The organism is Chryseobacterium elymi (genome assembly GCF_003385495.1).
In the GTDB taxonomy this organism is placed as follows: Bacteria; Bacteroidota; Bacteroidia; order Flavobacteriales; family Weeksellaceae; genus Chryseobacterium; species Chryseobacterium elymi.
Window position 1 is genome coordinate 1 of the sequence record NZ_QNUH01000025.1, and the last position, 44,032, is coordinate 44,032.

The following is a 44,032-nucleotide window of genomic DNA, read 5'->3' on the forward strand; positions in this document are numbered from 1 at the left end:
AAAGAAATATAGGCAAATATAAAGCAAGAGCTAAGCCAATAGTCTCTAAAAATCAAAAGAATAGCTTGTGATAGTTTACTAACTTAATGACATTGGGCTTTAGCCCGCTTATTTTATGCATATTTGCAACCGGCTTCAGCCAAAATTTATCGGAAATTATCTCTGGAAAGAATGATCAAAAAAATTCTACTCAAAATTTCATACTATGAACAAACAGGAATTATTAAACATCATAAAAACAAAGCTCACAGAAAAAATACAGTCTTTTGAAAACCTGATTGCAGAAACCCGTGCCTCAAATAATGATACCAAAAGTTCCATGGGTGACAAATATGAAACCGGCCGCGAAATGCTCCAGCAGGAAATCAATAACCTTCAGCGGCAGCTTAACGAATCTTTGAATCAGCAATCAGTTATTCAAAAAATATCAGCTGAATCTTCAGACAAAGTCCAGAACGGATCTTTGGTGAAAACAGATAAAGGTTTCTTTTACGTTACCGTATCCGTGGGCGAAATTATTTTAGAAAACCAGAAGATCATGACGGTTTCTACAGAATCACCTCTTGTGAAAGCCATGTCAGGAAAAAAAGAAGGAGAGACTTTTGCTGTTAATAATATGACTCAGACTATTCAGAAGATTTGGTAGAATCATTTTATGTGAACTTAGAGATTTTTCGTTCTTTTGATTGAAAACTCAAAGAACATGATATACAAAGCATTCATGAAAATGGATGCTTTTTTATGATCTATAATACCTGTAAATCGTTTAATTTTTTCTAAATTTGAACCATAAAAAGCACTCTTAAAATGCAGAACTACCTGGAACTTTTACAGCATATTTTAGACAATGGAACAGATAAAACGGATAGAACCGGAACCGGAACCAGAAGTGTTTTCGGGTACCAGCTGAGATATGATCTGTCAAAAGGTTTTCCGATGGTGACTACAAAAAAAGTACACCTGAAATCTATTATTTATGAATTGCTTTGGTTTTTGAATGGTGATACTAATGTCAAATATCTCAACGACAACGGAGTGAGCATCTGGGACGAATGGGCTGATGAAAACGGTGATCTGGGACCTGTTTACGGTGCACAGTGGAGAAGCTGGCAGGGAGCCAATGGAAAGGTAGTAGATCAGATCACTGAAGTAATAGACCAGATCAAAAAGAATCCCGATTCAAGAAGATTGATCGTTTCCGCTTGGAATGCAGCTGAAATACCCAATATGGCCCTTGCGCCATGTCACGCTTTGTTCCAGTTTTATGTAGCAGATGGAAAGCTGTCGCTGCAGTTATATCAGAGAAGCGCTGATGTATTTCTTGGAGTACCGTTTAATATTGCAAGCTATGCCTTGCTGCTGATGATGGTGGCTCAGGTTTGCGATCTGGAAGTAGGAGATTATATCCATAGTTTTGGGGATGTTCATATTTATAACAATCATTTTGAACAGGTCAATAAACAGCTTTCCAGGGAGCCTAGACCACTTCCTGTTATGAAGCTGAATCCTGAGGTAAAAGATATTTTCAGTTTTAATTTTGAAGACTTTACCCTGGAAAATTATGATCCGCACCCGGGAATCAAAGCTCCTGTGGCGATATAATGAAACTTCTGGGATTTTTTGCCGTTTTTTCTATTGTTTTCCTCTTTAGTTGTAATAAAAAAGAAGAGAAAGAACCGGTAATTACAGATCTGTTGGTGGATAGTTTTGATTTTACAAAGGATGCCGTCTTCGATAGTACCAATGTACCTCAACGTTTAAGAAAGATAGTTAAAGATATTTCGTCTTTAAATATCTATGAAACAGAACAGGGAGGAAAAGGCGCTATAGATACACCTGCTAATTTCAAGAATTTCAAAAAATTATATAAAGCAGCTTCAGAACAGGAGCTGCTGTTGCTCACTGACAATAAAAACAGCGTAGTAGCAGTTTACGCTTCTGTCGGGTTATCAGAAAAAAATAATAAGTATACAGTTCCTGTTTTTCAGAAAATCCTTAACAGAAAAGGGATTATACACATTCAGAATGGATGTATTCTTAGTAATGATCATCCTGCGGAGCCAGTTTACTGGAAACAATATTACAAACTGAAACCTGAAGAGCTAAACTCAGACCCAAATTTGAAACAACTCGATAGCATGGTTCTTTTCATGTCAAATTCTTCTGACCTTATCCTTACAACAGCGTTGAGAAACAGAACCTATTCCGTCGGATTGAAAAACCAAATAGCGAAACAAACCTTCGAAAATCATAGACAGCCTGCATTGCTATATCTTCACTCATGGTACAAAAAGGAATATGCAGAACTGTTGCAGAAGGAGTTGGCAAGCCTTATCAAAAACGATTCTATTGATGCTGGGCATAAAAGGACTTATGTATCCATGCTTCTTTCCTTTAATAACACCGGAAATAAAAAAACAGTCCTGAATTATCTCAAAAAAGACAGCCTGTGGAAAGAGGATCATCAGATCATGTCCCAGCTGGAAAATAACGGAATCTCTTCTGAAGATTTATAAATAATATTCCTGCACCCGCTGCTGTAACAGAATCCTTAATTTTACTACTGATTAGAAAATTAATAATATGATTCTGAAAAAACTGTTTTTTGTGGCGACAGCAAGTATTTCATGTATGGCATTTTCTCAAAGTGCAAACAAACAGAAATTAATGGATTATCTTGATTCACTTTCTGTTCATCATAAAGTTATGGGAAGTTTTGCTATTGCAGAAAAAGGGCAACCTACTTTTCTGAAAGCTATAGGATTCTCCGATGTTGCAAAACAGCAGAAAGCCAATATAAATACCCAATACCGAATAGGCTCCATTTCCAAAACATTTACCGCAGTACTTGTGATGAAGGCTGTTGAGGAAAAAAAAATATCCCTTGATGCTAAACTTTCCACCTGGTATCCGGAAATAGAAAATGCAGATAAAATTACCCTCGAAAATCTTTTACAGCACCGAAGCGGAATTCATAATCTAACGGATGAACAGGAGTACTGGAGCTATAATACAACAGCTCAGACAGAACAATCCCTGGTGTCAATCATCAAAAAATATAAAAGCGGCTTTTCTCCGGGAACAAAATATGAATACAGCAATTCAAATTATATTCTGCTGGCCTTTATACTGGAAAAGGTCTATAAAAAAACTTACGCACAGTTGCTTAAGGCTAAAATTACAAATCCTCTGAAGTTAACACTGACGGAAGTGGGCGGAAAGATTGATCCTTCCAAAAACCAGGCGCTTTCCTATACCTATTCCAATGGGGGTTATCAGCCGTGGCAGGAAACAGATATGAGCATTCCTGTTGGTGCAGGAAATATCATTTCTACCCCTACAGAACTTCTGAAGTTTATCATTGCTCTGGAAAACGGAAAACTCATCAATAAAACCAGCCTTTCCCGGATGAAAAATTTTATCGACGGCTATGGCTATGGAATTGCACAGGTACCTTTTGAAAAATATTCGGGGTATGGACATAGCGGAGGAATTGATCAGTTCCGATCAGTACTGTATTATTTTCCAGAACTGAAAGTAGCAGTGAGTGCCATCACCAATCAATCAGATTACGATAATAACGATATTTCGATCAAAATGCTCCAGACAGTTATTGGAAAAGATTTTAAAATGCCTAATTTTAAAAAAGTTTCTGTAGCGGTTGAAATTCTGAAAAAATATGAAGGGCTTTACAAGACAGAAGGCTTTCCATTGGATATAAAAATATTCCAGCAAGAAGGAAAGCTGATGGGGCAGGCTACAGGACAGGGAGCATTTCCACTGGAAGCAGTCTCTGAAAGCGAATTTAAGTTTGAAATGGCAGGAATAAAAATGAAGTTCAATGCTGAGAAAGGAACTATGGACTTCTCACAAGGAGCCAATAATTTTACCTTTAAGAAACAATAAAATGAAATATTTAAAAATCAATACAGAAGACAATGCAGACCTTGCAGCACTTCAAAATGCAGTTCTACAACTGAAAGGCGTAGCTTCGGCAGAGATCATTGATGATGAAAACCCCGAAAGCGAACTGAAGAAAGCTTTTGCCAAAACAAAAGAACAGCTTAAAAAAGGAGACTACGAAACCTTGGTTAATGACATTTTTGATATAATAACAAAAAATAATTCTAAAAAATAATACAGTAATACATGAAAAAGGCGATTTTGTCCATTGCTATACTCGGAATTTTCTTTTCCACGAACGTATCAGCACAGACCGAAACTTCAGGAAGGGAAAAGGCTTACAGAGCCACACACACGAAAGTAACGGAACTTAAACATACCAAGCTTAAAGTCAATTTTGATTACCAGAAAGAGCAGATGGGCGGAGAAGAATGGCTGACAGCCTCTCCGTATTTCTATCCCACCAATGAGCTGATACTAGATGCAAAAGGCATGCTGATTCATGAAGTAGCTCTTGACAACAATGGAAAAAGATCACCTCTGAAATATGAATATAAAGATGAAATCCTGAAAATCAATCTGGACAAAACCTATCAGAAAAATCAGGAATATACGGTGTACATCAAATATACCGCACGTCCTAATGAGGTGAAACAGAAAGGAAGTATGGCCATCAATGATGCCAAAGGACTGTATTTCATCAATGCGCAGGGACAGGATCCTGATATGCCGACACAGATCTGGACACAGGGAGAAACAGAATCTTCTTCTGCATGGTTCCCAACCATCGATAAACCGAATCAGAAGACTACCCAGGAGATCTATATGACCGTTCCTGATAAATACGTAACCCTTTCCAACGGAATTCTAAAAGATTCACAGAAAGAAGGAAATAATTTAAGAACAGACCATTGGGTAATGGATAAAAGACATGCCACTTATCTGTTCTTTATGGGTGTAGGAGAGTATGCCATTGTTAAAGACAAATGGAAGAATATTCCTGTAGATTATTATATCGAAAAAGAATATGAGCCTTACGTAAAACAGATCTACGGAAATACTCCGGAAATGATCGAGTTTTTCTCCAAAAAGATGGGTTATGATTATCCCTGGGCAAAATATGCACAGATCTCAGGAAGAGACTATGTAAGTGGTGCCATGGAAAATACAACAGCAACCCTACATGGAAGTGATATCCTTCAGAAGCCGGGGCAGCTGATCGATGAAAACAAATGGGAAGATACTATCGCCCATGAATTATTTCACCATTGGTTCGGAGATCTTGTGACAGCAGAAAGCTGGAGCAACTTAACGGTAAATGAATCATTTGCCAACTATTCCGAATACCTTTGGAATGAATATAAATACGGAAAAGACCAGGCAGACTATCACCAGATGACCGATGTGAATATGTATATCCACAATCCGGCTGATTTCAAAAAAGATCTTGTAAGGTTCAATTATGATTCCCGTGAAGATGTTTTTGATCTGGTGACCTATCAGAAAGGAGGTGGAATTCTTCATATGCTGAGAAATTATCTTGGTGATGATGCTTTCTTTGCCGGAATGAACGACTATCTGAAAACCAATGAGTACCAGAATGCAGAAGCCCACCAATTAAGGCTTTCCTTTGAAAAGGTTTCAGGAAAAGACCTGAACTGGTTCTTCAATCAATGGTATTTCGGAAGCGGAAATCCAAAGCTGAATTACACATTTACTTTCGAACCGGTAAAAAAACAGGTAGCGGTAACGATCAGCCAGGCACAGGAGCAGCCATTTGAATTTCCTCTTGCCATCGATGTATATGATAACGGAAAGCCGAAAAGATATAACGTATGGGTAAATGCTGAAGCCAAGAATACATTCAATTTTGACGTTTCCAAAACTCCTGATCTTATCAACATCAACGCAGACGGAATTTTACTCGCAGATATTACAGACACCAAAACTCCGGAGCAAAACCTGATGCAGTTCACTAACTCCAAAGAATTCAAGAGCAGATACAACGCTTTATCAGCTATAAAAGATCAGGTAGGAAAAAATCCGGCCGCCACAAAATTGTTAGCTGCTGCATTAAAGGATCCTTACTTCAGAACAAGAATTAAAGCTCTTCAGTTGATGGATCTTTCAAACCCAGAACAGATGAAAGCCCTCGGTGCTGATGTTGAGAAATTAGCTTCCAACGACCCGAAAACTTTGGTTCAGGCTGCTGCAATTGGTGCTTTGGCTAAAACTAAAGATAAAAAATACCTTTCGCTTTTTGAAAAAGGAGTAAACGCTGTCTCCAATGCTGTAAAAGGAACTTCATTAAGCGCTGTGGTAACCATTGATCCTTCAAAAGCTAATGCATTGGCCGATAAAATTGATCTTGAAGGTGCTTCAGACGAATTGCTGACCCAGTTGCTTCCGGTAATTGTGAAAAATAAAGTGACTTCACAGATGGCAAATATCACTCCGCTTGTTGCTTTTTATCCGTTTATTAAGTTTCAGAATCCGGAATTGGGTAAATCTGCGGAAGAAGGATATAACTGGATCATGAGCTCAGACAATCTTAAAGCTACTGAAAACATTACCAAAATAATCCGCCAGGCAAAAGGTCAAATGGGAGATAACCCTCAGGTAAAAATGATGATTTCCCAGATGCTGAAAGATGGGCTAAGCAAAAAAATGGAACTGTTGAGACAGAATCCTCAGAATGCTGCCAGCATCAACAAACAGATTGATGCCATCAATAAATCTATTGAAGATTTTAAATAAACAGATCATTAAAATTATCAAGAATATAAGACCGCTGTATCGAACAGCGGTTTTTTTATGATTTTTGTATTTAAAAGACAAATTATGTCTACGAATTGAAGGTTTATTCAAACATCATTTTATAAATTCGTATAAAAATTAAGAATAAAATGACTTTTGGAATTGAGGCTGCGGGCTATTATGTGCCGTCTTTGTACTTAGAAATCAAAGACCTGGCGGAGAAAAGAGGAATTGAACCTGCAAAACTGGAAAAAGGATTGGGGCTACATAAAATGGGGTTTCCTGATGTTCATGAAGATGCCGCTACCTTTGCAGCGGAAGCTTTGTTGAAACTGATTAAAGATCATAATCTCAATCCTAAAGATATAGCCAGGATTTATCTGGGAACTGAAAGTGCCCTGGATGCTGCAAAACCTACGGCTTCCTACGCCATGCAGATGATAGAAAAAGTTCTGGAAAAAGAATTTGGCGAAAGATGTTTCAGGAACTGCGATGTGGTGGATATGACTTTCGCCTGTATCGGAGCGGTAGATGCACTTCATAATTCCCTTGACTTTGTAAGGGTGAATCCTGATAAAAAAGCAGTAGTTATCGCCAGCGATTATGCCAAATACGAGTTGGCTTCTTCTGGTGAATATACCCAGGGAGGAGGTGCAGTGGCCCTTCTCGTTTCATCAAAACCGGATCTTTTGGAGATTGAAAATAACTGGGGAGTAGCTACCGAAAGCGTTTTTGACTTCTTTAAACCCAGAAGGACCTACAGTAAAGAAGATCTGAATTCAGCTCCGGAAACTTTCCCTGATAAAATTGAGATCTTTACGGATGAGCCTGTTTTTGACGGACAGTATTCCAATCAATGCTATCAGGACAGGATCAGGGAAGCTTACCAGCATTATAAAGAAATTACAGGAAAAGATAAGCCTTATGAGGCCTGGAAATATCTTATTTTCCATCTTCCGTATGCTTTCCACGGAAAAAGAGTCTTCACAGAAATTTATAGCCTGGAAAACGGACTTCCTTATGAAACTCCTGACGAGCAGAAAGCGGTTGCGAAATCTGAAGATTATCTCAATTTTATCAGTGAAAAGATCGAAAGGTCCCAGCGGGCCTCCTCAGAAATAGGGAATATGTATACCGCTTCCATCTTTATGGCATTCCTTTCTGCAATACAGGTTGCTTTTGACAAAGGAGAAGAGCTGACAGGTGTAGAAATAGGCTTCTTAGGATACGGAAGCGGCTCAAAATCAAAAGTTTTTGCCGGAAAAATATCCAAAAACTGGGAAACTGCAGCAGCCAAATGGAATTTATTTGAAAATTTAAAAAACAGAACTGCTATTGATTTTGTAACTTATGAAAAGCTTCATAGAAAACAGCTGGAAAGCTCTGTCAATAACGACTATAAAGGTTTCGGATTGACCTCAGTAGAATCTGAAAATCCTGTTTTGAAAGGAGCAAGATATTATCATTATAAAGGTTAATTTATCTGTATAAACTATAAAAGCATTTCGTTTTCGGGATGCTTTTTAGTTCAAAATAACACTTTAACTTCTAATACCGTTCAGAAAATACAGTTGAGGTTTGATAATTTTTCGGAGTTACACCCACGAGCTGCTTGAACACTCTTGTAAAATAATTCGTATCCGAGAATCCTGTCTGATAGGCGGTTTCCTTAATGCTGTTACGTCCTGCGAGTAATTCCTTTGCCTTGTTGATCCTTTCCTGCAGGATAAAATCGTTGGGAGAAGTTCCCAGCTCATCTTTAAACATTTTAAAGAAATTGGACTTGCTTACATAAGCCAGTTTTGCCATACTATCGATAGAAAGCTTCTGGTGAAGGTTTTTACGGATATAATCTACCGCAAAACCTATCCGGGATTTATTTTTAGCAATATTTTTTTCCACCATGCTTCTGGCCTGGGTCTGCATAAGCCTGATCAAAAGTTCTTTCAGTGCAAAATCTGCCATGATATCCTTCTGGGAATTGTCATCCATTGCAATCCTCATGATATTGTTGGTAGCAGACGCTAAGGATTTATTATTAAAAAGAAAAAATTCGTCCAGCTGGATATTCCATTGGGAAGTTTCATCCACTTTAGGAAGGCTGTAATTTAAATAATTAAGAGAATCCTCTATAAAATCGGGATTAAGGCTTAAAGAGATACATTGGGTAGGTGCTTCGTCTGCCTCGGGAAAATCAATGACCATGGTTTCACCGGGTGCAACGAGAATGCTTTCACCGGGAAAATAATCAAAATAATTTGTTTTATTATCCAGCTTCATATGCTTTTTACCTCTCAGCATAGCCGTAAAAGCAATATTTTCAAAGTGAAGCTGGACTCCAAAAGCTGCCTTGTGTGTCTCATATATGCTGAATTCACAGTTGTTTAGATTGAATTTTGTCTGGTTTTCAACAAGGTTCAATAACTGGTTCTCCTTCTTTAATTCAGGAGTATTTAATAAAAATTTATTATTGTTATTCATTTCTAAACATTTTGTAAAACCCAATCACTCAAATATATAAATTTTAGTCCTAGACTGTTGTTAATAAAATTATAAAATTAAACATCTGCACTATTGTGATATTTTTTTACACGATTGTGCTATCACTTTTTCATCGGGAAATGTAATTTGGCATTACGAAAAAAATAAAATTATACTAATATGAGCACTATGACAGAACCGAAATCAGAAACCGCTTTTCAGTGGCCTGAATTCAAAAACAAATATGATAATTACATTGACGGTAAATTTACCCCTCCGGTAAACGGACAATACTTCAATGTAGTTTCGCCGGTGAATGGTAAAAACTTCACTCAGGTAGCACACTCTTCCAAAGAAGATCTGGAGCTGGCTGTAAATGCTGCAGACAAAGCATTCCAAACCTGGAAAAATACTTCATCTACAGAAAGGAGCATCATCCTGAATAAGATTGCAGACAGGATCGAGCAGAACCTTGAATACCTTGCTATTGTTGAAACCATTGATAACGGAAAGGCGGTAAGAGAAACACTGGCTGCCGATTTACCTCTTGCGATAGACCATTTCAGATACTTTGCTTCCGTAGTCCGTGCAGAAGAAGGTTCTCATAACGAATTGGATAAAGACACTGTTTCCCTGATAGTTCACGAACCGTTGGGAGTAATCGCCCAGATCATCCCGTGGAATTTTCCGATTCTGATGGCCGTATGGAAGTTAGCGCCCGCTTTAGCTGCTGGAAACTGCGTTGTATTGAAGCCTGCCGAAAGTACTCCGGTTTCCATCCTTGTTTTAATGGAGATTATCGGTGATCTGTTGCCTGCAGGCGTTATTAACATTGTGAATGGTTTCGGAGCAGAGCTGGGAAGAGCCTTAGTGACCAATCCTAAAGTTTCAAAAGCGGCATTCACAGGTTCTACAGCTACAGGACGTCTTGTGATGCAGTACGCTACAGAAAATATTATCCCGGTAACCCTTGAACTAGGTGGAAAATCTCCGAACGTTTTCTTCAGTTCCGTAATGGATGCTGATGATGAATTCCTGGATAAAGCAATTGAGGGAGCTGTTCTTTTTGCCCTGAATCAGGGTGAAATCTGTACCTGTCCTTCAAGACTGCTGGTTCAGGAAGATATTGCAGACGCATTTATCGCAAAAGTGGTTGAAAGAGTAAAAGCCATCAAAGTAGGAAACCCGCTTGATAAAACCGTGATGATGGGTGCCCAGGCTTCCCAGATCCAGAAAGATAAAATATTGTCTTACATTCAGTTAGGGAAAGAAGAAGGAGCTGAGGTTCTTGTAGGTGGTGACGTAAATAATGTGGGAGAAAACTTAGAAGATGGATTCTATATCCAGCCTACCATTTTCAAAGGAAACAACAGAATGAGAATCTTCCAGGAAGAAATCTTTGGTCCTGTCCTGGCATTTACGACTTTCAAAGATGAAGAAGAAGCTGTAAAAATCGCCAATGACACCATCTATGGTCTTGGAGCAGGAGTTTGGACAAGAGATGCGCATCAGCTGTACAATGTACCGCGCCAGATCCAGGCAGGAAGAGTTTGGGTGAACCAGTATCATTCCTATCCTGCAGGAGCACCTTTCGGAGGATACAAGCAGTCAGGAATAGGTAGAGAAAATCATAAAATGATGCTTGACCACTATCGTCAGACTAAAAATATGCTGATTTCCTACAACAAAAACAAATTAGGTTTCTTTTAATTTTTAAATATTAGGGCGTGCCCGTTTGCCCCGGCTCTGCCGGGGCAAAACGGTCGGGCTTTTCCAGGGCTCCACTTCGTTTCGGTGCTCCATTTTATTCCGCACCGGCTCGTTCCTCGCCGCCCTTCCTATCCCTCACGCGAAAAGCAGACGTCCTTATCTGAAGTATTTCCGGCAGGCAGTGAGTTTGTTGCCGTTAGGGGAGCTGAAATTTTCATATGAAAAGTCAGTTTTGCTTCACAAGTCAATAGTCAATAATCGGCTATTAGTAAAATTCACAATTGACGAGTGACGATTGACAATTCAAAATCATCATTAAACTAAAAAAACTAAACTCAAATACTATGATCCCTAAAACAATGAAAGCTGCCGTAGTTCAGGGCTACGGACAACCGCTGAAAATAGAAGAAGTTCCGGTAAGAGAACCCGGAAGATATGAAGTACTGGTAAAAGTAATTGCCTGTGGAGTCTGTCATACAGATTTACATGCTGTAGATGGCGATTGGCCGGCAAAACCCAAAATGCCTTTGATTCCCGGACATGAAGGAGTAGGCATAGTAGTGGCCTGCGGACCGGAAGCATACGTGAAAGAAGGTGATGCTGTAGGCGTTCCGTGGCTGTATAGTGCCTGCGGATGTTGCGATTACTGCATTACTGGCTGGGAAACACTTTGTGAGGCACAGAAAAATGGCGGCTACAGTGTAGACGGAGGTTTTGCGGAATATGTCATTGCAGATTCAAGATATGTGGGACATTTAAAATCCGATGTCAATTTTCTGGAGATCGCACCCATTTTGTGTGCAGGAGTAACCGTTTATAAAGGATTGAAAGAAACCGAAACAAAACCCGGAGAATGGGTAGCCATTTCCGGAATAGGAGGATTGGGACATGTGGCTGTTCAGTACGCCAAAGCAATGGGAATGCATGTCGCAGCGATTGATGTCGCGGATGATAAGCTTGAACTGGCGAAAAAGCTAGGGGCAGATCTGGTAGTCAATGCAAAAACTACAGATCCGGGGCAATACCTGCACAAAGAAGTTGGTGGAATGCATGGAGCGCTCATCACAGCCGTTTCCCCAATTGCTTTCAAGCAAGGAATAGATGTATTGAGAAGGAAAGGGACTATTGCTCTTAATGGGCTTCCTCCCGGTTCTTTTGAACTCCCGATTTTTGAAACCGTATTAAAAAGAATAACCGTGAGAGGTTCTATTGTGGGGACAAGAAAAGATCTTCAGGAAGCGCTGGATTTCGCCAATGAAGGTCTTGTGAAAGCAACGGTAACCTCAGCCAAACTGGAAGATATCAATGATGTTTTTGATAAAATGAAGAAAGGACAGATAGACGGCAGAATCGTACTCGATATTGCCGGCTCAAATTAGATTATGGTGGATTAATGTGCCAGGCAATTTATTTGCTGAGCTTTTTCTTAAGCGGATAATAAAAGATTATTGCAGAAATATAAAACCTTATAAGGCTGATCAACCCAAAGACGCAAGGTTTTTTGCGTCTTTGCGATAAAAAAAGCAAAATAACGAATAGCAAGATTCGTCAATTAAATCTTCGTACCTTAATAGAAACAAACGGAACTTCTCTAAGTTTAGTTAAAGAATATAAAATGGAAACCACAATATCCCGATTATCAGCAACCGAAAAAGCACTTGATATTATTTATCAGCTGGAAAATAAATATGGCGAACTCATGTTTTATCAAGCCGGGGGATGCTGTGAAGGTACCCAGCCGCAATGTTTTGAAAAAGGCGGTTTTTTTCCAAGAATGAATGATGCTATGATAGGAACGATCAACGGACATGAATTCTGGATAGACCGTGACCTGTTTGAATACTGGAAATATTCCCACTTTACTTTGGATGTTACTGATGGATTTGGGCCGGGTGGTTTTTCTCTGGAAACTCCTTTAGGTAAAACATTTAAGGTTCATTACAGACTCTTCACCAAAGAAGAATATGAACACTTGGAACCCGTAAAACGCAGCGAATAAAATATTGAACAAACGGTTGTAGAAAACATATCAGATCGACTTAATCAATGAGAAAAACGATTATATTTTAAACTCTCGCAGATTGAGCAGATTATGCAGATTTGTGAGTATAGATTTAAATCAATCGTAGGATATGTATTGTATTCCGCTCTTTATTATTTCTCTTTGTTCTTTGTTCTTTTCTCTCTTTATCACATCACACCTTCACAAACCGGTTCACAAACATAGCCGCCACAACATCTCCCACAGCATTCAGAACTGTTGCCAATGGATCTACCAGTGTTCCAATAATAATGACTGCCGGAATAGCCTCCTGTGGTAATTGATACACCGAAATCATTAGCATTTCACCAATATATCCACCGTTCGGAATTCCACCCGCTACAATACTTACAAAAACCGTAATTCCTAAAGCCAGCAATAAATTTGCCGGCTCAAAAAAATCTTTTCCAATGATCAGAAAGGCAACATATATCTTGATGATGGATGACATGGAAGATCCGTTCTTATGCAATGTGGTTCCAATTGGGATAACCAGGCTGGCAATAGAATTTGGAATACCAATCTTGGATGCGGCCAGAAGATTTGCCGGCATGGTAGCGAAGCTGCTGCAGGTACTTAAAGCGGTTAAAGTAGGGTAGGCAGCATTCGTCCAGAAACCTTTGATGCCCTTTTGTCCGTTTGCCATAAAAGCATAAAGAGAAAAAAAGACAAAGAAATAAACTATTCCTGCAATATAATAAAGCCCTAAAGGTTTAGCATAAAATCCAAAAAGCTGAGGCCCCAGAGTGGCTACCTGATAAGCGAAATAAGCCCCAAGTCCAATAGGTGCCAGTTTCATGATCAGTAAGAGTAATTCTTTCATCACCTCATATCCAGAAGCGATAAAAACTCTGAACGGCTGCCCTTTTTCTCCGGCCTTACGGGCTGCAAATCCGGTCATGAAAGCAAAAATAAGAAGAGCCAGCATATTTTGTCTTGAAAAAAGCTGGGTAAATTCTCCAACAGTAAAAAAGCTTACAATCCTGTTACCCCAACTGTCCCCACTAACGGTTTCGGAAATGAGTTCAGAGCTGCCGGAAACACCGGAAACCGGAAATACATAGACTATGCAGATCGTAAAAATGGCTGCTGTTAAAATAAAGAAAAGAAAAGTAAAGGACATCACTAAAATGATCCTTCCGAATTTAGACTGCTGTTCCAGTGAAGCTATAGAATTGGAAACGGCAAAAAATACCAAGGGTACTACACTTACAAAAAGGAGGTTCAGAAAGATATCCCCCAATGGCTTAATGTATTCCACTGCGCCTGGAGCAGTAATGCCTATAATGCTTCCTGCAACAATTCCTAAGAGCAACAATATAATTCCTGAGTAGTTTTTCAGTACCTCTTTCATTCAACGCTTTTTATCAAAGATAGGTTTATTTTAACATTCTCTTAAACAATTTTCAGGTGTAAATTTCATAAATTTGAGTAAATATCGTTTCTATGGCTTATATAGATTACTATAAAATTTTAGGCGTAGATAAAAGCGCAACACAGGATGACATCAAAAAAGCTTACCGTAAACTGGCGAGAAAACTTCATCCTGATCTCAATCCCGGCGACAAAGAAGCCGAGAAAAAATTCAAAGAACTCAATGAAGCTAATGAAGTCCTCAGTAACCCTGAAAACCGTACTAAATATGATAAGTATGGTGAAAACTGGAAACACGGTGAAGAATATGAAAAAGCCCAACAACAGCAACGGCAGTATCAGCAGCAAAGCTATGGAGGTGGCGGATTTTCCGGGGCTGATTTCGGTGAGGATGAAGATTTTTCAGATTTTTTCCAAAGTATGTTTGGCGGTGCAGGTGGAGGTTTCGGAAGAAGTTCACGGGGAAGCTCCTCAGGAAAATTCAAGGGACAGGATGTTCACGCTGAATTAAATTTAAATTTAAAAGACGCTGCCCAGACTCATCCGCAAACTTTTGACATCAACGGTAAAAAAGTAAGAATTACAATTCCGGCCGGAGTATACGATGGACAGCAGATCAAGCTGAAAGGCCATGGAAGCCCGGGTTTTAATGGCGGTCCAAACGGAGACCTGTATATTACCTTCAATATCCCCGTAGATCCTAATTTTGAAAGAATAGGAGACGATCTGAAAACCAAGGTTTCGATAGATCTCTATACTGCTATTTTAGGAGGTGATGTAAAAGTAAATACACTCAACGGAAGTGTTAACCTTAAAGTGAAGCCGGAAACACAGAACGGAACAACAGTGAGGTTGAAAGGAAAAGGTTTTCCGGTGTATAAAAAAGAAGGGCAGGCCGGAGATCTTTTTGTGACGTATGAGGTGAAGCTGCCGACCCATCTGACAGACAAGCAGAAAGAACTTTTTGAACAACTTAAAAATTCCTAAGCCATGAGTGAAAGAATATCGCGGGAAGAACTCGTAAAAATATACAATATAGAGATCACTTTTTTTGATGAATTGGTGGATGTAGGTTTGCTGCATGTAGAAACAGAGAATGAAGTCCGATACCTACTCTATGAAGATCTACCTGTTTTTGAGAAGTTTACCAACTGGCATTATGATCTGGAAATTAATCTTCCCGGTCTGGAAGTTATTCATGATATGCTTCGGAAAATGGAAGATTTGAAGAGAAAAAATCGTGATTTACTGAATAAACTTTCTGCAATAAGTGACCAATATGAAGATATTTGATTTAGTTTTGTAATCTTTAAAAACAATTAAATATTTCTGAGAAATGAATGGAGAAAAAGTCATTAAATTAAATGTAAACAGAAAGGATTTCGAGGAGATTTATTTCAGCGGTAACCAAGGAAGTTTGTTCTTTTCACAGACTACCAAAGGAAAAACCGTTACTACGGCAGTTGTAGGATTAATTCTGTTGATTCTGTTTTGTTTTAAAGATGATTTAAGCAAAGAAAAGTTTGGGATTCTGTATTTCGTGAGCTTTTTGTTTCTGCTTTGTACGGTTTATCTTTCTTTAAGCATCAACAAGGTTTCCCGGTGGAAAAAAGATGTTAACAGATATCTAAAGTCTCTCGAAGATTCTGAAATCTATGAGATCCGCTTTAATGATGATATATTTAATGTTAATCTTAATCATCAGGAAGAACTCAGCAAATGGGAAGATTTCAAAGTATATGATATCAATGATTCATTTATTACCCTAGAAGGAAAATATAATTATATGTTTCCTGAAAAATCAATGAGTAAAGGAGATTACAACCTCTTAAAACAGGCTATAAAGAAAAACATCAAATAAATAAAAAATCAGAGCATTTGCTCTGATTTTTTATTTATGTAAAAGGTAAATTTACCTTCTTCGTTTTTGATTAGTCCAGCCAGCCCATTTCCTTCATCCACTCGTCATTGTAGACTTTTCCTACATATCTTGAACCGTGGTCATGAAGAAGAACTACAATCACATCATCTTTCGTGAACTGATCTTTCATCTGGATCAGAGAAGCAATCGCACTTCCTGCAGAATATCCGCAGAAAATTCCCTCTTCCTTAGCCAGCTTTCTGGCGTAGATGGCACCGTCCTTATCTGTTACTTTTTCAAAATGATCAATAACAGACATATCATAATTCTCAGGAATAATATCTTCCCCAATTCCTTCCGTGATATAGGTATAAGCATGATCGTAATGAAGCTCACCGGTCTCGTGGAATTCTTTCAGAATAGAACCGTACGTGTCAACACCAATTACCTTAATTTTCGGATTTTTCTCCTTGAAGAATGTTCCACAACCTGTAACGGTACCTCCTGTTCCGGCACCAGCTACAAAATGAGTAAGCTTTCCATCCGTCTGTTCCCAGATTTCAGGAGCTGTAGATTCATAATGAGCCGCTCTGTTCGATAAGTTGTCATATTGGTTCACATACCATCCGTTTTCTGTTTCCTTAGCCAGTCTTTTGGAAACTGAATAATATGAACGCGGATCAGTAGGCTTCACATCAGTAGGACATACGATAACTTCTGCTCCTACAGCACGAAGGATATCACACTTCTCTTTTGACTGTTTGGAATTGGTTACAAAAATGCATTTATAACCTTTGATGATGGCCGCAAGAGCCAGCCCCATTCCTGTATTTCCGGAAGTTCCTTCAATGATGGTTCCTCCAGGTTTTAATCTGCCGTCTTTTTCGGCATCTTCTATCATTTTAAGGGCCATTCTGTCCTTTACAGAATTTCCAGGATTGAATGTCTCTACTTTTGCTAAAACCAGAGCAGGAAAGTCTTCCCCCAATACTTTATTAAGTTTCACAAGAGGGGTGTTTCCTATCGTTTCAAGAATATTTTTTGCGTATTTCATAAATGTTTTATAAGCGGTGCAAAGATAAGGCTTTAAAAATTAGCTGCGTAATTTAAAGATTAATTTATAAAGGTGAAAAATGAAAGGGCAATTGTGAATTTTTTAATGCCAACATTTTTTAAGTGAATTGTGAATTGTCAATAGTGAATTTTTTACATACAGTCGTTATCGGAGCTGGTTGTTGTAGTTTCGAAGGTATTTGTTAATGAATTACGAATTTTTTGACCTACATTGAATTAAGTCTATTCACCATTCACTTTAACTCTTCATTCTTCACTTTTCATTCTTCTTTCCACTAGTTATACTTAATCGCTTTCACCGGAGATATCTTGCTGATCAGGTAACTCGGAACGATCAGAGCCAGCCCGGAAATAAGCAGAATCCCTAAGGAAATAGAAATAATGGCAACAGGGTTGAGATCTACCGGAACTGTACTTACATAATAGTTCTCAGGATTAAGCTTAATGATACCGAAGAATTTCTGAATCAGAATCAGGCCCAGACCTATCGCATTACCATAAAGAAGTCCCGGGATCATGATGATCAGTGTATAATTAATGAAAGTAGCTCTTATCTGTGAGTTGCTCGCTCCCAGTGTTTTTAAAAGCCCGATAGAATTGGTTCTTTCAATGATCAGAATTAAAAGGACCATAATGATATTGATGACAACGACAATCAGCATAATGATGATGATCAGGGCAATATTGGTATCGAAAATACTGATCCAGTCATTGATCTGCGGAAATTTTTCCGTTGCTTTCTCAGCATAGTTTTTATAGCCGATCAGTTTTTCAATTTCCGGAAAATCTTTGTCGATATCATTTACATTTTTAAAAAAAATATCAAGACCACCTATTTCATCAGGCTTCATTTCCTGAATTTTTCTTACATGATTGATTCCCCCGATGACGAACTGCTCGTCAATCATTTTAATATCAGTTTTATAAATTCCTATCACCCTGAATTTACGGTAGATTGGTTTCTGGTCCGCTTTTGAAAATACAGTAACGATACTGTCTTTAACCTTCAGGTGGAGATCATTGGCAATTTTCTGTGAAATAGTCACATCATTGTTAAAGCCATTCTCTGTTACTTTAGGAGTAGTCCCGGCAACCAGAAATTTTTTGAATTTCAGACTGTCAAAGTCTTTTCCGATCCCTTTAAATATAATGCCTGAAAAATTGTGCTGATTACGCATAATTCCCGTTACCGTTGCATACTTCTGAACACTTTCTACATCCGGAAGGTTTTTAATTTTAAGAATATTAAGTCCCTGATTGTCAAGAACAGATGTGTTGTAAGAAGAATTGGATCTTGTAGACCGGACCGTAATGTGCCCGCTGAAATCTGCCAGTCTCTCTTTGATGGCTTTCTTTGAACCGAAGCCCGTAGATACGGTAATCAAAGAAACAATAATCCCCAAAGCTACAGAAAGTCTGCCGATGAAGATGATAACTCTTGAAAGGTTATTTTTGTTATCTTTGGAAAACGCTATTTTTCTAGAGAAATATAAAGGAAATTTCAAGCTTATGAATTTAGATTTCAAAATTAAAAATTTACTTCTTATTTGCCTAATTTTTTTAGGAGTATTCAATCAATATTATTCTCAGACTCAGGATCAGCCGGATTTCAAAACCGGCGCAGATCAGTTTCAGCTTTATCTGCCGCTGCTTAAGAATAAAACAATAGGAGTGGTGACTAACCAAACCGGCTTGATGAGTGATAAAAGCCATGTGGTAGATTTTTTGGTGAAAAATAATATTAAGATCCAAGCGATATTCGCTCCCGAACATGGCTTCAGAGGAGACGCGGATGCAGGAGAGAAAGTGAAAAATGGGGTAGATACCAAAACAGGAATCCCGATTATTTCTTTATACGGAAATAACAAAAAGCCAAAACCTGAACAGTTAAAAGGTATTGATATTGTTATTTTTGATATCCAGGATGTTGGTGTCAGGTTCTATACCTATATTTCAACTTTAGCCTATCTGATGGAAGCCGGGGCAGAAAATAATGTAGAAATAATGGTGCTGGACCGCCCAAATCCACATGACGGATATACTGACGGCCCTGTTTTAAAGAAAAAATGGTCAAGTTTCGTAGGAATGCATGAAGTTCCTGTAGTCTACGGATTAACGATAGGAGAGTATGGAAAAATGGTGAATGGCGAAAAGTGGCTGAAAAATGGAGTTCAGGCAAAATATACCCTGATCCCTATGAAAAATTATCACAAAAATAAACGTTACCCGATTTTAGATAAGCCTTCCCCGAATCTACCTAATGATAAATCTATCAATCTATATCCAAGTCTATGTTTTTTTGAAGGTACTCAGGTTTCTGTGGGAAGAGGGACAAGTCTTCCATTCCAGATTTATGGTTCTCCATGGACGCAGGGATTTCCTTATCAGTTTACGCCAAAACCTAATTTTGGAGCAAAAGATCCTTTCCTGAACGGAAAGCTTTGTTATGGTGAAGATCTTTCTGCTTATCCGAAAGATCTTAGAGAACTCAATCTTGAATGGCTGATTGAATCTTATAAAAACTATAAAAATACTAAACAGAGCTTCTTCCTGGAGAATTTGTTCTTTGATAAGCTGGCCGGAACGGATGAATTCAGAAAACAGATCATAGCCGGAAAATCAATTCAGGAAATCAAAGCTTCATGGAAAAGTGACCTGGAAAAGTTCGAAAAGATCCGTACTAAGTATGTTGTTTACAAGGATTAGTTGAACGTCAATTGTGAATTTGGCTTCACCAGTCAATTGTGAATCTTTGTATGCTAAAGATTCACAAGCGAAGTAAATTCACCATTGCCTGTTCACTTTTTATCAATCAAAATTCTGTGGAGGCTTATTATTGTTCTTACCTTTATTAAGAATGAAAAGCCCGAGCGATAAACCTATTACCCCTGCAAAAGCTGTCATTAATGCCCTTTCCATTTTGTCGGGCAGGTCATTTCCGAGATAATTCATTAAAAAAAGGATCACAAAAGTGATTACTGAAATAATGATATGATTTTTTCCGAAAAGTTTCATGCGTTTATTTTAATTTATAAGAAATCATAACACCTCCTCTGTAAGGAAGAATTTCTCCGCTTTTATTATATTTCTGGGCCAATTCATACCGCTTGCCGGTAGTACGGTCATATCCCTTGTAGAAATCTGTAGATGAGCCAAGAGTTGCGTATACATCAATATTCCATCTGTCAGATACTTTAAATTGATATCCTCCGGTAACGCCAACTAAAAATGAAAATCCTTTTTGATATAGATTAGATTTAACAAATACTTCATTTCGGTCATTGGTATAGGCAACATCCTTCCAGTAATTCCATTTTTGAAGTACAAATGAAGATACTCCAACATTAGCTCCAACGTACCAATGGCTGAATGCCTCATTGAAATAATATCTTCCCTCCAGAGAAAGGGAATAATACTGAAATTCATGTCCTGCAAAAGACTTCCATGGAGATACCAGAACGTCGCCCTGCATCGTGATCTTCGAGGTTATTTGCTTTTCAAGACCGATATTGATAAGCCCAACTGGAGCCAGAAGTGCATTTCCTTTGATATATAGACTTTTTTCCTGTTCTTGTTCCTGGGCTGTCAGCATTACTGCAGACAGAAGTGTGATAGATGTGGTGAGAAATTTGTGTTTTAGCATTTATTTTATTTGTTTCAATAATTCTTCTGCGAGTTTGGAGTCTTTGCTGGTCTGAACGGCCATATTTTTAGACATTTCTGCGTAGCTTTTGGCCATTTCCTTATTTCCGGTAAGGAAATAAAGCTTGGCAAGAATGTAAGTGTTTTCAGGTGTTTCGCCACGCATTACAGATTTTTCTGCCCATTCTGAGGCTTTCTTTAGTGATGCTGGATTTTTGATGTGATCACTGAATACCCATGCTGCTCTCAACAGTTCATTAGGCTCAAATGCATCGGAGTTTTTATAATATTCCAAAGCTGCTTTCTCGAATTCGGGGAAATTGGCATTCTGCTCATAATAGCTGAGTTTCGTCTGATTCAGTTTGGATTGTGCGAGCTGTTTTCCTACTAACGGTTCAGCCGTTTTCATGAAATAATCGTCGTTGATCCTTTTATTTTTATCATCAATAGACTGCTCAACTATTTTTGAAAGCTTCAGCTGATTGTCAAATTCATTGTAAGTTTCTTCCGGCAGATATTTAATAATTTCAGCCTTTCTTGTTGTAAATGTGCTGTAGTTACTGTCTTCCGTCGATTTTACAAAAAATAACAGAAAGCCTATTTCCTCTTTAGAAATTTCTTCTGTTTTCTTTTTGTTTTCAAAATACCGTTCGGAAGCTTTTTTAGCGAAATCATAATCTGAGGAGGAGTTCAGTTTCATAATGTTGATCAGGAATTCCGGATCTTTCTCTCCATTGGCAAAACGTTCTTTTAAAGAGCCTTTTTTATTGCCTGCAGAATTAACATCCTGGGCCATGGACACAAACATGCTTTGTTCCATATAACCTGAATTCTGAGAAACCAGCTCACCTTCACCATTCAGGAAAAGATAAGTAGGATAGGAGCGTACTCCATACTTGGCAGCAATTTCCCTTCCTTCACCTTTTTCCATATCGAATCTTGCATTGACAAAATTGGTGTTGAAATAATCTCCTACAGGCTTCTGGGTAAATACATTTTTCTCCATCATTTTACATGGCCCGCACCAGGAAGCGTAAGCATCGATGAAAACAAGTTTCTTTTCTTTTTTTGCCTTTGCTATAATGTCTTTGAAAGGTAGTTCCTGGAACTGTATGGCTTCCTGAGCCAGTATAACAACAGAGCAGAAAACAAATACCCCGGAGATGATCTTCTTCATTTTCAAATTAGATTTGTAGGCGAAGATAGTTATTTTCCAAAAAATAGAGGATGAATTTGAGTTGGTATGCTCTATATTAACGAACTTTAAGACTGTTACGGGCCTTGATTAAAATGACAGATCATGAACACATAAAAAACAACCCCTCAAATTGTATAATTTGAGGGGTTTTGTTAGAAATTGTCTTATTTCTTGTGGTTTCTCCAGGAATCGAACCAGGGACACATGGATTTTCAATCCATTGCTCTACCAACTGAGCTAAGAAACCAATTTGTTTCGTTGTTTAACGTGGGTGCAAAAATAGAACTTTTTGCAATATTGTGCAAGTTTTTTATGGTTAATTTCAAAAATATGTGCAAAGATATCTTTTGTGATTTGTATTTGCTTAAAAATCAATACAGTCATTTTTTATAAGCCTTTCTTTATTTTCTTATGGTCTTCACCCCATATTTCCAGTTGATCTAAAACAGGGATCAACTGTCGCCCGATTTCCGTTAATTCATATTCTACTCTTGGAGGAACTTCTGCATAGACTTTTTTTAGAACCAGTCTTTCTTCTTCCATTTTTTTGAGCTGCATGGTCAGCATTCTTTCACTGATATTTGGGATGCTGTTCTTGAGTTCGGAAAATCTCCGTTTTCCTGTTTTAAGGCAGTAGCAGATTGAAAGAATCCACCGGCCGCTGATCAGGTTTACGGCATATATTTCAGAACAGCTAAGTTCCAGACCTTTTTTATTTTCATGATTGGTTGATGATTCTTTAATGCTCATACTTACTTTTTTGTTCGTTCCGCACAATTCATTGAGTGTTTGGAGACCCGATATTCATCATATAAATTTACAAAAATAAAGAGATTGACAGTTGGCCAAAACTTAAAATTCGTTCATCCAAAAACGCATTACATAATACAATGGATTTCAATAGAATTGATAAAGACCTGAAGAAAAGTATAGATAGTTTTCCATTTTCATTGGAAATCAATCAAACTGAATTTCTTAATAATCCGGAAATTATTCAGAAAGAAAAAGAAGCATTTGCAAGGAATAATCCACTTAATAGACCGGATAAAATCAATGTTAAGGATGTTTTCATAAAAAGTTCCTTGGATGGCCATCCAATAAGACTTCATATTTATCAGTCTGAAGAATTTGATAAAAACAGAACCATCATCTATTTTCACGGAGGAGGATATGTCTTTGGCCTTCCGGAACAGGTAGATAACCAAATGTTTGAAATAGCAGAGCGTCTTAATGCTACAATAATTTCGGTTGATTACAGGCTGTCTCCGCAATATAAATTCCCTGTTCCGGTACTGGACGGATTTAACTCGCTGCAGTGGATCATTGAACATGGTGCAGAACAGCTTGAAATTGACCCGGATCATGTTGTTGTTTTTGGGGCAAGTGCCGGCGGGCATCTGGCTGCGGCTGTTACCCAGATGGCTAATGATAAAGGAATAAAAAATATAAAACACCAGTTTTTATTATATCCGGTAATTCACAATAAGCTTAATACCTTTTCCATGAATGAATTTACAGATGCTCCTTTATGGAATAAAAAATATGCAGAAACCGCCTGGCTTCATTTTTTGGGAAATGATAATAAGGATAAAAGCATAAAGTATGCAGATCTTACGAACTACAATGCTTTTCGTGATCTTCCAAGAACAACAATAGTAGCCTGTGAGCTGGATCCTTTAAGGGATGAAAATATAGAATTTTCACAACTTTTATATAGAGCAGGAGTCAAAACCGAGCTGTGGGTGATACCGGGAGCACTGCACGTATTTGATCTGTTTGATTCTCCTTTAAACGACAGATATAAGGAATTCCTTTACAGCCGTATATTTTAATCATATTAAGAATAATATAAAATGATAAAGTTAAGAGATAAAAGACCAGCTCTGATGCTGATTGATATTCAAACAGGATTTTTGGATGAAGAGTATTGGGGCGGCAATAGAAATAATAAAGATGCAGAAAAGATCAGTGGAATATTGCTGGAAAAATGGAGAGACCTGGGACTTCCCATTTTTCATATCAGACATAGTTCTGATAATCCGGAGTCTAAATTGCATAAATCAGATCCTGGTTTTCAGTTCAATGATCATGTTATGCCTCAAAATACTGAACCTGTTATTACAAAAAATGTAAACAGTGCCTTCATCGGAACAGATTTAAAAGAAAGACTGGACGAACAGAATATTGATACTTTAGTAATTATAGGAATAACTACGAATCACTGTGTTTCAACAACGACAAGGATGGCAGGGAACTTTGGGTATGAAACGTATGTGATTTCAGATGCAACAGCAGCATTCGACAGGGTAGGGATAAATGGCGAAAAATATAATGCTGAACTGATTCATATGACAGCCCTTGCCAATTTACATGATGAATTTGCCACCGTCTGGGATTCAAGGAAATTATTAAAAGAATTATAGAGGCTTCAATTGATAACTTGGCTCGTTCTGAATAGAAGTTTGTGAAAATGAAATTAGCTGTATGACCGGAAAATTTCAAATATGTTATCAATGAAGTATATTAGCACGTATTTGTGTTTAAATATTGATTGAAAGTGTACCGAATAAAAACAAAAAAACCTCTAATAAATTAGAGGTTTTCAAGTGGTTTCTCCAGGAATCGAACCAGGGACACATGGATTTTCAATCCATTGCTCTACCAACTGAGCTAAGAAACCATTTATATTTTTGTTGACTTACTTCGTTGTTTTAAAGTGATGCAAAAGTAGTAAGTTTTTCTATATGAAGCAAGTATTAACCGTACTTTTTTTTAATAAAAATAAAACCTACTGATTTTCAGCCGAATTATTTTCCTGCTCTTTTCTTATATGGTCGCTCATCTCCTCCAATACAGGCTTTATCGTACTTTCCGGAAGATCACTGATCCGGATATACATCAATCCGTCGATAGCATCATTGAAGTTCGGATCTACATTAAAAGCAATCACTTTTGCATTCTGTTTGATGTATTTTTTGATCAGAACAGGTAACCTTAATTCAGGTTCAAGATCATCAATGATCTTGTCAAGCTTATTAAGATCAGATTCCATTTCCTCAAAGAAAATATTTTTATCCCGGTCGCGAAGCTTTACCTTGTATTCATTTCTCGGCGTGATATACTGTGCAACTGCTGAATCAAAGTAGTTTGAGCGCATGAACTCAATCATCAGAGATTTGGAAAATTCAGAAAATTTATTGGAAATACTTACGCCACCCATCAAAAACTTATGATCGGAATTCCTTAAACATACATGAACAATTCCCCTCCATAAAAGGAAAAGTGGAAGTGGCTTCTGCTGGTATTCCTCACAGATATAAGCACGGCCCATTTCAATCACCTTTTTAAAGAATGGGTGGATGTCCTGTTCAAACTCAAATAAAGAACTTGTGTAGAACCCTTTGATTCCATATTTCTTCATAACCTCCTTCCCCAAAGCCATTCTATAGGCCCCGGCAAGCTTCTCCGCGCTGCTGTCCCAAAGGAAAAGATGATGATAATGCTTATCATATTCATCAAGGTCGAACGGTAGATTGCTTCCTTCACCCACAGCACGGAAAGTAAGCTCTCTTTGGCGGCCGATCTCTCTCATGACAGACGGTATTTCCTCATAAGTCGTGAAATAGATCTCGTAATTTCCGTTACTGAACAACATTTTTTCTGTCCCTTTCAGGCGGTTGATGTCTTTCAGGATATCTTCCGTGGGGGTTTCATCAATGATATTCTGGACGATATTTTCTTCTCTTAAGAGCGGAAATTTTAACGTTAAATTTTTAAGGTTGATGCTTTGGGCCAATGATTTTCTCTTTTCGTAGTAAGATTTCATCATATATACCTTACGCTTCAGGAATTCTCCCAGCTCTTCAATGGTTTCCATTTCATCCATTGCTTTTACCGTGATAGGCTTTCCTATCCTGATTCTGATAGGCTTTTCCCTGTCGTTCATCATTTCTGCAGGAAGCATAAGCGTCTGTAAACTTGGATGAAGCTTTGCAATCTGGTAAAACAGGCGGCTGTTTTTAGCGTGGAAATACAGAGGAACTACCGGTACTTTAGCCATTCTGATCAGCTTAAGAGCAGGCTTTTCCCAGTCTCTGTCAAGAATTTCTCCATAGAGATTATTCTTATTCGACACTTCTCCTGCCGGAAAGATACCCACGCAGCCTCCATTCTGAAGATGTTTCAACGTTTCACGCATTCCCGAAGTGCTGCTGTAAGCTTCCTTTCTGTTTTCGAAAGGATTTACAGAAATCACGTACGGTTCCATAGGTTTAATCTTTTCCAGAAGGAAATTCCCCATTACTTTAAAATCCGGACGCACTTCCGAAAGGATTTTACACATTAAAATTCCGTCAATAGCACCCAGAGGATGGTTCGAGACCAGAATAAACGGTCCGGTTTTCGGAACTTTTGCCAAATCTTCTTCAAAAGCGACATAGCTTAAGTTCCTTTCTCTTACAAATGAGTCGAAAAAATCTTTGCCTTCCTTATCCTTTAATTTGTCGTATAATCTATTAACTTCATTTATTTTGGCAATACTCATCACGGCCGATGCGACCGGGTTTTTAAGGAACCCAATTTTGCTTAAGCCGGAGGCAGTGATAAGATCGTTTTTCGAAATTAAACTCATATGTGTTTAGTCGCAGTTAAAATTATTGTGTTACCATTTGAACCGTATTTTTGGAAATCTGTTCCAATAATACACTTTTTCCCTGGTAAAATTTGTCAATATGATCCATCTTCGCATTTCTTACTGTGAATAAAGATACATTTTTAACTGCTTTGGTTTTAAATATTTTTTGAAGTTCATCATTAAGAACATCCACATGATTGAACTTGTCTTCCAGACATAAAGCCAATGAAATAGCAGAATTCTGCATAAGAGATACCTTGATCTTATATTTGGAAAGATATCCGAAGATAAGACTCATGTGGTCTTCCGCAATGAATGAGAAATCTCTCGTTGAGATCTTTAACAGAACCTGATTCTCTTTTAAGATATAAGATTCTTCATGTTGGTTTTTATCTGAAGCTCCAACTTTAGTTCCTCCTTTGGTAGGATCTACAAAAGATTTTACATAAAAAGGGATATTTTTTTGCTGCAGAGGCTGTAATGTTTTCGGGTGAATGACACTTGCTCCGTAATAAGCCATTTCAATGGCCTCTTCATAAGAAATATTAGAAAGAAGAGAAACATCGCTGAATTTCCTTGGATCCCCCGTCATTACTCCCGGAACATCTTTCCAGATCGTCATGGCATCAGCATTCAGGCAATACGCAAAAATAGCGGCAGAGTAGTCAGAACCTTCCCTTCCTAAAGTTACTGTAAAATTATTGTCGTCAGAACCGATGAATCCCTGCGTCACATAGCAGATATCCGTATTTAAAGTTGAAATAAATTCCTCTGTTTTTGCCCAGTCTACCGTACCTTCTCTGTAAGAACTGTCCGTTTTGATATAATCTCTGGCATCCAGCCATTGGTTGGTAAACTGAATTTCGTTCAGGTATTCACTCAGGATTTTTGTAGAGATCATTTCCCCGCAGCTTACGACCTGGTCATACACGAAGCTGTAATTAGGAGATTTGTTTCTTCTTAAAAAAGAATCGATATCATCAAAAAATATATTGATCTCAGCAAAAACTGCATGGTTTTCAGGAAACAGGCCTTCCGCAATCTCAATGTGTTTTCGTTTAATCTTTTCAATCTCAGTCTGATAGTTATCCTTCTTGAAATAAAGTTCTACAACCTTTTCCAATTCATTTGTCGTTTTGCCCATTGCTGAAATAACCAGCAGACATTTGGTAAATCCCTGGCTTTGTAAAACCATGGACACATTTTTTACGCTTTCAGCATCTTTTACAGATGCCCCACCAAACTTGAAAATTTTCATTAATTTGTTAAAAATAAAATTGTTAGATTAAAAATTACATGAGTTTTTTACGGACGTCAAAATTATAAATTTACAACGAGATATGAAAGTTTCTGGCGGTTGGATGAAATTAAGATTTAATTAAAATTTAATTAAAATTGATGCTTAAGGGATATTATCAGAATTTCCTTAATTTATTGTCATCAAATGGGGAGTAATGATACCGTGCTAATTTTAAGTATACATCATTGTTGATTCTGTATAATGTTGAAAAACAATCATTAAGGTCTTTTCTAATAAAAGCTTTCTTTCTCCGATAAATTTTCCGAAATTTGGGGAAAACGTAAAAAGAAAAATATGTCAAATCAACCATTACAGACTTTAGGAGAATTTCTTATAGATAAACAGGATGACTTTCAGTATTCTACAGGTGAATTTTCCCGTCTTCTGAGTGCTATAAGATTGGCTTCAAAAGTGGTAAACAGAGAAGTAAATAAAGCCGGAATCGTAGATATAACAGGAGCTGCCGGAAACCAGAATATTCAGGGCGAAGAACAGCAGAAACTTGATGTAATCGCCAATGAAATTTTTATTACGGCTTTGTCTCAGAGAGAGGTTGTTTGTGGTATTGCTTCGGAAGAAAATGATGATTTTATTGACATTAAATGTGGTGAAAACGGTCATTTAAGTAAATATGTTGTACTGATTGACCCTTTGGATGGATCTTCCAATATTGATGTGAATGTTTCCGTTGGAACTATTTTCTCTATTTACAGAAGGGTGACAGAACCAGGAACTCCCGTTCAGCTGGAAGATTTTCTTCAGAAAGGCATCAACCAGATCGCAGCAGGATATGTAATCTACGGTTCTTCTACCATGATTGTTTATACTACCGGAAACGGCGTAAACGGATTTACTCTGGATCCTTCATTAGGAACTTATTATCTTTCTCATCCTAATATGACATTTCCTACCAATGGAAAGATTTATTCCATCAACGAAGGAAACTATATCAAATTCCCTCAGGGTGTAAAAAACTATCTTAAATACTGTCAGATGGAAGAAGGAGACCGCCCTTACACTTCGAGATATATTGGTTCTCTGGTGGCAGATTTCCACAGAAATATGCTGAAAGGGGGAATTTATATTTACCCTTCCTATTCCCAGGCTCCGAACGGAAAACTAAGACTGCTGTACGAATGTAATCCTATGGCATTCCTTGCTGAACAAGCCGGAGGAAAAGCTACAGACGGATTCAGAAGAATTCTTGAAGTAGAGCCTACAGAGTTGCATCAGAGAATTCCGTTTTTCTGCGGAAGTATTCAGATGGTGGAAAAAGCGGAGGAATTCATGCGGATTGACAGTGTAAAATAATGAAGGCAAAATATTTCAGATATTTATTAGAATTCAAACGCCCGAGCGGAACATCTCGTGGCGTTTTGCATGAAAAAGAGACCTTTATTCTCGAGATTGAAGAAAACGGAAGAACAGGAACAGGGGAGTGTGCTGTATTCAGGGGATTGAGTTTTGATGACAGACCGGATTATGAAGAAAAACTCCAATGGCTTTGTGAGAATATTGACCAGGATTATCTGTGTTTAAAAGATGAGCTAAAAGAATTTCCATCTATATGGTTCGGATATGAGCAGGCAGTTTTGAATCTGAAGTACGGGGAGCATCTGTATTTCCCAAGTAAATTTACCGAAGGGAAATCTTCTATCGTGATCAATGGACTTATCTGGATGGGAGGTATTCAGTATATGGAAGAGCAGATTCGGGAAAAGCTTGAAAAAGGATTCCATTGTATCAAATTGAAGATTGGAGTTGACTGGGAATCTGAGCACAAAATCCTTCAGAAGTTAAGAGAAAAATTCTCAAAAGATGTGTTGGAACTTCGGGTAGATGCTAATGGCGGATTTAATAGGGAAGAAGCAGAGACTGTTCTGCAGCAGCTTGCAGATCTTCATGTTCATTCTATTGAACAGCCTATAAAAGCTGGAAACTGGAATGATATGGCATTTTTATGCACCCAAACTCTAACTCCCATTGCTTTGGATGAAGAGCTGATAGGAATTACAGATCCTGTTGAAAAGAGAAATCTTTTGGAAATCATTAAACCTCAGTACATTATTCTTAAACCTGCATTGGTTGGTGGGTTTGCCGGTTCAGATGAATGGATCTCACTTGCAGAGGAGCAGAAAATCGGCTGGTGGATCACTTCCGCGCTCGAAAGTAATATAGGCCTGAATGCCATCGCACAATATACATTTACAAAAAAAAATCCGATGCCCCAAGGTTTGGGAACCGGATCTTTATTTGTAAATAATTTTGAATCTAGTTTAGAACTAAACAACGAACTGCTCTGGTTCAAGACACGCAAAGAAAAATAATTAAATTCTATGGGCAGGGCTGTTTATGTGCTCAGAGATTGCTGTCTTTCTAGGACCCAGCTGCTATATTCATTGGGAATAAATATCTTTCATACTTAATTACGGATATTACAAATAACTTCTTTAAACTAATAAAGAAGATGTTGGATTTAGAAATAAGAATAAAATAATGTTAGGGTCGGATAACTTATTATAAAGATTAATACTCTTTTATTAAATCACGTCTTTTACAAAAATTGCTTTCTTAATATATCTCACTATGTAAGAAAACTTGTTTTTAATTCTTTTCATGATAAAATATTTTATTTCTCTTTGTAATGATAATTTACAATCTTTGTGCCAATGTAGGTATTGAAATAAAGTTTAACATACAGTTCACTTTTTAGTGTTTTTTTTAATTAATCATTAAGAAATAATTGTGAAAATATTTTCGTTATTTTTTAATCGCCCTGTGATTAAATTTCTGTCAATTCCATGTAAATTCTGAAAAATATCTTTTTGAACCATTGAGCTGGAAAGATATCCCCAATGGTTTCCTATTTCATATTTAAAACTGTTCAGGATATCATCCTCTACAAAAGTACAGTCGATGATAGAAACGATATCTTTCAGTTTTTCAATATCGCTGGGGCCGTTCTTACCTAATCTGGGGGTCAGAATATTTTTAGTAAATTGTGAAATCCCCAATATCGTGTCTTTTCTGTTGAGATAAATAGAAATACGGTTGGCCAGCAGCGGAAGCTTATTATATGAATCTTCAGAGTCTTCGAAGACTTTATAGGATACATCAGCATTTAAAAGCAAAACCTGATCGATAACGCGGAGGATATTTTCTTTTTTAAGGCTGTACAGCATACTTTGAAGTACCCTGTTTCCAAGAGAATGGGCGATCAGATGTATTCGTTGATTGCAGGGAGCGAGGTCGCGGGTTGAAAAAATGTCTTTTAAAAATTGGGTGTAAAAATAGAACAGCCGCATCAGCGATGATCCTGAATTAATACTTGATGCCTTGTCATCAAAATAAGTCAGAGGAATAATACTGCTTGAAGCTGGCCAGCTCACAAAAAGAATATGCTCTACAGGGGATGCCGGATTATCGATAAACAGGTTTTTAAGATCAATAATTGCTTTTAATTCATCATCAAAATCGTAGGCATACCCATGAATAAAAATCAACACATCGCTTCTTTCTTTTGTAGAAGACATATTCTTATATAATTCATAGAACATCCTTTGGGTTCCTCCGAGATTATTGGCTGCCAGTGGAGATTTTTTAATGCCTTTTTCGCTCCGTAAAACTTCCAGGACATCTTCATATCCCTGCTTTTCTGGCTCCGAAAATAATTTGTAATTTAAGATATTGCGGTTGGTATAATCTTTCTTCTTTTTGGCTGCTGCAGTAGGCTCTTTGTAGGTGCCAAAATCACATTTTGCGATCCTGAAATTGGGAATAGAGTATTCATCATTTGAAAATGAATCTGCTTTTTCGCCTTTGTGACGGACGATTTTACGATTGCTTAGGATATAAACAGCCATAGTCAGTAAATATTGTAAATTGGTTATATCTAAGTTAGTTAAAAATAATGAATTTATTACCCGTTCAGCATTTAGATTATCATTTCCGTAAGCCCTAAATTTTCCGTAACTTTGCCAGACTTTTTTTGCATACAATAAAAGCTAATTTAAATGGAAGAAGAAAAAAAATCACTCAATTTTATTGAGCAAATTATTGAAGATGATATGGCAAACGGTCTGAAAAAAGAACAGATCCGTTTCCGTTTTCCCCCTGAACCCAATGGTTACCTGCATATTGGCCATACGAAAGCCATCTGCATCAACTTTGGGCTGGGTGAAAAATACAATGCTCCCGTAAACCTTCGTTTCGACGATACGAATCCTGAGAAAGAAGAGCAGGAATTCGTGGATTCTATTAAAAAAGATGTGGAATGGTTAGGTTTCCAATGGGATAAAGAGCTGTATGCATCCGACTACTTCCAACAGCTTTATGAATGGGCTGTACAGATGATTAAAGACGGGAAAGCTTACGTAGATGAGCAGCCGTCTGAAGTGATTACTGAACAGAGAAAGAATCCGGCAGAACCTGGAATAGAATCACCGTACAGAAACCGTCCGGTAGAGGAGTCTCTTGACCTGTTCGAAAGAATGAAGAACGGAGAGTTTGAGGAAGGTTCAATGTCTCTTCGTGCTCAGATTGATATGGTTTCCCCGAATATGAATTTACGTGATCCTGTCATGTACAGAATTTTGAAAAGGCCTCACCACAGAACCGGTACAGCGTGGAAAATCTATCCGATGTACGACTGGGCACACGGTGAATCAGATTATCTGGAGCAGGTGTCACATTCATTGTGCTCATTAGAGTTTGAAAATCACAGACCGCTTTATAACTGGTATCTTGAGCAGGTATATGATGAATCTAAAATAGCGCCTAAGCAGAGAGAATTTGCAAGAATGAATGTCTCTTATATGATCACTTCCAAAAGAAAGCTTCAAAGGCTGGTTGCTGAAAAAGTAGTGACAGGTTGGGATGATCCGAGAATGCCTACCATTTCCGGAATGAGAAGAAAAGGTTTCACACCGGCATCAATCAAAAATTTCATTGAAAAAGTAGGGGTGGCCAAAAGAGAAAACCTGATTGAGATCCAGCTGCTTGATTTCTGTGTGCGTGAGGACCTGAATAAGGTGGCAAAACGTGTGATGGCAGTCGTAGATCCTGTAAAGCTGGTTATCGAAAATTATCCTGAAGGTAAGGAAGAATGGCTTGAAACTGAAAATAATCCTGAACAGGAAAATGCAGGGACAAGAGAAGTTCCTTTCTCCAGAGAATTATATATCGAAAGAGAAGACTTTAAAGAAGAGGCTAATAATAAGTTCTTCAGACTGAAATTAGGCGGGGAAGTTCGTCTGAAATCAGCTTACATCATCAAAGCGGAAAGGGTAGAGAAGGATGAAAACGGCGAGATCACTACGATCTATGCAACCTATGATGAAAAGAGCAAATCCGGAAGCGGAACCGAAGAAAGCCTGAGAAAAGTAAAAGGTACACTTCATTGGGTATCTGCAACACATGCTATCCCGGTAGATGTAAGAATCTATGAAAAACTCTTTACTGTAGAGCAGCCTGATGCAGAGAAGGACGTAGATTTCCTGAACTTTATCAATCCGGAATCGGTAAAGACCATTAAAGGATTTGCTGAGCCAAGCCTGAAAGATGTCGCTGTAGGAGAGCCGCTTCAGTTCCAGAGAATCGGGTACTTTACAAAAGATCAGGATTCTACGGATTCTAATTTGGTATTTAACCGTACGGTAACATTGAAAGATTCATTCAAACCGGAATAATCTTACAATGATCAAATATAAAAGCAGGACCTTCAACAAGTCCTGCTTTTTTGTTTAATGGTTTAAATCAAATTGAATAATGAAGATTATTTTATTAATTCCCAAGGGTGTGTTATACCCTTGTCTCTATCAATATGATTGATAAAAAAAGTGCCTTTTAAAAGGCATTCTTGGCCAATTTGCCTATTTTTGCACTTCACTCAATTTTCTCCCCATAAAATAATAATATTGTGAAATTAATTAGCATATATACGGGTTCTTTTAAAGGACTCTCAGAAGAAAGCTGGATGCTGGCGCTGGTCATGCTCATCAATCGTGCAGGTTCTATGGTACTTCCGTTTTTGGGAGTGTACATGACGGGGCATCTTCATTTTAGTATTGAAAACTCAGGGATTATTCTCAGCTTTTTCGGATTAGGTTCCGTATTGGGCTCATGGTTGGGAGGATTAATTACCGATAAAATCGGAGAGTACCGTGTTCAGAGCCTGAGCCTGCTTCTGAGTGTGCCTTTGTTCTGCCTGATTCCGCTTTTTAAAACAGAGGTGGGGCTGGCTGCTATTATTCTGATCCAAAGTATCGTGAGCGAGACTTTTCGTCCTGCCAACTCGGTAGCCATTACAAAATATGCTAAACCTGAAAATATCACCAGGGCTTTTTCGCTCAATCGGATGGCGGTTAACCTGGGGTTTTCTATAGGACCTGCACTGGGAGGTATACTTTCCGCTATTTCTTATGAATTTTTATTTTTCAGTAATGCCCTGGCTGCATTACTGGCAGGATTAATGTATATCCGCTTCTTCGGAAAACGGAATAAGCTGGCCTCCCTGAAGCCGAAAAAAGTAAAAGAAGCCATTGCCGTTAGAAAAGAAAATTCTCCATACCGCGACGGAAAATTCCTGCTTTACAGTTTCTTTTGTATGCTGTTCGCCATCTGTTTTTTCCAGTTATTCAGTACACTCACTATTTTTTATAAGGATACTGCGCATCTGAGCCAGCAGAGTATCGGTTATATTCTTGGATATAGCGGTTTCCTGATTGTACTTCTGGAGATGGGCTTTGTACAGATCGCGGAAAAATATTTCAACCTTGCCTTTACTTTGTTCATAGGGACTATATTATGTGGGGTTTCTTATGCAATGCTGGCTTTTGATCATTCCATTCTTACCCTTGTTGTTTCTATGACATTGCTGTGTATTGGCGAGATCTGGACACTTCCGTTTATATCTACCATAACCGCTCTGCGTTCAGGGGAGAATAACAAAGGTGCTTATATGGGAATGAACGGAATAGCCGTTGCTTTAGCTTTTATTATTACACCGTATCTGGGAACCATGACTGCAGATAAACTGGGCTTCAATACTTTGTGGATAGGAACCGGAGTATTAGCTGTGGGCATTGCTGCAGGATTTTATTTTGTGATTCCGTGGATGCTTAAAAAAAGAGAAATTAAACGTTAAAAGTTGCGGGTTTTTACCCTATGTATATAAATTACAGTAAACTTTGCTAGCTTTGTGCTGATGACGAGATTATCAGCATTCTTTTTTATTCTCACTGTGTCGTTTTTCTTTTCGCAGAAAAAGGATACTGCTGTTCTGATATCTGAGGTTAAAATTGATGCGTATAAGAAACCGGTTCTCTTTATGACCTCTACGAAATCCGTTGCCGTTGTTTCTGAAAATCTTCTGGGGCAGAATCCTCCGGAAAGACTTCTGGAAGCTGTCAATCAAATTGCGGGAGCCAGAATGGAAGAGCGCTCACCAGCCAGCTACAGGATATCAATCCGTGGAAGCACCCTGAGATCTCCTTTTGGCGTACGGAATATCAAAGTCTATCTTGACGATTTCATTTTATCTGATGCTTCCGGGAATACTTATTTTAATATCATATCCCCGAAGCTTATTAACAGGATGGAGATCTATAAAGGCCCGGAAAGTGGAGATTACGGAGCTGTGACCGGTGGAACGGTGCTTTTGCAAACCAGAAGGACTGATCATTTGTCTGCCGGAGTTGAAATAGGAAGTTACGGAACTTTTGAGCAGCATCTTGATGTTGCCCGCCAAGAAGGAAAAAATTTCTTTGAGCTTTTTCAAAATTATTACCAGACAGACTCTTACCGTGAGCAGTCGGCTGTAAAGAGGCAACAGATCTATGTTAAAGACCGTTTTACGTATGCTCCCAGAGCTTCATTAAATGCGATCTTATTGCTTTCCGATCTGGATTATGAGACTCCGGGCGGATTAACCCTAAACCAGATGGAATCCGACAGGAAACAGGCGAGACCTTCTGCCGGCGGGTTTCCGGGTGCTAAGGAACAGCATGCAGGAATCCGTAATAAAATGATTTTAGCAGGAATTTCGCACGAAACGGCTATTAGCTCATATTTTTCGCACTTTCTTTTAGTACAGGGTTCTTATGTAGATTTTAAAAATCCTTTCATCACGAATTTTGAAAACAGGTTTGAAAGGAATTTTGCAGTGAGGACTCATTTTAATTTTGAAAAAAACTGGAACAGTATATCCTTGGCGTTGAGGGTAGGGTTTGAGGGCGGGAATCAAAATATTCTGGTTAAGAATTATAACAACAATAAAGGAATACCGGGCAGCCCTCAGAATTTTGATCAGCTAAAAAATAAGTCCGGCTTTTATTTTCTGTCACAAAAACTGAATTTTAATAAAAAGCTCTTTACCGATATTTCGATAGGCTTAAATTCAAATTCCTATGAATGGGAGAGGATGTATCCGGTTTCGGAAGAGGGTAGGGTGAAATTTAAAGAACAGTGGCTTCCGAACTTTGGAGTTACTTATCTGCTGGGAAAAGGTTTTTCGATAAGAGGGAAAATCGGAAAAGGAAATTCAGCTCCTACAAGTGAAGAAATCCGGTCTTCCAACCAGGAGTTTAATGTTAATCTTGTTCCTGAATACGGCTGGAATAAAGAGGTTGGTATAAGAAAGCAGTTTGGAAATATTATTTTTATTGAAGGGAGTTATTTTGATTTCAGAATGAAAGATGCTATTGTACGAAGGCAAAATGAAAGCGGGCAGGAATATTTTGCCAATCAGGGGAACATCACCCAGAAAGGGGTGGAAGTTCTTTTAGAGTCTAAAAATTTTCATCTTAAAAATGAAATATTCAGCAGCTTTAAGTTCCGGTTTTCCGGAAGCTTCTATGATTTTAAATTCAGAAATTACCAACAGCTGGAGAATGATTTTTCAGGAAATGAGGTTACAGGAGTACCGGACACAACGGTAAACAGCTTATTCAATTTTGTTTTTTTCAAAAAGCTTAGTGTAGACTATTCTCATTACTATATCTCAAAAATACCTTTGAACGATGCCAATTCTGTCTGGTCAAAACCAAGCCTGATAAGCAATATCAGGTTAGGATTTCCAATACAGATTGATGGTGCAAAGCTGAATGTACATCTGCAGATTCAGAACCTTTACAATACGGATTACGTTGCCGGTTTTGATATCAATGCTTTTGGAAGCCGTTTCTATAATCCTGCTGCAAAAAGGAATTTTATCTTCGGAGCCCATGTTGAATTTTAACAGACTGTCATTACGTCAGAATTTGCAAAAATTGAATTAAAATCAACAAAGTGATAATTACTTCTTAGAAAGTATATTTCCAATAATCATCTGCGCATGAACGCGTGAGTTCTCAATAAACCAAAGGTGGGTATCCTTTCCTCCGCAGACAACACCGGCCAGATACAGATTCGGAACATTGGTTTCCATGGTTTCCGGATCGTATAATGGATTCAGACATTCGCCCTGCAGTTCCAGCCCGGAATTTCTTAAGAACTCGAAATCGGGAAGATAGCCGGTCATGGCAAGGACAAAATCATTTTCAATTTCCCTAATCTGTCCGTTTTCATCTTTAAAAATGACAGAATTTTCGGTAATTTCTACTATTTCTGAGTTAAAATGAGCTTTGATGCTTCCTTCTGCAATTCTGTTTTCAATGTCAGGTTTTACCCAGTATTTTACACTTTTGGAAATTTCGGAATGGCGGATGATCATAGTTACCTCGGCTCCTTTCCGGTAAGTTTCCAGGGCTGCATCCACCGCAGAATTACTTGATCCTACGACCACGACTTTCTGCTTTGCATATGGGTAAGGTTCTGTATAATAATGTTTCACTTTCGGAAGATTTTCTCCCGGAATATTCATCAGATTCGGGATATCGTAGAATCCTGTGGAAATCACTACATTTCTGGCCTTATAAGCCGCTTTTGAGGTTTCAATATCAAAGATATCTCCGGTTTTGGAAACTTTCAGAACTTTTTCATAGAGATTGATATTGATGTTCCTCTGCCGGGCGATTCCCTGATAATACTCCAGGGCTTCCTGTCTTCCCGGTTTGGGGGCGGTAGAAATAAACGGGATACCGTCTATTTCCAGTTTTTCTGCCGTGGAGAAGAAACGCATATATAAAGGGTAATGATATAAGGAATTGACGATAGTTCCTTTTTCTATGATCAGGTAAGTGAGATTGTTTTTCTGGGCTTCAAGAGCACAGTTGAGACCAATAGGCCCGCCTCCGATAATAAGGATGTCTAAAATTTCCATAGAACAAATTTACTTAAAAACCACTATATTAATCGAAAAACCAGCAACAGAACTTATCTATCATAAGTATTGTATTGGCATCAGTTTTGGTGTTTTTTATGAATTAAAAAATTGAAAAGATGAAAAACTTCATTATTCCAGTATTGTCATTAGCCTTGTTAGCGGCTTGTAAGAAAAACCCGGAAAAACCTGTTCCGAATGTGATAGATTCTATGGCTCAGGCCAGGGAAAAGAATATGGAGACGGCAGTGCAGAAGAAAAAAACGGATGAGATAGCCGTAAAGGCAGCTAATGATGGGATTCTGCAGGCTTTGAAAAGTAAAGATTATAAAGCTTTTGCAACATTTATTCATCCGGAAAAAGGAATCAGCTTTTCAATGTATGGATTTGTTAACCCAAAAGAAGATATGCATTTTTCCAAAGCTGATTTTGAAAAATTCCAGCCGACAAAGACGGTATTTACATGGGGCGCTCAGGATGGCTCAGGAGATCCGTATAAAGCAACCATCAAGGATTATTTTGCAAAATGGGTTTTCTCCAAAGATTTTACCACTGCACAGTATTCATTAAATAAATTCCAGGCTGGCGGAAATTCACTGAATAATGTAAAGGAAATATATCCCGGTAAAGATTTTACCGAAAACTATATAAAAGGTACCGAAAAGAATGGCGAAATGGATTGGAAGACTATCCGTTTTGTTTTTGAGGAATTTCAAGGGAAACAATATCTGGTAGCCGTTGTCAATGACCAGTGGACGATTTAAGAATATTGTAAAACACTTTTATGGCTTTGCAGAACTTACATTGATAGCGTTGCTTTCCATAATTAGTTTTGCCATATTTTATAAAATCATCACCAACACATTTGATACATGAGTAAACTTTTACCTGTATAAGGATTCCAATTTTCTATTAAAAAACAAATAGAGTGACCCAACGATCACTCTATTCTATAAAATTAATAATAATTATTTCTCGTTAAGTTCGATTAATAAAGAAAACCAACATTTTTGAAACATTACCACTTCCTGTGTTAGCGTCAGGACGGGAATCGCCAGGCATACTAAACTGATGCGGCTTCATCCCATCAGGATCTATAAAGCTTACAGGATTATTAAATGCATAGTTATACGGAGAATATCTTCTCATCTGCTCTGCCAATGGATCTATCACACCCCATCTGCCAATATCAGCCATATACATTCTCGCTCCGTAATCTCCCCAGCCTGTTTCTTTCTGTAATTCTTTACCGTTGTATCCATAACTGTAAGCTGGATTTCCAGCTAAAACATTATAGCCTTCATGCTTTAATCCAAATGGATAATAATTGTTTTCTTCAAGAACTTCTGCGCCGCCATTCAGGTTCTTGGAGTAGCTTAAACGCACATTTCCCAAATGGTCTGTATAGCTGTAAATATACTTATTATTTTCAAAATTGTAATAGCCCTCAGCAGTCGGCATAAATTTCAATAATGCATTAGACATAGGATTAAGAAGGGTATCATCAGATTCATATTGAAAACCATCTAAATAATCTGTAATTTTACTTACTAAACTAAAATTTATCGGGTCTTTATAACTATAGATCTTTTTAAGCTTTGTGCCATCTGCGTTTGTTCCGCCTACTTTTTTGTTCACCAACACATTTGATACATGAGTAAACTTTTACCTGCATAAGGATTCCAATTTTCTGTTAAAAAACAAATAGAGTGACCAAACGATCACTCTATTCTATAAAATTATTGCTTATTATTTCTCGTTAATATTGATTAGTAAAGAAAACCAACATTTTTGAAACATTGCCCATAATACAAATTTCAATTATTTTGATACTCTTTATATGAATCTAAAATACTTTTTTTTAAATCATCAAATGAACAAGATAAATAAGTACTATTTAATAATATTGGAGTGTGATATTTTTTATAATTAAAATTTAAAACCCATTTTTTTAATCCCTTTTTTTGCTTTATATATTGTTGTGGATTATCAACGAAAACTTTAAGATGAGGAACATTATTAATATTATATTCTTCAATTTTAATAATATCTTTCCAACTGATATTAGGATAATCCAACATGTTAATTTTATCACTTATACCTTTGCTATTAATAGAAAATATAGCATTTCGGTCAAATAATTTACTTCCTAATTGATAAATACAATATGTTGAAATAATTATATTAATTATTCCAGCTATAAAAATAACCATCCCATTACGAAATAAAAAACTGGAATATTTGGTTGGATTCATAATAAGAAATACTCCCAACATTAGTATTAAAATCATAACTACAATAATAAGAGAAAGCTTTAAGCTATTTTTTTTTATATTTTTCATAATTTATTATTCATACATTTTTTCTACAGATCTCGAGGCAATCTCACCATAAATATATCCTACCCCAAATCCTAAACCAATACCTAAAACTGTTCCTAAACCAGGTACAGGGAAAAGAGTTTCTATATATGCTCCAATTAGGGCACCTTCTGCTGCACCAACAAGTCCACCGATCGCTCCTGCAGTTGCAACCTGTGCTTTCTTACCAAATTTCCAGCCGTCTTCATATATACCATAAGAAACTTCTCCAGCTGAAATTATATTTCCTACCATCCCTGCTCTTTCTGCATACTTTGTAAATTTTGCAGTTGTTCTAAGATAATCACTTCTTAAACCTATTTGTGAATCTATAGCCCTCCCAGCATAACGAGTACTTCGTTGATTCCCTAAATTATCTATCCAATATCCACTATCATAAAGTGCTGTTCTTTGGTTAGCAATATATCCAAATCCACCCTCTGCTACTATTGAACTCCAATCAGCCATATTTTTATATGCTTCCCATGCTGGTCCATCTCCTACATATTGTCTATGAGCTACTCCTAACTCCAGTTCTACATTTGCCTCGCCATTTATTAAAGATCCGCTTGAGCTCATTGCTCCAGTCCAATATGTTAAATAACCATTACTGTTTGTTATACTGCTTGTATTCCCTGCCATTAAATCTCTATAAGCCTGTGTTTGCCCAAAAGTTGAAGTTCCACCTCCGCCTTGATCCCCACTTGCAAACCCGAAAGCAGCATAATTGGTAGATCCAAAAGAGCCGTTTCCATATAATAAGGTTGTATTGCGGTCAAAATCTCCGTTGAAAGCAGAATGTTCTCCATAAAAACTCCTTGGGTTATAGGGTGCTCTTCCGTCAGGATCTACAAAATTAACCGGATTATTGAAGGCATAATTATACGGGGAATGCCTTCTCATCTGCTCAGCTAATGGATCTATTACTCCCCATCTGCCAATATCAGCCATATACATTCTGGCTCCGTAATCACTCCAGCCGGTTTCTTTCTGCAGCTCTTTGCCATTGTACTGGTATTGATAAGCTGGATTTCCTGATAAGGCATTATAACCGTCGTGTTTTAATCCAAACGCATAATAATTGTTTTCTTCAAGAGCTTCTGCACTGTCTTAGCAAAATCTATTTTAAATTAAAATTAGGGCATTGAAATCAATACCTAACTGTTTATAAACCTCTCAAATTAGAGAATATAAGAAGGATAAACTTTTCGTCCTAAAAAAGATAGCAACTTCAGTCATTTATTATTTTACCATTCATTAATTATCATAAAAAATCATTCTTATAATATTTCAATCTACCTTCACTATCTACGAATTTTAAAAACTTTTCTAAAATAGCTCCTTTTGTTTTAAAATTATCTTTTGCTTCTTTTAATGTCATATGATTTACATGACTATACTTAGATTCATCCTTGCCTCCATCATCTTCCCAAAAGCATACTCTACAAATTTGATAATTTCCTTTTTCAAGAATTGTTTTGTAATTACAACAAGGGCATGTAAATAATTCTTTTGGAGTACCATTAACATTAATTGATAATTGATACAATTTTTTGATTTTTTCCTCTATATATGATAATTTTATTCCAATATATCTATCTTTTATATATTCAAATAATTCTTCTTTATCAAACCCTTCCTCATCAGTCATTTTTTCACGTTCTTCAATTGTCATCTTTGAATAGTCATCTAATGATAATATATTTATAGCTGAATTTAAATCTAATTCTATCATAATTTATTTTATTAAAGTTGTTGCGGCATAATTGATAAGCTGGATTTCCTGATAAGTCATTATATATTCATACTTTATCCGAATGCATAATAATTGTTCTCTTCAAAAACTTCTGCGTTGACACTTGAGTAGTTAAAGTGACTTATTTTAATTAAAAATTAGGGCATTGAAATCAATACCCTAATTATTATAAAATTCTCTCAAATTAGAGGATATAAAAAGTATAAAATTTCATCCTATAATAAGGAAGTAACTCCAACGCTGAATTTATCTTTGCTTAAATACAAATGCATCATCATCATTGTCTCTTAGTTTATTTACATACCAAGCTTCAAAATCATTTAATTTTAATAGATCGACCTTTTCTAGAGTATCAAGATTTTTTGATTCATTTTGTATAAAAATGAATATTTTTTCATATGTTTCAGCAATATTTAATAGCTCTTTAAGGATTAACTTTATACTTTCAAAATCTATTCCCATTGTCCCAACTATAAAAATATCATAGCTTTCAATCTCATTTATAATTGCATAAACTAACTGGTTAAATACATCAATAATTTCTTTAGGCTTTATAAATTCTAAATTGTATTTTTTAATTAATTTTTCATAGTTCTCAATAGATAAATCCTTATTATCTATATATTCTGAGATTTTAATAGAATTATGAAAAGGTAAATTAATATAAAAGATTTTTTTTGAAGGATCTAACTTGTTATCTTGTGATAAGTAATTATTAAACATTACATATACACTTCCAATCTCTAAATCGATATTTTTATTAAAAATCATTATTTGTTTATACATTATTTTATTTTACGGGTAGTTTATAAACTTTATAATTATCTATTAAAGGATTTCTTCTTATAAAGTTTCCTTTATTGATAATTTCCTCAATATATTTAAAATTGCCACTTTCTATTCCATATTTAATAGCTGCATTCATTCTGTGATTTCCATCTGTTAAAATATATTTTCCTTCATAAATATATCCTGCTCCTCCGGTGGGCTTGTAGGTGCCATTTGACATTTGTTCAAAATATTCGGCAACTTTAGCTGGATTAATTCCTCTTTGAGTACTTAAAATACCGTTCGCTTCTGCTTCTGCAGAAATTTTTGAAATTATAGAAACTTCTTCTACAGCACCTGCAACATTTCCAATTCTCCCATATCCTCCAAACATATTATATCCTCCGCCACCAAAATCCTGCATTATTTCTATATGAGAGCTATTCATCAATCTAAAAGACCTATCTAAGCTAGATTCTCCTTCATTATAAAAAGGATTATCACGGTTAGCTCTGTATTCTTCCATTGGATTATAATTAGCACCTGTTATTAATCCAAATAATCTAACTCCGTCGGCATCATAATCAGCAATCCTTTCAGCAGGGCCAACCTCTAATCGGCCTGAGCTTTTTTTACCTCCTCCAAATAGACTTTTGAAGAAATTTTTAACAGATTGCCAAGTACCTGGTTTAGGGCCATTACCTTGGGTTCCTCCACCTCCACCTTGATCTCCATCTGCAAAGCTAAAGGCAGCATAATTCGTAGATCCAAAAGAGCCGTTTCCATATAATAATGTTGTGTTCCGGTCAAAATCTCCGTTGAAAGCAGAATGTTCTCCATAAAAACTCCTTGGGTTATAGGGTGCTCTTCCGTCAGGATCTACAAAATTAACCGGATTATTGAAGGCATAATTATA

At 37.2% G+C, this 44,032-nt stretch carries 38 protein-coding genes, 2 tRNA genes and 3 pseudogenes; 22 read left to right on the forward strand and 21 right to left on the reverse strand.

Annotated features, from left to right (window positions below):
* The first annotated feature begins 205 nt into the window (after positions 1–205).
* The 7 genes from DRF60_RS18840 to DRF60_RS18870 all read left to right on the forward strand — a co-directional run bounded on the left by DRF60_RS18840 (position 206) and on the right by DRF60_RS18870 (position 8,138).
* Positions 206–646: a GreA/GreB family elongation factor gene (locus DRF60_RS18840; protein ID WP_116014435.1), complete on the forward strand. Its 441-nt coding sequence runs from the start codon at positions 206–208 to the stop codon at positions 644–646.
* Between the two features lie 161 nt (positions 647–807).
* Complete coding sequence (locus DRF60_RS18845; protein ID WP_116014438.1) at positions 808–1,602, forward strand: thymidylate synthase; 795 nt, start codon at positions 808–810, stop codon at positions 1,600–1,602.
* The gene (locus DRF60_RS18850; RefSeq protein WP_116014441.1) at positions 1,602–2,516 is read left to right on the forward strand and encodes a hypothetical protein; all 915 of its coding nucleotides are present in this window, start codon (positions 1,602–1,604) and stop codon (positions 2,514–2,516) included. The genes DRF60_RS18845 and DRF60_RS18850 overlap by 1 nt, the downstream gene beginning before the upstream one ends.
* Positions 2,517–2,583: 67 nt before the next feature.
* Positions 2,584–3,906: a serine hydrolase domain-containing protein gene (locus DRF60_RS18855; protein WP_238640244.1), complete on the forward strand. Its 1,323-nt coding sequence runs from the start codon at positions 2,584–2,586 to the stop codon at positions 3,904–3,906.
* A gap of 1 nt (position 3,907) precedes the next feature.
* Complete coding sequence (locus DRF60_RS18860) at positions 3,908–4,138, forward strand: hypothetical protein (protein ID WP_116014443.1); 231 nt, start codon at positions 3,908–3,910, stop codon at positions 4,136–4,138.
* 11 nt (positions 4,139–4,149) lie between these two features.
* Entirely contained in the window at positions 4,150–6,660 is a 2,511-nt protein-coding gene (locus DRF60_RS18865; RefSeq protein WP_116014446.1) for a M1 family metallopeptidase, read from the forward strand.
* 149 nt (positions 6,661–6,809) lie between these two features.
* Entirely contained in the window at positions 6,810–8,138 is a 1,329-nt protein-coding gene (locus tag DRF60_RS18870; protein WP_116014448.1) for a hydroxymethylglutaryl-CoA synthase family protein, read from the forward strand.
* Between the two features lie 70 nt (positions 8,139–8,208).
* Here the strand turns inward: DRF60_RS18870 and DRF60_RS18875 are convergent, their stop codons facing one another.
* A complete protein-coding gene (locus tag DRF60_RS18875; RefSeq protein ID WP_116014451.1) occupies positions 8,209–9,141 on the reverse strand; it encodes an AraC family transcriptional regulator in 933 nt (310 codons plus the stop codon).
* A 180-nt stretch (positions 9,142–9,321) separates the two neighbouring features.
* Here DRF60_RS18875 and DRF60_RS18880 point away from each other — a divergent pair, with 180 nt between their 5' ends.
* The 3 genes from DRF60_RS18880 to DRF60_RS18890 all read left to right on the forward strand — a co-directional run bounded on the left by DRF60_RS18880 (position 9,322) and on the right by DRF60_RS18890 (position 12,850).
* Positions 9,322–10,851 carry an aldehyde dehydrogenase family protein gene (locus DRF60_RS18880; protein ID WP_116014453.1) on the forward strand — a complete coding sequence of 510 codons (1,530 nt, stop codon included), beginning with the start codon at positions 9,322–9,324 and terminating at the stop codon, positions 10,849–10,851.
* A 344-nt stretch (positions 10,852–11,195) separates the two neighbouring features.
* A complete protein-coding gene (adhP, locus tag DRF60_RS18885) occupies positions 11,196–12,230 on the forward strand; it encodes an alcohol dehydrogenase AdhP (protein WP_116014456.1) in 1,035 nt (344 codons plus the stop codon).
* A 236-nt stretch (positions 12,231–12,466) separates the two neighbouring features.
* Positions 12,467–12,850, forward strand: coding sequence for a DUF779 domain-containing protein (locus DRF60_RS18890; protein ID WP_116014458.1), 384 nt, complete (start codon positions 12,467–12,469; stop codon positions 12,848–12,850).
* Positions 12,851–13,046: 196 nt separating this feature from the next.
* On the opposite strand, the gene DRF60_RS18895 is transcribed toward DRF60_RS18890, so the two are convergent.
* On the reverse strand, positions 13,047–14,246 hold the full coding sequence (locus tag DRF60_RS18895) for a dicarboxylate/amino acid:cation symporter (RefSeq protein ID WP_116014460.1): 1,200 nt from the start codon (positions 14,244–14,246) through the stop codon (positions 13,047–13,049).
* A gap of 92 nt (positions 14,247–14,338) precedes the next feature.
* Between DRF60_RS18895 and DRF60_RS18900 the strand changes: the two genes are divergently transcribed.
* Genes DRF60_RS18900 through DRF60_RS18910 form a run of 3 tightly spaced genes read left to right on the forward strand, consistent with a single transcriptional unit; the run spans position 14,339 to position 16,127 of the window.
* Complete coding sequence (locus DRF60_RS18900; protein WP_116014463.1) at positions 14,339–15,253, forward strand: DnaJ C-terminal domain-containing protein; 915 nt, start codon at positions 14,339–14,341, stop codon at positions 15,251–15,253.
* 3 nt (positions 15,254–15,256) lie between these two features.
* Complete coding sequence (locus DRF60_RS18905; RefSeq protein WP_116014465.1) at positions 15,257–15,559, forward strand: chaperone modulator CbpM; 303 nt, start codon at positions 15,257–15,259, stop codon at positions 15,557–15,559.
* Positions 15,560–15,602: 43 nt separating this feature from the next.
* A complete protein-coding gene (locus DRF60_RS18910; RefSeq protein WP_116014468.1) occupies positions 15,603–16,127 on the forward strand; it encodes a hypothetical protein in 525 nt (174 codons plus the stop codon).
* 70 nt (positions 16,128–16,197) lie between these two features.
* Here the strand turns inward: DRF60_RS18910 and DRF60_RS18915 are convergent, their stop codons facing one another.
* Positions 16,198–17,181, reverse strand: coding sequence for a PLP-dependent cysteine synthase family protein (locus DRF60_RS18915; RefSeq protein WP_116014470.1), 984 nt, complete (start codon positions 17,179–17,181; stop codon positions 16,198–16,200).
* A gap of 295 nt (positions 17,182–17,476) precedes the next feature.
* Positions 17,477–18,706, reverse strand: a complete 1,230-nt coding sequence (locus tag DRF60_RS18920) for an ABC transporter permease (protein WP_116014472.1) — start codon at positions 18,704–18,706, stop codon at positions 17,477–17,479.
* 4 nt (positions 18,707–18,710) lie between these two features.
* On the opposite strand from DRF60_RS18920, the gene DRF60_RS18925 reads away from it, so the two are divergent.
* Complete coding sequence (locus tag DRF60_RS18925) at positions 18,711–19,907, forward strand: exo-beta-N-acetylmuramidase NamZ family protein (RefSeq protein ID WP_116014515.1); 1,197 nt, start codon at positions 18,711–18,713, stop codon at positions 19,905–19,907.
* A gap of 102 nt (positions 19,908–20,009) precedes the next feature.
* Here the strand turns inward: DRF60_RS18925 and DRF60_RS18930 are convergent, their stop codons facing one another.
* From DRF60_RS18930 to DRF60_RS18950, 5 genes are all read right to left on the reverse strand, one after another.
* Positions 20,010–20,216: a hypothetical protein gene (locus DRF60_RS18930; RefSeq protein ID WP_116014475.1), complete on the reverse strand. Its 207-nt coding sequence runs from the start codon at positions 20,214–20,216 to the stop codon at positions 20,010–20,012.
* Between the two features lie 4 nt (positions 20,217–20,220).
* Positions 20,221–20,844 carry a DUF3575 domain-containing protein gene (locus DRF60_RS18935; protein WP_116014477.1) on the reverse strand — a complete coding sequence of 208 codons (624 nt, stop codon included), beginning with the start codon at positions 20,842–20,844 and terminating at the stop codon, positions 20,221–20,223.
* Positions 20,845–22,020: a thioredoxin family protein gene (locus DRF60_RS18940; RefSeq protein WP_116014480.1), complete on the reverse strand. Its 1,176-nt coding sequence runs from the start codon at positions 22,018–22,020 to the stop codon at positions 20,845–20,847.
* A gap of 195 nt (positions 22,021–22,215) precedes the next feature.
* Positions 22,216–22,288: transfer RNA gene (locus tag DRF60_RS18945), tRNA-Phe, on the reverse strand.
* Positions 22,289–22,428: 140 nt separating this feature from the next.
* Positions 22,429–22,791 (reverse strand): winged helix-turn-helix transcriptional regulator, encoded by a 363-nt coding sequence (locus tag DRF60_RS18950; RefSeq protein WP_116014482.1) that lies wholly within the window; start codon positions 22,789–22,791, stop codon positions 22,429–22,431.
* A gap of 140 nt (positions 22,792–22,931) precedes the next feature.
* On the opposite strand from DRF60_RS18950, the gene DRF60_RS18955 reads away from it, so the two are divergent.
* A complete protein-coding gene (locus DRF60_RS18955) occupies positions 22,932–23,873 on the forward strand; it encodes an alpha/beta hydrolase (RefSeq protein ID WP_116014485.1) in 942 nt (313 codons plus the stop codon).
* A gap of 24 nt (positions 23,874–23,897) precedes the next feature.
* Positions 23,898–24,464, forward strand: coding sequence for a cysteine hydrolase family protein (locus tag DRF60_RS18960; protein ID WP_116014517.1), 567 nt, complete (start codon positions 23,898–23,900; stop codon positions 24,462–24,464).
* A gap of 184 nt (positions 24,465–24,648) precedes the next feature.
* On the opposite strand, the gene DRF60_RS18965 is transcribed toward DRF60_RS18960, so the two are convergent.
* From DRF60_RS18965 to DRF60_RS18975, 3 genes are all read right to left on the reverse strand, one after another.
* Positions 24,649–24,721 (reverse strand) — tRNA-Phe (locus DRF60_RS18965).
* 108 nt (positions 24,722–24,829) lie between these two features.
* Positions 24,830–26,671, reverse strand: a complete 1,842-nt coding sequence (locus DRF60_RS18970) for a lysophospholipid acyltransferase family protein (protein ID WP_116014487.1) — start codon at positions 26,669–26,671, stop codon at positions 24,830–24,832.
* Between the two features lie 22 nt (positions 26,672–26,693).
* Positions 26,694–27,932 carry an aspartate kinase gene (locus DRF60_RS18975; protein ID WP_116014490.1) on the reverse strand — a complete coding sequence of 413 codons (1,239 nt, stop codon included), beginning with the start codon at positions 27,930–27,932 and terminating at the stop codon, positions 26,694–26,696.
* 336 nt (positions 27,933–28,268) lie between these two features.
* Here DRF60_RS18975 and fbp point away from each other — a divergent pair, with 336 nt between their 5' ends.
* Both fbp and DRF60_RS18985 read left to right on the forward strand, forming a co-directional pair.
* Positions 28,269–29,285 (forward strand): class 1 fructose-bisphosphatase, encoded by a 1,017-nt coding sequence (gene fbp, locus DRF60_RS18980; RefSeq protein ID WP_040998657.1) that lies wholly within the window; start codon positions 28,269–28,271, stop codon positions 29,283–29,285.
* Entirely contained in the window at positions 29,285–30,301 is a 1,017-nt protein-coding gene (locus tag DRF60_RS18985; protein ID WP_116014492.1) for an o-succinylbenzoate synthase, read from the forward strand. The genes fbp and DRF60_RS18985 overlap by 1 nt, the downstream gene beginning before the upstream one ends.
* Positions 30,302–30,706: 405 nt before the next feature.
* Here the strand turns inward: DRF60_RS18985 and DRF60_RS18990 are convergent, their stop codons facing one another.
* Complete coding sequence (locus tag DRF60_RS18990) at positions 30,707–31,837, reverse strand: alpha/beta hydrolase (RefSeq protein WP_123902705.1); 1,131 nt, start codon at positions 31,835–31,837, stop codon at positions 30,707–30,709.
* A gap of 150 nt (positions 31,838–31,987) precedes the next feature.
* On the opposite strand from DRF60_RS18990, the gene DRF60_RS18995 reads away from it, so the two are divergent.
* The 3 genes from DRF60_RS18995 (at position 31,988) to DRF60_RS19005 (ending at position 37,209) form a co-directional block, all read left to right on the forward strand.
* Positions 31,988–33,661 (forward strand): glutamine--tRNA ligase/YqeY domain fusion protein, encoded by a 1,674-nt coding sequence (locus DRF60_RS18995; RefSeq protein ID WP_116014497.1) that lies wholly within the window; start codon positions 31,988–31,990, stop codon positions 33,659–33,661.
* A 287-nt stretch (positions 33,662–33,948) separates the two neighbouring features.
* Positions 33,949–35,118, forward strand: a complete 1,170-nt coding sequence (locus tag DRF60_RS19000; protein WP_116014520.1) for an MFS transporter — start codon at positions 33,949–33,951, stop codon at positions 35,116–35,118.
* A gap of 60 nt (positions 35,119–35,178) precedes the next feature.
* On the forward strand, positions 35,179–37,209 hold the full coding sequence (locus DRF60_RS19005; RefSeq protein WP_116014500.1) for a TonB-dependent receptor: 2,031 nt from the start codon (positions 35,179–35,181) through the stop codon (positions 37,207–37,209).
* 57 nt (positions 37,210–37,266) lie between these two features.
* Here DRF60_RS19005 and DRF60_RS19010 read toward each other — a convergent pair whose 3' ends face one another.
* The gene (locus DRF60_RS19010; RefSeq protein WP_116014502.1) at positions 37,267–38,232 is read right to left on the reverse strand and encodes a YpdA family putative bacillithiol disulfide reductase; all 966 of its coding nucleotides are present in this window, start codon (positions 38,230–38,232) and stop codon (positions 37,267–37,269) included.
* A 119-nt stretch (positions 38,233–38,351) separates the two neighbouring features.
* Here DRF60_RS19010 and DRF60_RS19015 point away from each other — a divergent pair, with 119 nt between their 5' ends.
* Entirely contained in the window at positions 38,352–38,996 is a 645-nt protein-coding gene (locus DRF60_RS19015) for a hypothetical protein (RefSeq protein ID WP_116014505.1), read from the forward strand.
* Here DRF60_RS19015 and DRF60_RS21965 read toward each other — a convergent pair.
* From DRF60_RS21965 to DRF60_RS21235, 7 genes and pseudogenes are all read right to left on the reverse strand, one after another.
* Complete coding sequence (locus tag DRF60_RS21965) at positions 38,974–39,138, reverse strand: IS1/IS1595 family N-terminal zinc-binding domain-containing protein (protein ID WP_449384874.1); 165 nt, start codon at positions 39,136–39,138, stop codon at positions 38,974–38,976. The two genes, DRF60_RS19015 and DRF60_RS21965, sit on opposite strands and share 23 nt — an antisense overlap.
* Before the next feature lie 174 nt (positions 39,139–39,312).
* Positions 39,313–39,870: pseudogene (locus DRF60_RS19020) on the reverse strand (RHS repeat domain-containing protein); the annotation flags it as partial.
* A gap of 179 nt (positions 39,871–40,049) precedes the next feature.
* The gene (locus DRF60_RS19025; RefSeq protein ID WP_116014507.1) at positions 40,050–40,574 is read right to left on the reverse strand and encodes an STM3941 family protein; all 525 of its coding nucleotides are present in this window, start codon (positions 40,572–40,574) and stop codon (positions 40,050–40,052) included.
* An 852-nt stretch (positions 40,575–41,426) separates the two neighbouring features.
* A pseudogene (locus tag DRF60_RS21665) lies at positions 41,427–41,696 on the reverse strand (RHS repeat-associated core domain-containing protein); the annotation flags it as partial.
* A gap of 160 nt (positions 41,697–41,856) precedes the next feature.
* The gene (locus DRF60_RS19035; RefSeq protein ID WP_202974466.1) at positions 41,857–42,327 is read right to left on the reverse strand and encodes a CPCC family cysteine-rich protein; all 471 of its coding nucleotides are present in this window, start codon (positions 42,325–42,327) and stop codon (positions 41,857–41,859) included.
* Positions 42,328–42,594: 267 nt separating this feature from the next.
* Complete coding sequence (locus DRF60_RS19040; RefSeq protein ID WP_116014510.1) at positions 42,595–43,134, reverse strand: hypothetical protein; 540 nt, start codon at positions 43,132–43,134, stop codon at positions 42,595–42,597.
* 4 nt (positions 43,135–43,138) lie between these two features.
* Positions 43,139–44,032 (reverse strand): annotated as a pseudogene (locus DRF60_RS21235) (hypothetical protein); the annotation flags it as partial.

Coding starts and splice junctions, on each gene's coding strand:
- DRF60_RS18840 (WP_116014435.1), top strand. CDS start 206: ATGAACAAACAGGAATTATTAAACATCATAAAAACAAAGCTCACAGAA.
- DRF60_RS18845 (WP_116014438.1), top strand. CDS start 808: ATGCAGAACTACCTGGAACTTTTACAGCATATTTTAGACAATGGAACA.
- DRF60_RS18850 (WP_116014441.1), top strand. CDS start 1,602: ATGAAACTTCTGGGATTTTTTGCCGTTTTTTCTATTGTTTTCCTCTTT.
- DRF60_RS18855 (WP_238640244.1), top strand. CDS start 2,584: ATGATTCTGAAAAAACTGTTTTTTGTGGCGACAGCAAGTATTTCATGT.
- DRF60_RS18860 (WP_116014443.1), top strand. CDS start 3,908: ATGAAATATTTAAAAATCAATACAGAAGACAATGCAGACCTTGCAGCA.
- DRF60_RS18865 (WP_116014446.1), top strand. CDS start 4,150: ATGAAAAAGGCGATTTTGTCCATTGCTATACTCGGAATTTTCTTTTCC.
- DRF60_RS18870 (WP_116014448.1), top strand. CDS start 6,810: ATGACTTTTGGAATTGAGGCTGCGGGCTATTATGTGCCGTCTTTGTAC.
- DRF60_RS18875 (WP_116014451.1), bottom strand. CDS start 9,141: ATGAATAACAATAATAAATTTTTATTAAATACTCCTGAATTAAAGAAG.
- DRF60_RS18880 (WP_116014453.1), top strand. CDS start 9,322: ATGAGCACTATGACAGAACCGAAATCAGAAACCGCTTTTCAGTGGCCT.
- adhP (WP_116014456.1), top strand. CDS start 11,196: ATGATCCCTAAAACAATGAAAGCTGCCGTAGTTCAGGGCTACGGACAA.
- DRF60_RS18890 (WP_116014458.1), top strand. CDS start 12,467: ATGGAAACCACAATATCCCGATTATCAGCAACCGAAAAAGCACTTGAT.
- DRF60_RS18895 (WP_116014460.1), bottom strand. CDS start 14,246: ATGAAAGAGGTACTGAAAAACTACTCAGGAATTATATTGTTGCTCTTA.
- DRF60_RS18900 (WP_116014463.1), top strand. CDS start 14,339: ATGGCTTATATAGATTACTATAAAATTTTAGGCGTAGATAAAAGCGCA.
- DRF60_RS18905 (WP_116014465.1), top strand. CDS start 15,257: ATGAGTGAAAGAATATCGCGGGAAGAACTCGTAAAAATATACAATATA.
- DRF60_RS18910 (WP_116014468.1), top strand. CDS start 15,603: ATGAATGGAGAAAAAGTCATTAAATTAAATGTAAACAGAAAGGATTTC.
- DRF60_RS18915 (WP_116014470.1), bottom strand. CDS start 17,181: ATGAAATACGCAAAAAATATTCTTGAAACGATAGGAAACACCCCTCTT.
- DRF60_RS18925 (WP_116014515.1), top strand. CDS start 18,711: ATGAATTTAGATTTCAAAATTAAAAATTTACTTCTTATTTGCCTAATT.
- DRF60_RS18930 (WP_116014475.1), bottom strand. CDS start 20,216: ATGAAACTTTTCGGAAAAAATCATATCATTATTTCAGTAATCACTTTT.
- DRF60_RS18935 (WP_116014477.1), bottom strand. CDS start 20,844: ATGCTAAAACACAAATTTCTCACCACATCTATCACACTTCTGTCTGCA.
- DRF60_RS18940 (WP_116014480.1), bottom strand. CDS start 22,020: ATGAAGAAGATCATCTCCGGGGTATTTGTTTTCTGCTCTGTTGTTATA.
- DRF60_RS18950 (WP_116014482.1), bottom strand. CDS start 22,791: ATGAGCATTAAAGAATCATCAACCAATCATGAAAATAAAAAAGGTCTG.
- DRF60_RS18955 (WP_116014485.1), top strand. CDS start 22,932: ATGGATTTCAATAGAATTGATAAAGACCTGAAGAAAAGTATAGATAGT.
- DRF60_RS18970 (WP_116014487.1), bottom strand. CDS start 26,671: ATGAGTTTAATTTCGAAAAACGATCTTATCACTGCCTCCGGCTTAAGC.
- DRF60_RS18975 (WP_116014490.1), bottom strand. CDS start 27,932: ATGAAAATTTTCAAGTTTGGTGGGGCATCTGTAAAAGATGCTGAAAGC.
- fbp (WP_040998657.1), top strand. CDS start 28,269: ATGTCAAATCAACCATTACAGACTTTAGGAGAATTTCTTATAGATAAA.
- DRF60_RS18985 (WP_116014492.1), top strand. CDS start 29,285: ATGAAGGCAAAATATTTCAGATATTTATTAGAATTCAAACGCCCGAGC.
- DRF60_RS18990 (WP_123902705.1), bottom strand. CDS start 31,837: ATGGCTGTTTATATCCTAAGCAATCGTAAAATCGTCCGTCACAAAGGC.
- DRF60_RS18995 (WP_116014497.1), top strand. CDS start 31,988: ATGGAAGAAGAAAAAAAATCACTCAATTTTATTGAGCAAATTATTGAA.
- DRF60_RS19000 (WP_116014520.1), top strand. CDS start 33,949: ATGCTGGCGCTGGTCATGCTCATCAATCGTGCAGGTTCTATGGTACTT.
- DRF60_RS19005 (WP_116014500.1), top strand. CDS start 35,179: ATGACGAGATTATCAGCATTCTTTTTTATTCTCACTGTGTCGTTTTTC.
- DRF60_RS19010 (WP_116014502.1), bottom strand. CDS start 38,232: ATGGAAATTTTAGACATCCTTATTATCGGAGGCGGGCCTATTGGTCTC.
- DRF60_RS19015 (WP_116014505.1), top strand. CDS start 38,352: ATGAAAAACTTCATTATTCCAGTATTGTCATTAGCCTTGTTAGCGGCT.
- DRF60_RS19025 (WP_116014507.1), bottom strand. CDS start 40,574: ATGAAAAATATAAAAAAAAATAGCTTAAAGCTTTCTCTTATTATTGTA.
- DRF60_RS19035 (WP_202974466.1), bottom strand. CDS start 42,327: ATGATAGAATTAGATTTAAATTCAGCTATAAATATATTATCATTAGAT.
- DRF60_RS19040 (WP_116014510.1), bottom strand. CDS start 43,134: ATGTATAAACAAATAATGATTTTTAATAAAAATATCGATTTAGAGATT.